The organism is Paenarthrobacter sp. NPDC018779 (genome assembly GCF_044391085.1).
Lineage (GTDB): Bacteria > Actinomycetota > Actinomycetes > Actinomycetales > Micrococcaceae > Arthrobacter.
This window is the reverse complement of the sequence record NZ_JBIRZS010000014.1, coordinates 1-57,053: the sequence shown is the minus strand read 5'-3', so window position 1 is coordinate 57,053 and position 57,053 is coordinate 1. Positions and strand designations below refer to the sequence as shown.

The following is a 57,053-nucleotide window of genomic DNA, read 5'->3' as shown; positions in this document are numbered from 1 at the left end:
CGCAGCCGTTGGCGATCGTTGAAGGCGAGAACTGGATCGTCGCAGACTTGTCACTTGCCTTGGAGGAAAAATGGAGCGGCAAGGACCTGGACAAGGTGGCGCAAGAAATCGGCGGAATGTACACGGTTTTGAATGGCTTCAAACAGTCTTAGGCACCAGCCCGGCCTTGCCTCCGGTGCAAAGGTGCACCGCGAAATTAAGGTGGTTCCTACGCCAAGGAACAGGAACCACACATGCCGGACAACTAAGAACCCGAGCCCACCCCAGAGCTCGAAGGCCAGACCTCCATCCATGATTTCATCGCCCCAACACCGGCCACAACGCCGGTAGAACTCAGGGAGCCGACGGACGCGGAAATCGCAGCCTTCTTCGAGGCCCAAAACAGCTGAACGGCCCCACCAAAGCCCGTCCCCAAACAGCAAGCCCGAGCGTACAATCCACGCCATGGGATCTGCCCCAGATACCGTGATCATCGGCGCCGGCCAAGCCGGGCTGGCCACCACTACTGGCTCACGCAGGCCGGCGTCGAGCATCAGCTTCTCGAGCGGCGCGACTCCCTCGGCGGCGCGTTCCAGGACCGCTGAGACGGGTTCTACATGAACACCCCCAACTACACGCTCGACCTCCATTGGATGCCCTCCACCGCCGATGACCCCGGACGCATGGGTGGAACCACCGAGGTTTGGTGTGTCACGCAAGGCGGCGCGGACTCGTCCATAAGGTGGTGACGCTCTCACGCCGGGACGACTTTCGGCAGGCAGTGAGGGCGCCTGGCGTTCTGATCGTTTCGATCAGTTCCTCCTTCGAGCACGACGTCGACTCCGACCGGAGCATCCACATCAGCCTCCCGCGGTAGGCCTTCGATCCGTGGAGTGGCCCAATTTGCTCCGGAGTCGAAGGAGTCTTTCAAAGAATGGTTATTGCCTCAGTTATTGCGACTCCAAGAGTTAGATCAGTTGTGATTACCCGGTGACTTCGAATGCCTATTGACTTGCGACTCACTGCATCCAGCAGGGCATGCGTGCTGAGAACATAGACTCCCCCATAGTTCTGTGTTCTTGACCGGGAGAACATGACGCTGATTCTTGAAGATTTCGCCTAAATGACTAAAAATTTCTTTGCTAATGCGTATGGACGGGCCACAGCCGAATTAACCGTTGACATACGGGTTATCTTCAGGTTGCCTACATATTGAGCCTGACCTGGCTCATAACACGTCTAGCAATTGGGGGGACAACTTTGTCCAACTTTAGACGCAACAAGATAGCCACGGCTGTGGCAGCCGCAACTCTCGTGTCAACGACGGCGCTCGTTATGGCACAGCCTGCGTCTGCAGGCGTAAGTAGCGATTGTCCGTTTAGTAATTCCATCTGCTTCTGGCAAGACATGGACACTACGGGAAACATGATCTACGCAAGTTACAATGTCGGCGATTTTGCATGGTCAGGATTTCATGACAAAACATCATCAATCGATAGCATGAATCCGAATCGTTACGCCGTCTATGCCGATGCTTATTACGGTGGCGATTCGACCTGGATACCGGCCTACGGTCATTACGATTCGTTGAACTGGTTCTGGAATGACCAGATCGATAGCAGCCGATTCTAACCGAAAGTAGGTAAACTCCTTCGCAGCCTCTTAAACTGAGTTCTCTTCAGTATGAGGCTGCGAAGGGGATTCTCATGAAAAGAAATATTCAACTAGTAGCCGTGTCCATCCTAATTTCCATTGGTGCTACTGGATGTTCGGCAGCAGGAACCACGAATGAGACCCTTGATATTTCAGAATTCCAAGATGTTAACGCAACATTGGATAGAGCGAAATCGCAGATCATCACACCACTTTCGAGCTACTTTGCGTCCGACGAAGAAGACGTATTGCTGCAACGTGCAAACCTAACACTCATAGCGAGTTGCATGAAGGAAAAGGGCTTTCTCCTCGATATCGAGGAGCATATTTCCCGCCCCTTGGGTGAGGATCGGCAGTACGGCATCTGGAACAGAACCAATGCAGAAAGTTATGGCTATGAACTCCCTGCCGATCCGCACAACCCTTCGCGGGCTGCCCAGAACGGCACCGACGACTCCGCCCCCAGCGCCAGCACTCAAGACGTCGAATTTGTTCGCCACTACCGAAAGTGTCAAGACCAGTTAGCTTCCCGTTTGCTTCCAGAACATGTGCAAGGAGCGATAGGGTCCGTTGACCTTGGTGACACTGCCGCCAGAGTAGCCTCACAGCAGGCGGGTGACAGTGATGAATGGAAGGCAATTAGGAGCCAATGGTCGAGTTGCCTCCAAGAGGCTGGCATCACGCTCCCCTCCGACAAAAAGACCCCTTGGATACCTGAGGTCTCAAACACCGACAAGGCTAGCCAGATCAAGACGGCCTTAACAGATATCGCTTGCAAGGAAAAAGTCAACTTTATTCAGCGACTTGCAGACACAGAGTCCCGTTATGAAGCGGCCTACATCGCAAATCACGAGGCCGCCTTTGAGAAACTGAAGACCGACAAGGATGCCGATGTTGCAAAAGCTCGCGAAATCATCTCTGGCGCCTCATGACACTTTTGGACTAAAGGGGCGGAGAGTATCCCATGAAGATTCCTCTAGTAATGAGACCGTTTCGCTTGATCCTAACATTTATAGCTGTCATTCTCATCGCAATCTCATCGTTCATTCTTGGCTCATCATTGAAGAACGCCGAGGATTCGATAATTGACGCCGCAAATATCGTGGTTCCTGTCACCGCAACTGCGGAGCTCCGTACCGTTAGTCATTCAGCGAAGGTCCAAGGCATCGTGACCCCAGGTACGGTTGTGGACGTACCCGCCCCGCTGCTAGAAGGCCAAGGTCCTCCAGTTATTACGCAGCTATTTTCCGGCATAGGCGAAGATGTTAAGTCGGGCTCGATATTGGGTACGGTTTCCGGCCGTCCCTTGATTATGGTAAACAGTGATGTTCCGCTCTACCGTGATCTGCATCAAGGGGATACCGGACCCGACGTGCGAGCTCTCCAGCGGGAATTTGAAAGTTGGGGATATTTCCCCGGCAATACTGGCATTCTTGATGAAGCAACGATTAATGCCTTCCAGCGGATTTACAGAGTTATGAAAGTTGATCCACCGATTGATGGAAAAACTGTCTATATTCGATTTCAGGAATTCTTTCACATCGCTGGGAATACGGGGACCATTACAGAACTGCGCCCCATAGGCGAATCGGTGGATAAGGAACATCCAGTCGCACGCATAAAGACGTCGCCGGATGTTGTAAGCGCTCGTGCCAGTCTTAGTGTCTCCGACAGCTTTCCCCCGGGGACACCTGTTGTCTTCAAGCTTCCCGGCACCAAGGTCGAAAGCACCGTACTGTCGGTGAGTTCCTTCGTCGATGGCGATGGCACGAAGCCCGCAGGCATAGACGTCATCATGGCGCTCCCGGAGGGCACGACTCTCGGTTTGGGTGTGCCCGTTTTGGTTGGGACAGTCGCCCCAGAGACCACAGGCGTTGCCGTACCCGTAACGGCGATCCGGGAAGATGATTCTGGTCTCTACGTGCTGATCGACGACGACCTAACGAGCGGAACCCCTTCGCGACAACCACCCAAAAGAGTGGAAATCTCCGTCCAGGCGCAAGACGACGGATGGGCGGTCTTGGCCCCCAATGACAAGGTAAGGGAAGGGATCCATGTCGTTGTCAGTCCATGAGTCCAATTCCGGAATTCCGTTATTAGTGCTATCCGACGTAAGTAAGATCTACGCCAACGGGGAAGTCAGCGCCCTTCAAAGTTGCGATCTCGTGGTCTTTGAAGGAGACTTTGTCGCGATTATTGGACCATCAGGGTCCGGTAAGTCAACATTGCTGAACATTCTTGGCCTGCTGGATACGCCGACGACAGGAAGGTACTTTCTGTCCGGTCAGGACACATCCACCCTCTCCGAACGGGCCCGCGATCATCTGCGATCAGCATTTCTCGGTTTCGTATTCCAGCAGTCGAACGTCCTAGGTGAGGAGTCAGTGTCGCGTAACGCCGCTCTACCGCTGCGAATTCAGGGAATACCCACCCGCCAGCGTCCTATGATTGTGGCGAAGTGGCTGGCGCACTTTGGTCTTCTCCACCGAACCGAAAGTCGGGGCAAGGACATATCCGGCGGTGAACGGCAACGGCTAGCTCTGGCCCGGGCTCTGACAACCAACCCCTCGGTACTCTTAGCGGACGAACCCACAGGAAATCTGGACTCAGCCAACACAGCCAGGATGATTGAGAACCTCCGCGAATTAAACAGAGCCGGAACCACAGTCGTGGTCATCACTCACGATGCGGTGGTTGCCGCCGCGGCGACTCGTGTGGTCCGCATCAGTGATGGCGTTCTTCATGACGGCTTAGTCACGAATGTGCCTGTCACTCGCAAGACTCCGAAGAATGAGTCGCCTCGGCCATCGGCACAAGCGGTGCAAAGGATTGTTGATTATCTTGCCGATGCCATGACGGCCTTAGCAACTCAGTTCGGCAGGACACTGCTACTAATGCTTGCCTTCGCAGTGGGAATCGCTGGCCTTGTGGCAGCTAACGGCGTCAGCCAAAGTGCCGCTGGGCACGTAAGCCAGCGAATATCGAAGGCAGCGTTGGATGAGGTCACGTTGTCTCGTGCAGCACCGTCAGACGGAGCTCAGCAGGAAGGCGTTTTGGAATGGGCAACGCGGGCTAAACCCAAGGTCCTCAACCTTGACGGTGTTCAAAATGTTGGCTTCCGGTATGACGCCCCGGCCCAAGGATTGACAGTCAGTCGATTCAATGTCGGCAATCCCAATTCAGTTCCCCTCCACGGGACACCGGTTATCCAGGCAGACCGGGGCCTCCTGGAAATCTACGAGTTGGAGACAAGTCCTCGAAATGCGCCTGCATCCTTCGATCCGCGTGCCAACCTACACGTAGCCCTATTAGGAAAAAGAGTGGCAGAGTCGCTTGGCGTCGCATACAAGACGGCAGGGAACTCGATCTGGATTTCGGGCCAGCAAGTCGCGGTAGCCGGTGTCATCGACAACCCCGGCCGGGAACCCGACCTTGATTCGGCCATCGTAGTCTCACCAGGTGTCGTTTCTCCAACGTACGCTTACTCGAGCCTCGTTGTTCGAACCCTTCCCGGGTACCCGACCTCTGTGGCGGAATCAATAGCACTAGCTGTTGACCCCGGGAACCCCGGTGCAATAACCGTGGGGACCGTAGCTGATCTACGAAATCTTTCGCGTGGCGTTACTTCGGATTTGGGAAATCTGATCGGTGGCATAGGACTGATTGTGTTGCTGCTTGCCGCTGTCAGCGGATCGACGACAATGTACATTGCCGTTCGTTCGCGGACCCCGAAGATTGCACTGCGTAGAGCCCTCGGCGCTACCCGGCGCTCCATTGCTTGCAGTTTCCTACTGGAAGGCATACTAATCGGGTTGTTGGGCGGTCTCTTGGGCGGTGGCCTAGGGGCAGCCACGACTGTTATTGCTTCGGCGCTCCAAGGCTGGACGCCATTCATCTCTTATATCTGGATCCCCGGGGGACTCGGGTTGGGCGTGGTCACCGGCTTAGTGTCCGCGATTCACCCTGCATTGATAGCTGCTCGGCAGAGTCCGGCCCAAGCGATACGTGGGTAAGGTCCCATCAAAAAACCCATCCCCAAACCGGAGCCCCAAGCGTAAAATCCACGCCATGGGATCTGCCCCAGATACCGTGATCATCGGCGCCGGCCAAGCCGGTCTCGCCACCAGCTACTGGCTGACGAAGGCTGGCGTCGAGCATCAGCTCCTTGAGCGGCGCGACTCCCTCGGCGGCGCGTTCCAGGACCGCTGGGACGGGTTCTACATGAACACCCCCAACTACACGCTCGACCTCCCTGGGATGCCTTACACAGCCGATGACCCCGAAGGCTTTCTGCCCCGAACCGCCGTCGTAAATTTGCTCAGGCGATACGCCGAAGTGATCAGCGCCCCGATCCATACCGGCGTCGACGTCACCAAACTATCGGCGGGAACGGACGGCACTTTCAGCCTCGAAACCTCGCAAGGCAGGCTGGGTGCCAAGACGGTGGTGCTTGCGACCGGCGCCTACCAGGTGCCCAAGGTGCCAGCCGTGGCCGGCAAGCTTCCCAAGGAAGTCACCCAGCTCCACACCCACCACTACCGCAATCCGCAGCAACTGCCCGAGGGCGCCGTCCTGATTGTCGGGACGGGACAGTCGGGCGGGCAGATCGCCGAGGAACTGCACGACGCCGGCCGCGACGTCCATCTGGCCGTCTCCACCTGCCCCGAAGCGCCTCGCCGATACCGCGGCCAAGACATCCTCTACTGGCTCCTCGAAACCGGCAAACACGGTCCCGACTACGGCGTCAACGCCCTCACCCGCGAGGCGCTCCCCTCCCCCGCCGCCCGCCTCGCCTGCAACCCGCTGCTCTCCGGCACCGACGGCGGCCACGACATCCACCTCCGCGAACTCGGCCGCCGCGGCATGCACCTGCACGGCCGCCTGGAAACAATCGACGACGGCGACATCACCTTCAGCGACGACCTCCCCGTACGCCTGGCGACAGTCGAGTCCGGGTTCAACCAACGCATGCGCAAGGCCATTGATGCGTACATCGCGGCCGCAGGTTTGCATGCGCCTTCACAACCACCGGCGCCCGACGACGACTGGCTACCCTCGGAGCCTGCTTCCTTGAAGCTGGCCGACGCTGGCATCACGTCCGTGCTGTGGGCGACCGGGTATGGGCTGGACCTCTCGTTCATCGACATCCCCGTGCTCGACGAATGGGGATACCCGAAGCACACCGGCGGCGCTACCGAGCAAGCCGGCCTGTATGTCGTGGGGCTTCCATGGCTGACAAGGCACTACTCGTCGATCCTGGGCGGAGTGGGGCTGGACGGGAAGCTGGTGGCAGACAAAATCGCCTGACACCAAAAATCTCTGACTGTCCGGGAACTTTTCTCGAGCCCGCGGACACTACAAAGCATGAAGCAAACCGGGGAATCCGACGAAGACTTGTGGGCCAAATGCATCGCGGGAAACGCTGAGGCGTTTGGTGTCTTGTTCGACAGGCACGCCGATTCCGTTTTCAGGTACTGCCTGAGCCGATGTGGATCTTGGCATGATGCAGAAGAACTTGTTTCTATGACCTTCCTTGAGGCATGGCGAAAACGGAAGAGACTCCGGCTCGAACGAGACAGCGTTTTGCCCTGGCTGTTGGGAGTCGCAACAAACGCCAACAGAAACCGCGTCAGGGCAGCAAAACGACACGCTGTTTTCCTCGCAAGGCTGCCGCACTCAGATCCGAGACACGGTGAACACGATGCAGACCACGCGGAAGCGGTCGCGACACGACTCGACGCCGAACGGTCCGTTCGCGAACTACTGGACACGACCGCAGGGCTGAATGACGGTGAGCGGGACGCCGTAGTCCTTTGTTTACTGAACGGCTTAAGCCAGGCGGCTGCGGCCGCAAGCCTTGGGGTCCGAATCGGCACGGTCAAGTCGAGACTTCATCGGGCCCGCGCAAAGTTGGCTGCCACAAGTCTGCCTATGCAATCCATCGAATCGCTGGAACCGAAGATCGCTGAAACGAGACTGACATGAAACTATCTGAAGCCGTTTATCCAAAGGACACCAGGGATGCAGTCCGGACAATGCTTGTGGAGCAAGTGCGTCGAACAGGTCATCCTGAGCGGAGTTGGCAGCGCAGAAATGATCCCGGCGAGAACGTTCCTACCAGTGCCCAAACACAGCGAAGCTCGAGCAAGGTTTCTGCTACTCGAAGAATCATCCTCATTGCGGCCGCCGCATCAGTTGCAGCAGGTGTCCTCACGACCGCCGACGTCTTGAATACGACAGGAAGTACAGCGCCGGCTGCGCAAGCGGCCGAGCTCCTGAACCGCGCGGCTGACTCAGCCATCGCAGTCACTGATCCACTAGTGGGTCCGAAACAGTACCTAAGACTCGACATCAATAGTTTGACGGTGATGGGCACCGAAAGCCTGGCCTGGAAAGCACGCTCGGAGTCCCAACTGTTCGTCCCTTACGATCGGCAAGATGAATGGATTCTTGACATCGGCCCTGTTCAACCGACTGAATTTATCGGTTCCACCACGAAGCAGATGGTCGATGAATACTACTCGTCCCGCGGTCTTCAGAACCCCGAGCCGGCGCGTCAGTTGCGCGGATTGGGCGGTCAATTCATGACGGGTGGAAACGGAGTGTCGTTTGGCAATCTAACCCCTGCAGAAGAGTCCAGTATTCCTCGGGAACCAGCTGCGTTGGTGGACTGGATTCGGGCCAAAATCAAGGGCACTGACAGCAGTGTCTGGAGCTTCATCGCCGACCAGCTGATATCAGGGACTGTCCCCGCAGAATGGCGGGCTGCCCTCTACCGGGCAGCCGCCCTTGTCCCAGGGGCCACGGTCACCGCTCAGCAAACAACCTTGGATGGTCGCACGGGCGTGGCCGTTGGATGGACGGAAGACGGTTTGCGGACAGACATCATCTTGGACCCAGAAACCGGGCTCTTTATCGGATTACTCGCAGTGAATGTGACAGGAAACGCACTGATCCCAGCGGGCACCGTTACTGGGTGGACGTCCGTCAAAACCTCGGTAGTGGATTCGGCCCCGTGACCGCGTTCCGTCACAGGATTCGCACATCAGCGAATACTCGGACACAGGGCTATACCAGTTCACCGTCTCCACCTGTCCCAAAGCGCCCCGCCGACACCGCGGCCAGGACATCCTCTACTGGCTCCTCGAAACCAGCAAACACGGACCCGACTACGGCGTCAACGCCCTCACCCGCGAGGCGCTCCCCTCCCCCGCCGCCCGCATGGCGTGCAACCCGCTACTTTCCGGCACAGACGGCGGCCACGACATCCACCTCCGCGAACTCGGCAACGCGACATGCACTGGACGGCCGCCTGGAAACAATCGACGACGGCGAGAGCACCTTCAGCGACGTCCTCAAAAAACGCACCACAGCAAACGAGCGAGGCTTCGACCAGCGCATGCCAAGACCCGGTTGAGGAAATGACAGGCACTCAAATTTGAGCATCCCAATCATCAAATATCGTCTTCAAATTGACGCGTACCAGCCGAAGCGCGGCTGCTGCGCGCGCCATTAGGCCAATTAAACCATGCTGGGTTCAGATGCAATTTCTAATCATCGGCCAATTGAGGTGTCGTATTCAGCGGGGCTCCAAATAGATGACAGCTTCCTTCAGCTGCCTCCTGCCACCGCGCCCCCCGACCGCACTAGACCCTCCAAGCGTGCTATGCGTTGACGTCACATACGTAACGCTAGACGACCATTCATGAAGCGACATGGCTACGATATCATCACCACTTAGTCCGTTACTAGCTGCCGCATCCGGAAAAGTCACAATAACCCGACATTCGGCCTCCCGCAGAACTTTCAATAATGCTTTCATTGCGCTAGAAGACTCACTCTTGAGACTAAAAGAAGACGATTTTCGAAGAGGCTTATCCGGCGATCTTCCTGCACCAAAAACGGCGGGCCACCCCCCTTTAGATATGCCCTCTAGAACATGATAAAAACGACTGTACTGCACCGCGGAATAGGGAGGATCACAAAAAACCAAATCACCAGAGCCTAGGTTGCTCGCAACGGACTCTGCGCTCTGCGTAAGTACACGTCCTTTCACTCTTGCATGACGACTTGCTAAATTACTCAAATTGACCTGGCACTCCGCGAGTATGTCGCGCGACCAAGCCTTTCGAATATAAGGAAGCAAGTTACTGGTTGGTTGAAAGGGTTGAGCAGTATGCCCGGGTGCCGCCGCCCCAGAACTTGCCGTCTGAATAAGCGCTGCAAGAGCGAGTATTCGATCTTGCCCACCCTGAGGGAGCGTTCGATAAAGCCAATCTAATTCGAATGCTTGCTGAGGCGAGAAGTAATGGCCACCATAGTGCTTGGTAATGAAAAGGTCAGGCCGCACCTGAACACACTTCTCTCTAGACCTTTCTACAGAACCTTTCTCTAACTGCTCTACATCACACTCAAGGCTCAGGTACGCCTGATCATCTGATACTGCCTTACGCGCTTGGTTCACCCAATCGCCCTTTACCCATGCATCCGAAGTTGGCGCGGTCCTCCCAGTGACGGACTCAGCCAGGACAGCGGCATAGTGCTGCAGATCAACACTGAGAACTGGCACTTCTAGGCTTTCGGCCACAAAGTGACTGACAGAGCCGGACCCCGAAAAAAGGTCCACAAAACGTTCGGCAGTAACCGCCTCGCGCAGGACGATCTCGCCTAATTCACCACGAAGCAGAGCAGCTTTGCCGCCCATGTATTTCACGTATAATCCTTTTCGGAATGAGCTGGGCAACACATCTGCGAAACTAACAACTCCATACCAATACTCGTTCTGCCTGCCCTAACGTCAGGAGTTCAGCATTGGCGGCCTTCAGCAATGTGTGCGTGTTATCTTTAGGAATTGTCACCAAAGAGTCCAAAGCTTCCTGAGCATCTATCCATAAATCGCTTACATCCGCCGGATTCTCTCCTGGCGCCCAAAGACCTCTCGATTCGGCGAGGGCTTCTAACCAGGGACTGATTTGCGCTCGTTTGAGGCCGGATTCTCTTAGCAACAGGTTGGCTGAACCGGTTGCGAATCGCATCAAGACCAAAGTCCGCACCATCATGCTCGCCACATATTCGGAGGGGAGTCCCGAAACGGTGTTCCCATGGAACAGAGCCCCGAGAAGAGAAGCACCTTCGTTATGTTCGCCACCTTTGAGTCTGCTGTGGAGGGCTCCACCTAACTGCGAACTGGGCATCGAAGCTTCCAGCCACTTCATCCATGCGTCTCCGTGTGCCTTGTTACCAGTGGTCCCGACATAGCTTTTTACTAACAAAGTAAAAAGAATTTCGTCATCCATGACACGAAAAGAACCCTGACCGTCTGGTTCAACCAACCCCCAGAGCTCAGATACTAAACGACATGAATCCGCTGCTGAAAAATCATCGACACGCAGTCGTGTCGGATGATAGCTGGCTGCGTTCCTTCGAGTCCTATCCTCGGCAAAATGCTGAAGATCAAACTTCATTTGATCCAGAAGGGAAACGATTACAGGTCTTATTCCTCCAGAGGGCATCTCATCAGCCCAGGTCAAAAGAGGAATATTTCCGGGACGAAGAACTTCTCCCAATAGTTCCGCCGACCGGTCGCCTTGATTCCAGGCCTCTAGATACTGCCAAGCAGCGTCGTGCGTCCCCGCCCGTGTAACCTGAATGACATGTCCATTTTGATCTAAAACAAAGTTAGCACCATTACCAATGACGATTCCCTCACTGGCCAGTAAAGATATTGCTGCACGAAGTTCTGCATAATAGGCAAGATGGACAGATGTCGAGACATCCCCCCGCATCAGAGAGTTTATAGCTCCACCGAAGTAACTCCAGGCATCCCCGCTATGAATAAAAGCACTAGACGCAAGATAGTCGGCAAACTGAACTTCAGTACTTTCGGGAACACTCCTGTTGTCCTGACGGATACGTTCACCGGCATTGGCTGCATAGACATTAGTTGGCGGGAGCCAATCACCGTTGGAAGAAACCTGGATGCGCCCGACCGATGCGATGACTTGACTACGACTTGCCCTCTCCAAGACCTGTCGTCCGTCGCTCCCCAAAGGATCTGTCATATCAGATAACCAAGCTTGCAGCCACTTTGGCAATATCAGGATTAGCTGACTTTTGAAGGTGCCGTACGAGTTGTTTTCTCAACTCCTTATAGCCGCCGCTGCCCCTATAGGCGGCCCGCAATTGACGCTCCTCCTCAGACAGCCCGGGGAAGGCACTAGTACGCCAGTCGAAAGATGCGAGAGCCGTAGACAGTTCCCGGAGAAACGTATACACCGGCTCGTGAGTCAGCGACTGCAACGTCTCTTCAACGGCCTCAGGAGTGACGTTGCCGCCATCAAGTGGTTCACGCCATTCGGCGAGCTCGAGATCCCTGTGTTTCACAAAGCACATATCATTAGCGATTTGCAGATATCCCCGCACTCCCTGATCAGTAGAAAGGAGCGTGTACGGTCCAGAAAAACCCGGATCCAGCGTCTGAGACTTGACATTCAACTCTAGCTGCGCATCAGAGTTACGAATCGCCCGCAGCCAGTCATTTTCTGATCCAGCGATCGCTTGCGCAAGAAGAGTCCACGCACCTACCAGGAAAGCGCCCTGTTGCAACCTCGACCACGAAAGCCCTTCGTCTGAAGTTGGACTCCCTCCAAAAAGCCCTCCTGTTACCATTCTGGGGGATTTCCAGGGTTTCACCATGGTCATGGTAAGAGTCTTAATAAATGCTGCCTGTGTGACGGGTCCATTCTCTTTCCGGTTCCCACCTAGCATGTTGATCCGGCGGAACCAAGGACTGCTCGGCGTCGACCAGAGTATCTCCGTCAGCTCTTGAGCACGGCTCTCCTTGTAGACGTGCAGAGCTTCTCCCTCTTCCAGCCATTCCTGCTCACGCAGTAGCGGGTACAAATCAAACGCGAGCGACGGGTTGATCTTCTTGGGCTTAATGTTGATTGTCCAGAACAGATAAGCCTGCCAGGAGATGTCTAATCCATGGAAAGCAACGACCGGAAGATCGTACTCATCAGCATCACCGTCGTCCTCCTCAAATGCGAAGAGACGGTGTTGTCCATCTATTACTTCTAGAGGAGGAACGCTGCTTGGAGTTCCTGAACCCGGTAGCTTGATTGTTGCCGTAGCGCCATCTTGGGCGTCTTCTATGGTGATCACGTCGGCGAAAGAGATCTCTTCCCCCTCGCGCCGGTCTCCAGGTTGCAGAATGTTGACAACTACAGCGGTGGGGAGCCATCCCGGCTTCCGGAGCTTGGCACTGTCCGGATCGTTTCTTTTGGTTGCACTCAGTGCCGACCAGGGATAGCCACCTTTAACGTAGCGCCTAATCTCATCGCTTCGTTCCGGATCATGACGACGCTGAATACCATAATCAGTGGCCCTGGGGTTCGTCCCCTCCGTTGACCTTCGATAGATACCGGCCAGTGACCTCAGTTTCGAGGCGGGCATGGAGAATACGTAGAAATGCTCTTTGGGTCGAGACTGCCGCAATTCATCATTGAATGGCAAATCGTCCCATTCGTTGAGCCATTGTTTGACTCTGAGTGCCAGAACTGAGTCCGATGCTGCAGGACGCTCCATGCATCCGCCTCTCTGCTGTCGCTATGCCAGTACGACTGATTACTCTAACCGACTCTCCGGCCCCACCCTGAACTGAAGGATTATCTGGACATGGCAGCGGCCGCAGATGCGTACGTGTCTGAAGGCATCGGACGTTGGAGTCTCCATGTAATCGCGATCGGCTTCTCGCCTCTGTGCTCGACGTAGTCGACTTGACCAAGGCAGGTATACGGAACAGTCAGGCGATTCTCATCCTCCGCGGTGTCACGCGTGAACAGGACGACATGCGACCCATAGGCTCGCCGGTCCAAGTACCGCTTGCCGGTTGGGCTCGTCGGCGAGGTGGCATTCTGCGACTCCCAGTGGAAGAGCTCGGGGCTTAAGGCGTAATCCTTGTACATCGTCGTTGCGGAGTGCTTTCGATCGTCCTTATTCAACGTAACGAAGAATGCGTCCGTTGCCGTCGCTGGGCACCATGCGACACCTTCCCGATGCTGCACGTTCTTCCCCTGCTCCAGCGAGCCGTACTGAAGCGCAGCGAGTACTTCCTCTCGGCGGTAAGTCGCGTGCGACAACAGCGGAATGTGTTGGAGGCCGGCACCGAGACCCTTGGCCAAGTGCTTGGAGGATGCAACTCCCAAACTAACGATTTGCCGGATCTCACTGCACACGAACCCGTAGGCACGAAGGTGATCCAGCCCGTCGTCGTACGTCTTGAAACCTCCGCCGTCGTCCCAAAGTGTGTAGAAGAGCATCCTTGCGAACGTCTGCTCTCGGGCGCCTAGATCGTCGTAGCGGGGCGCATCCGCACCAACGAGCATGGAATACGCCTCGGCCCGTTCCGGATCGTCAACGTGTATAAGGGCTGCCATCCGTCCTAGGAGCTTCTTCTCCTCAGCACTGGATCGATCGTGATGGATACCTTTGAGAACCGATTCAAGGGGAGAAAACCCGTCAATGAGTTGAGCTTGGCGGAGGTATCCCGTCCAGGAGTCACGGGTGGAGCGGTAAATCGTCTTCAAGTCGTTGCCAGACTCCCGCAAGTACGCGGCGAGTTCGATTTCCCCATAGGACGCAGCGTCGCTGACCAATTGATTCCGATTGAAGCGGAGCTGGGCCTTGATGTTGTCCAGCACTACTTTCTGTGCAACACGATCCAGCATGATCTGGGATCCCGAGGGAAGGTACGGGAATTCTTCCTCTACGGCCTTTTCGAGCTGTTTACGTCTATATCCAGTAAGAGCCCTGTAACGCAGATCGAAACGGAACTCACGCCGCTGTTGGCCGATGAAGTCCAGGACCGTGAGTACGGCCTTGTCGTCCGCACGACGCAAGCCACGGCCCAACTGCTGCAAGAAGATCGTGGCGCTCTGAGTAGGCCTCAGCATGAGGATGGTATCCACCTCGGGAATATCCAGACCCTCGTTGAAAATATCGACGGCGAAAATGCAGTTGATCTCGCGGTTACGCAGCTGGTTCAGAGCGTCTGCACGCGCAACCTCGTCCGTACCGCCGTCAACCGCAATCGAGCGTATCCCGGCGTCGTTAAACACCCCGGCCATGTAATGGGCGTGCTGAACGGACACGCAAAACCCAATCGCCCGCATGTGTTCAGTGCCAACTACTTTGTCCCGAAGCTCGCGGATCACCTTCGCTGCGCGGGCGTCGTTGCCCGTGTACAGCCGATCCAGTTGAGCGATGTCGTAACCCCCGTTGCGTTTCCAGTCGAGCTGGGTCAGGTCCACGTCATCCGAGACCCCGAAGTAGTGGAATGGGACCAGGAGGTCGGCGTCCAATGCGTCCCAGAGACGGAGTTCACTGGCCGTTCTTCCCTCAAAGAATTCCTTGGCGACGTTGCCGCCGTCGCCACGCTCTGGCGTTGCGGTTAGCCCGATAAGCTGCTGAGGTTTCAGGTGCTCAAGCAGTTGGCGGTAGGTAGGAGCCAACGCATGGTGGAACTCATCGATGACAACGACGTCGAACTGGTCTGGTTTGAAACTTTGGACCCCGAGAGAGGCTAACGACTGCACTGACGCGAAGACTTGTGTCCATTGCTGGGGTTTGTGATCGCCGACGTAGAGTTCACCAAAAGCGCCGTCCTGCATGACGTTGCGGTAGGTGCCTAGTGACTGTTTCAAGATCTCTTGCCTGTGGGCCACAAAGAGCAGGGACAACGGCCTTCCCGCTGCTTCGCAAAGGCGCTTGTAGTCGAGGGCGGCAATGACCGTTTTGCCCGTACCCGTCGCTGCCACCAGAAGATTCTTGTTGAACCCTTTTGACCTTTCTGCTTCGAGGTCTTCGAGCATTTCTTCTTGGTGAAGGAATGGCACGACCTCGAGCCCGGTGATGGTATTCGGAGCGGCCGTTCGCTTCCCGCCGTTGCGTTCCAGTGCCGCGTCGAGCTTGTCGCCGTCGCGATCTGGGTCGTAGGGCTGAAAGGCCTTCTGCTCCCAGTAACTGTCGAAGGTGACTTCGAACTTCTTGAGCAGGTCCGGTGTTGCGACGGAGCTCAGACGGACGTTCCACTCCAACCCGTCTAAGAGCGCTGCCTGGCTAAGATTCGAGCTACCCACATAAGCCGTATCAAACCCCGTGTGGCGCCTGAAGAGCCAAGCCTTGGCGTGAAGCCGGGTGGCCTGGGTTTCGTAGCTGATCTTCACTTCGGCGCCATAGCGCCTGACGAGTTCGTCGATGGCCCGGCGTTCGGTGGCGCCCATGTAGGTGGTGGTGATGACCCTGAACTTAACACCACGCTCGTTCAACTGTTCAAGGGCAGGCTCAAGCAGCCTCAGGCCCGTCCATCTCACGAAAGCACAAAGCAGGTCGACGGTGTTTGCGGATTCGATTTCCGTTCGGAGTTCCGCTGCGAGATTGGGGTCGTCTTTACCATTTGTGAGCAAAGCGGAATCACTGAGCTTTGTTGTGGGTCGTCGCAGTTGGCGCCGCTTCAGCGCGTCAGGCCGGTGCAATGACAACAATTGTTGGGGGCCGGGCGTGATCTGGTTATCTGTCTGCACTTGAGACAAGAGCCTATTGGCTAGTGCCACGCGGTTTTCAGGCTTCACGTCTTTGAGTGCACTTCTGACGACTTCTGCCACGTGACGAGAGAGCACTTCAGGGCCGTCTTGCTGATCGACTTCGCTCACCACGGCCTCGAGTCTGGGCACTATGGTGAGCCTCGATTCAACGCTCGTCGTGTGTAGCAATTCGTATAGACCCTCAGGGAGCGGTCCGCGCCCGAGTCCCCCATCAAATGTATTCACTGCGCCAGGTTATGGTGTGGAAGCGATAATCAACAAAGCTCCGTTTCCCTCTGCCCAGAGACATCGACATCTTCTGGCTGTCAACCCCTTATGATGAGCCCATGGCTGTTGGGGATTGTGAAAAATCGTTTGCTGAAACCGCACTTAAGCACGGCATCAAGCTGGTCCGATATAAGAGACCGTGGTTGAACCAGCGGGGCCACTTTGACCTGCCGCAAACGGCTTCAGCTATTGCCCTTCCGTTGGAGCAAATATTTGCCATGCTCGGAGGTAACGCCGCTGAACAGTCCGCGAAACGGACTACCCCGCTTCCCGGTGACTTCATCCATGAGGACACCGGGACCCTAATCGAAGTGGACGAGATGCAGCACTTCACCAGCTTTCGGCTGCAAACATTTAGCTTCTACCCCGTTGAATCCCCGCTGGGCTTTGATGTGGAAGCCTATCTGTGGCACTGCAGGCGATACTCATCGTCAGCTGACAAATACCGACAAACTAAAACTGCTCCTGCCTTCGGCAATGGCGGCAGACAGCGCCAACGCGCCTACTACGACGCTCTTCGGGATCTCGCCGCGCCAGCGATGGGACACCCTCCTCTCATCCGCATCCCAGCACCAGAGGGAAACGGTCGAGCGGCATTCGAACAGAACCGGGAACGCATTTTGAGTGCACTCAGTTGAATTGACTCGCTTGAGAATTCCGTACTCACCCCAACCAAGATAGACACGGAGAAGCATGAAGATCGACCCGAAGGTCTTGAAGCAGGTTGCCGAGCACTTAGGCAATTACGTATACATGCTCTTGGACCCAAGGACGTCTGTCCCCTTCTATGTCGGCAAAGGCTCACGGACGCGCGTGGCCGATCACGGTCTGGAAGCTGAAGCCCTTTCCTCCGCCCAGGACGAATCACCCGCTGAGCACTCCCGCAAGATCAGAACTATCCGAGAAATTCGCGAGGCTGGGTACGAGCCTGACGTCTGGATTCTGCGGTACGGCATGGGCTCTGAGTACACTCAGGTGGAAGCAGCGGCCATAGACCTTTTGTCCACGTTCGTGGTTGAGACAGCCCGCGGGACCCACCCTTTGGCCAACGCTGACCAGCTGACCAATGAGCGGCGAGAATCATCGAAGGGCCACGGAATTGAAACCCTGGCTAACATTGTGACCGAATTCGGAGCGCCTCAACTCCAGGCTCAGACTCCTCCACTTCTTCTCATCACATTAAAGCCATGGGTAGACCTAGAGGAGCCGTTGCCTGGTGGTGGAACGCGAGCCGGCTACGGCTTCCGGACTGAGTGGCTGAGTGCGGCCAACAAAGCGCTCATCGCCCCTGAACTCGGTGATTCAGTGAGGGCGTGGTGGCGTATTGATCCAAAGACCGTTGAGAGATTCCAAATCAGACACGTCGTAGCTGTTCATCGCGGTGTCACTCGTGGTCTCTTCCAAATCCGACCCGACAGCTGGAAGTTGGACACGGACACGGGTCGACGCGGATTCAGCGTGGATCCCGTGCTGAGCGGGCAATTGTACGAGGAGGTAATCGGAAGGTATGGCCATCGAACGCCTCCCAAGAAGCGTGGGGACATTAGCTCCTTTACCTATTGGCCCAAGCAACAGGTCGGCTGAGCCTCAAACGATAGGAGACGACTTCGGCTGCGGCTCCTGCATGTAACCTCCCTACACGTGGTAACCCCTGCATCGGGGCTCCCGGCTACGTACAGAGCCCTATCCACGTCGTACGGCCACACCAGTGCGGTTACTTCCGAGCCATGGACGAAGCGAAACACACTTTTCGGTAACAGTCGAAAAGTGAGCCATTGTGACGGCCACGAAATGGCTCACTTATCGACCAGCGCTGACAACACTCCCGTCGCTGCTTCGGCCAGCTTCTTGTCCGTTAAGCAGTGTCACCGGCCAGAACAGAGTCTCGACCGATGCTCTGATGCGGGTGCCTTGAAGCGGCAGCCTAAAAGTACTTAGGAAGGACTCTGGCAAACGCGTCTGCAGTTCTCACGAGCCACTCAACGAGGTCCGGTACTTCCTGTTCATCGAGAATGTTCCCAGGGCGACTCGCAACGAGTTTGGTTGCCTTGCGGCTCGGGTTTTCGTCCCACTCCAAGGTAAAACCGAGCTCAATTTCAATTTCCACCCGCCGCTCATGCAGCCTTGAATAGAGGTCCTTATCATCATGAATCCAGAAAAGCGCGGTTACTGTCCGCTTCTGGGTTTGGACCTGAAGTGAAACCACCCCACGGGAATCCCCAACAGCAACTTCATACTCGTAATGAGGTCGCGGCTGGCGCCATGATCCAATGCTCGTGGCGTTGGCTCTGCCGTAATCGCGCACTCGTTCGAAGAACGCAAGCTTGGCATCGCCTAGAGAGCCACCGTTGCCATTGTTCCCGCCGCCCTTCCGCCTTGCGCGACGGACGGCGATGACCTCGGGATCTACATCGAGTCCAGCAGCCTCGGCGAGTTCCTCTGCGCCGATGAACTGATCCGGATCTGCGTGACCTTCTGCGTCAAATCGGAGGCCCTCGTCTGCAAGGACATCGCGAGGATCGTCGACGCGATTGGGTTCGCTCCATCGGAATCCTGACGAAATGGTTCCCCCAGCTTGAAGTACACGCCAAGCGTTCACAAGCGGAGACCTTGCAATAATTGCGGCGAGCGGCTGAGCCCACGTGCCCGCCACGATGGCCACGTCACCATAGGAAGTCCACCGCCCTGCTGGGATCTCAGCGAGTATGGCTGCGATTTGGCTTCGAAGCTGCGAGGGTTCAGGCTCACTTGGCGCAGCGCTTTCGTCGGGACCCGGCCACAGTTCTACTATCTTTTCGGCCAATTCTGAGCCGCGCTGCTCTATCTGCCGGACACCCCACGCGCCTTCCACAGCGATCCTTCGGTTCATGGCCAGACCACTCGCCTCAAGCATTCTGCGCTTCTCTGCGAAGGGCCTATTGCTCAGTTCGCTGTTGTACCCGCTCAAGGTGAGATTGCCAATTGTGTGCACGATGCGCTCATGTTCATAGTCGACATTGGCATCCGGGTCCAACCCCAACGCAAACGCCTCCCGAACGGGCTCTGAAAGGGTTTGCGGCAAAACGTGCTCGATCGTCAAGCGTGCAGGATCAAGCTCGATAATCTCCTTCGGGCGATAGGCCTCCTCCAACCACTGCAAAATTAGCTTCTTCTGCGGACCCCTCCCCTGCCAATAGAAGGGAACCGCCAAAGCAGCCTCACGAATCTGCTGGTCAGTTGCGAAGTATTTCCGGCCCCTGGAGAGAAACTCCCGTAATGCAAGATCGATCCGATCCGAGCCATTGATGGCCCCAACGGCCTGTAAAAGTGTTCGATTCAGGTTCGCCGTCGCCCTACCTATGACTACACGCCGGACGAAGTACGACTCCAAGTACGTCAGCGCGCGAACAGCTTCGTCGTCACCCGCGAGGCCGGACGCCCGGCTAGACAATATCTGCATCACTATTGGGTACGCCGTAGTCGACCCCCAGGCCTTGATTCTCGTCAAACGGGCACGTATCTCTCGATTGCTTTCTCTCTTTGGTTCGAGAATAGTGGCGAGCACTTCGCCGAGTTCAGCGAACCGGATTACCTCTGCTTCTATGTCCTCGACCGTCTCGAGGGCCTCTAATCGTTTCTGTTGTCCGATGTATGTATCCGACTGCTTTGCGCGCTCATCGCGCTGTGCAAGGTCGAGCCAAAACAGCAGCTCAAGGCTCTCAGAGTCCAGACTGCGCTCTAAAGGCAGCCAGATGTTGTCGTAGACCGCCTCGGCTCGATCACCAAGCCTCATGAAGAGGTAGTTTTTCAGTAGATCGCTCTGAGTCAACCGCAACCCAGTGTTGTTTAGTGATTCAAAGATCCGATGAGCGTTGTCCGACGGCTCAGCGGTGACTACAACGAGTGCCAAGCCCCCTACAACAGCGGCTTCAAGCAACTCCAAGTCGTGAGGATCATCAGGATCGTCTGCGGCCGCAATCCTGGAACGGAAGTACCGATATGCCTCACCGATCGCATCCTCACCACCAGCCTGGGGCGCGCGGTTCAGCACGGCCATATACGACTCTCGGTCAGCCTGGGTAGGCAGGACCTTAAGGGGTTTGCCTCTATCGAAGACGTTGATCAGGTACTGTGCGTCGATCCCATGTGCCCCTTCATGATCACCCGTATCCACTAGATGGTCCCTAAGTGCTGCCAGCAAGAGGGTCAGTGTGGTCAAGCGTTGTTGGCCGTCAACGACCAGGAATTTATTGACGCCGATTGCGCCAAAATCAGGGCTGCTGGCAAGTACCAATGAGCCAATGAAATGAGACGATTTGGGGTCGCGTGCAATCGAGCGCTCTAGCTCGATAACGTCCGACCACATCTGCTCCAGTTGCTTTTTTCCCCATGAGTAGACGCGCTGGTAGAGCGGAACTTGGTACTGCTTCTTGCCTTCCAGAACGCCGGCAAGCGTTCCGTTCTCTGCGTGGACCATTTGTGGACCCCTTTGTCGCCCTGATCTATGCGACGACACTACAACCCACTGCAACTCGTCATACAGGATTTCCGGACGAATGTTGCAGCACGTCGCCTAGCCTCCTGGTGAGGACCCACACAGTGTGTCGGACGCCCTCGCTTCGCAGGTCATGCAGGTCGTGGAACTGGAGGCGCCGGAAGGCGGCTACGACGTGGGGCTCGGTCGCACGAGGGCCGAGCCGGCGGTCGCCTCCGGCTACCTGCGCATGCTCCGCACCTACCGGTCTGCGGGCGTAATCACGATCTCGACCGTCACAACCCCGGAAAGACTTCTAGGTCAGCTCAGCAGCACGAAAAACGTCCCGTCCCGAGACGTGCCGCCAAATCACGTGATCCAGCTTTCGCGCCTGGGTGGGATACAGCTCGGCGACCTGACTGATCAAGCTCGCGGCCTCCTTCGGCGTGAAGCCTTTGCCTTCCAAGCCGGCGTGCTGCTCAATGAATCGAATGACCATACGGTCAGGCTTCACTGATTGAAGCCCCACGAGAATCAAGAAGTAATTGAATGTGACTCCCGAGGACTGGCTCGGTAGGCGAAGCCAAGCCTTCTTTAGCCGCTTCAGTTCTGAATCCCGAAGGAATTCTTCTCGTACGTCCGCGGCCGTCTCTATTGGACCGCCCTCAAGCGAAGCCAGCGCAAGCGCTGCGCGTCGGACGACTTCGGCCTTCAAAAGTGCGCCGCGGCCAGTGTGCGACGGTTTACGGTTGTTGACGGCTTCCGCCCAACCGGCGCTGCCCTCAACGGCTTCGAACGAGGCCAATAATTCTTGAACGCCGTCGCTATTGGGATCGCCGCCCTGCGCACGGCGCATCGCCCTATATGCAGTAACGACGTTCACAACACTCGTGTAATGCGATCCGGTAGAGAAAATCGAATCAATGATGCACAGCGCGAGACTGTCCGGGTAGCCATCGGCCTCAATCCATTGAGACTCGTCGTCAAAGATCGAGCGGCATACGTCAGTTAGTTTTGCAGCGATCTCGCAGAGTTCCGTTGTCATGGACGGACTCTAACAAAAGCTTGTGATTTTTCCGGGTTGGCGACGATTTTGATCCCCTATTACCCCGCCATGGGAATGTGCGCGAGATTCGGGCACAAAATCCCGTTCCACCGTTGCAATCCCACCCCGTGCACACACTAACCAGGTATGAGCCTAAGAAAGTCCGCCGGAGATGACCGTGCGACGGCGCGGTACAAGCGCTTCCTCGATCTACACGAGGCCGGACACGACCGCATCTACCGCTACTTTCGCCGAAGAACGCCCAACGCGGCAACGGCGGAGGATTTGTGCGCCGACGTTTTCAGAATTACGTGGGAGAAGTCTGCGGACGATCCCAACCTCAACGTCATGTTCCTCTTCGGCGTGGCGAGGAACGTGTTGCGAAATCATGCTCGATCACTGAATCGCTCCGACGATCTCCTCGCGGTGTTGGCGCACGAGCGGTACGACGAGCCTTCACCGAGCGACTCCGCTGTACTCGAGGCATTGCATCAACTGAATCCAGAGGACCAGGAAGTCTTGCGTCTGACCTATTGGGATGGTTTCGCGTCCAAGGAGATCGGGCAATTTCTCAGCATAAGTTCGGCAGCAGTCAGAATGCGGCTCTCCAGAGCTCGCAAATCATTCGCAGCGGCACTAACAGTGGTGCAGAAGGAACAAAGGCATGAAAACCAATAATCCAAACGATCTGACCCAAGAACTTCTCGTGGCCGTCGACCCAGCAGCACAGACTTCTGACGACGACCTTCACGGAAGTCGGGTTCGATCCCTCGCCATAGCAACCGAGCTAGGCAGCCCAGTTCTTACCGGGCCCCCAACGATTCTTCCCCGGAGCACTCGGACCAAGCCGATTATTCGACGGACAGTCCTTGTAGCGGCCGCCGCAGCCTTAGTAGCTAGCGCCCTCGTGGCCACTGACGCAGTCAACCTCCTGTGGCGCCCTCCCGCCACGGCCGAAGCATCCGAGGCACTCAATACTGCCGCCCAACGAACTGTCACCATTTCCGATCCCAAGCCGCTGCCCGGTGAGTACCTCAGAGTCGACACCAGAGCCGTCGCCTTGGATCAAGGTGACGGAGGTTCGGGTCGGCTCTACTGGCTTGAGACTCAGAACCGCCAGCTCTACGTACCCGAGGATCGGAACAATCTGTGGATCATGAGCTCCGAGCCCACCCAATTGTTCACCTTCTTTGGCAATGACACGGAAGCCGCCATCCGAGAACTCGAAGCCGGAACCCCGAAATCGCGCACGGAGCACGGTCTAGTCCAAAGAGTGGCCGCTATTTTGTCCGACGACGAACTTGCTGCCCTCCCGCGCGACCCCGGCGAGCTCTTGGATGTCATCCGCAGCAAATCCGAGGAGCGCGCTGATTCTTCCGATAATCAAGCCTTCGTCTGGATCTCAGACCACCTGCGCAGCGGAACTGTGCCGGCCGACCTTCGCGCTGCGCTCTACCGCGCAGCAGCGCTCATTCCAGGCGTCACGCTCGTCGATAGCCAAACCAATCTAAATGGAAGAACGGGAACCGCCATTGGACGAATCGACGAACGCAACAACAGCCGCCACGACATGATCGTCGACTCAGTGACCGGCCAATTCATCGGCGAACGGGTCATCACCCTGGACGGTTTCGGAGACGTCCCACCCGGCACCGCAATCGCATGGACAGCCATCACGACGTCGGTGGTCGCCAGCGCGCCAACACCTGAACGGTGACGTTTAGGAGTGAAACGTCGTGGCCTCGGAGGAGGTTCATGGGTATATCGCTACTGCTCTCCGCTCAGCCTCAACGCATCCGCCTTCGTCGCCGCCAGAATCTCAGCAAACCGTCGCCGGTCTACATACTCCCCACCGGCGAGCCGGATAACTCTGCCCATGTAAGGGTCTCGCTGCATGAGTTGCTTATCGCCTAAACGCAAGGTCGTGTAGCTGGCCTTCTTCTCGGCCCTCACGCGGGACTCTGCCCAATTCACCACCACAATCAAGAGAAGACTTGATGAAGCAAAAAGACCAACCAAGGAGTTTGTGAACCACGATTGTGGGATGCCGGCCTTCATCAGCGCGAGACAGGTCAAGCCCACCACAGCCATAAAGGTGGTGGCCCTATAACGCCACTTCGTGATTTGATACGCAGTCGCCCCATCAATCAACCCACCGTCGGATCTGATTCGTACCAAGCTGTCCCCCAAGAGGCTGCGATGCGACGCAGCGTAGATGCACATACAGCCCCCAACCTACCTCGTTCACGAAGCATGCGACCCTCCCAGCACCACTACCAATGGCGGGTGAGCCGGATTGCATAGCCGTTTGCCTAAGTCCGCTCAATCCTGTACAGGTAGACACCCAAGGGCCCTGTTCAAAGCGGAAGACGCTGCTGGCGCCCCGTCCGCGGCCGCCGTCGTCGATGGCCTCCGCTCCAACGAGCTCGTGTCCCCTCAGGACGAAATCCACTAGGTCTACCGGCGTTGGCGGCGCATCGCGGACAAGTGCGGGCCGCCGTGTGTGCGGGCGGGTGAGGTCAATCTGAAAGCTCCACCATGACGCGCGCGACACCCGCGCCGACGAGGCGCACCGGGCGTTCAGTGCACGGCGTAGGTCTGGAGGCACGACAGTTCAAACCCCCGGAGCTGATCCTTCCGGGCGGATCTTGTGCCAAATCTGAGCGATGGTGGCCCCTGCGGTCGATTCGTCCAGGAGTGCATGAAACTTTGCTTGTACAGCCTCGTCGGCTTTGGTAGCTGCGAAGAACGAGTGCAGGGACGAACCAGTAGCATCTCGTGCGATGAGTCTCATCTTTCGAGCAAGCGAGGCGTTGGGGTGATGGTTGATGTCCGCGTCCGCGTCGGGGAATCGATCGGCGAGGAATTCCAGGACTTCGGTGGGCACGGAGTAGTTGGTCAACAGGCCCGAGGCCTCAGCCCAATCCCGGTGAGCGGCGATGTGAAACATGACATCAATGGGAAGCCCGGGGTTTCCGGTGAGCTGGAATAAGTCGTAGGGATTGCCGTTTGCAGCGTAATAGGCAGAAACTGCACCAGGCAGATCTTGGGCATCCAATTTCTCTCTCCAGTGTTGCTCCATGCTCCCCCTCAATGTGTAGACGACGACGGCCCGCCGTCGTCGCCTGCCCGCGTGGCCTGACACCTCCGGCTCTGGTCCGAGAACGGACCGACCTTGACCACTGTGGAGACACCTTGTTTGTGTTTGCAAAGTCCGTGGAGCAGCAGTCGGCGCCGTACTCCCAGTGTGGCACGGCGAGTTCTCGACTGTCGGGGTGGTTCGAGCCGGGCAGTGCAGCGCGGGTTCTGAGGGCTTAGCTTCTCCGGTCTTGCTGACAGGTTCAAACCCGCCGGGTTGCGCTCGTTCATCGCGTTCTCTCACCACCTAGAAGCGGTGAACTTCGCACGTGGCCACCCTGCGTAGAGGATCGCGCCGAGAAACTATCCGGATGCAGAATGTGGTGCACATCTAGTCAACGACCACGAAGCCATCAGATCGATGGCCTTTGCAAAGTCGTTGCGGCGGGGGTGGTTCAGGAAGGCGTGACGGGATCCAGGCAGAATGTGGTGTTTCACGTCGACCCGGGCATCTCTGAGTTCGGCCGCGAACTGGTCGCCTGAAGCGCGTATGACGTCATTGTCTGCATTGATCATGAGGGCGGACGGTAACCCGGAGAGATCGTGCCCTCCTGGGAAAGCCAAACGGTCTCTCAGCGCCGGTTCAGATCCTGCGTAGTTTCGGTTCAGCGCATTCAGAAACCATCGGGAGTGCGTTAGCCGGCGATGACCGCGCACTCGCCGTTGGATCTCAGGCGCCCGAGGGTGTACGGCGTGGAAGAATCCGTACGCGAAGATGGCCCCTCTAAGGTCCAGATCCATCTCGACGGCACGGAACGCCGTAGAGGCAGCCAAGCAGGCTCCGGCGCTTGCTCCGCCGAGAATCAACCCTCCCTCTGTCTGGCTGCCAACGTGTTGAAGCGCGGTCAGAAGGTCTTCCATCGGTAGCGGGAAGCGTGCTCTTGACCGAGTTCGTCCCTTGAACGCCCAATTCAGTCCGGGGGGCGGTGCGAGGCGGTAGTCGACCGTGACCACGGTAACCCCTCTGTCAGAAAGAGCCCGGGCTACATCGTGCGCTTCAGGCTGGTCAATTCCGCCGGCGAAGAAGCCTCCTCCGTGCGCCCAGACAAGTGTGGGAACGGGCACCCGAGCCTGGCTGGGCATTGGTCGATACCATCGGAGCCGAACGGGTCCGTCCGGTCCTGCGGCCACCGACTCAAGAATCCCTGAGTCTCTTTTCTCATTGTTCGACATCGCCATGAAACCGACCCTAGCCGTAAGTGACAGCCCGCGATCCGAGGTGCCTCGCCTGCCTTTCCGTGACTCATCCCGCCGTTTCGAGGGCAAGGCCTGTCGCGTTGGTCCTGTACGACCACCTAGATGATTTTTCGCACCACCTAATTTTGTGTTTCTAGCACCTAATTTCCCTCGTTTCGATCTAGGGAGAGCCTTTTTCGCCACCTAGTGCCGTTTTTGTGTGTTCACAATGTCCCCGGCTGCGTGGCCATTTCCGGTCGCGGGCACCCACTGGTTGGTGGGTTGGTTTCGAGGGCTATTGGGGGCCTTTTGTATGGCTGTTTTTGATATGGGTGCGCAGACACTCGCCACCCTGGGTAAGCAAACGGATGCTTCGCATCAGGATCTCGGTGCGTTGGTGCGCCGGTTCGTGGACGCCGTGACCCCGCTGGAAGGGAAGTTCAGCGGCGCGGGCAAGGCCGCATTCGACTCCTTCAAGAACCGCTCCGATGTGGTCGCCTCGGAGTTGAACACCGCACTGGGTGCGATCGTGCAGGGCCAGTCCGGGATGGACACCGCCTTCACCCAAGGCGACATCGCCGCCTCCGATACGGCCCGCCGCTCGGAGGGATCGGCGAACTTCGACGCCGCACGCTTCCAGGGAAGGGCCTAACCCACCATGAGCCGCATTGCCTACGACACGAACGTCTCCGCCCAGGTCCAGTCCGACATCCAGGCCTTGGCCGCGCAGCTGGAGAACCTCATCACCGCCCGGCAACAGGACGTCAACCACGCCATGGCCGACTTCCGCGCCGACGGCGTCGACGCCGAATACCAAGCAGTCGAAGCCCGGTGGACCTCCGCCGCCTCCGAAGTCCGGTCCATCGTCGCACTGGTCCGCTCCACCCTCGCCCAAACCGATGACACCGCCACTACTGCCGTGGCGGCTGCACGGAACGCCGTGCAAGGCATCGGCTAACCCGGGCCCCTCTTTCTGGATGGCTGTGTGGGATATTGACGTGCCCGGCACCCACGAGGTGCTGGCCGCGGCGTCGAAGGCCGTGACAGGGTTGCAGACCCCGGTCAAGAGCCTCGGTGCCGCGCTGGAGGGGGTCGTAGGTGCGGTCCCCTCGACGGTGGTGGTGCAGGCGTTGGGCGGGTTCGCCGATGACGGGTTGAGCCCTGACCTCACCGGGGCCGTGCTCTCCGCGGGCGCGGCCTTGTCCGGGACGACGGAGGCGGTGGGGCATTACGTGGCCGGCGACCAGGCCATGGCCACCATCGCGGAAAAGAGCGCCCTGATCGCAGCAGGCACCGGCCCGGCCCTCGGCACCGGCCTGGCGGCCGCGCAAGGCATCGAACCAGGCACCGACCCCGCCAGTGCCGGTGCCGGGTGGCCGTTCCCGGACGCCGGTCCCCAGCCTTCCGATGCCGGGGGCGGGTCGCCGTTCCCTGACCCGGGCCACTTCAGCGAACCGCGCACCGGGGGCGGTCCGCGGTGGAAGCTGCCATGAGCTGCGCCGTCGTCTTTCGCTTGACGGGAGTTTGTGAATGAGTGGGGATTTCACGCAGGTGTGTGTCCCGTCCGGTGGTGGGTCGGGGATCAACCTGGAGGCGCTCCCGCCGTTGCCTGATCCGGAGGTGTTGGACGCCCAGGTCCAGTCGATGATCGCTGCCGCGGTCGGGTTTCATAACGGGGTCCAGGACGCGGCCCGGAACTGGGCCGGTCTCCAGGCGTTCTACCGGACCCCGGAAGCCGAACAAGTACTCGGCGCGTTCACCCCGGCCCTGGCCAAAGCCGCCCGGGTGAAGGACCTGACCGGTGCCGCGGCCCGAGCCCTGTACGCGTACGCGGACCGGGCCAGGGACTTCAAGCGCCGCATCACCGGTTTACGGGCTGAGGTGCAGGCGCTGGACGCGGTGATCCTGGCCAACGACGACTGGCACACTAAGGCCCAGATCGTGGACACCCACCAACGGCTCATGTCCTCCGCGTCCTGGCTGGCCCAGCAGATCCTGGACTCGGACACCCAATGCGCCAACGAACTCTCCGCCCTGACCCACGGGCCCGGCTACACCCCGGTGCAGGTTCCCCGGAGGAGCAGCGTGTTCGCTTCCACGGACCAGGTCGCGAACGGGTTCAGTTGGCTGCAACACCAGCTGGGTACCGACGCCCCGGTCCCTGACCTGCCCTGGGGGCCGGCGGTGTCCATCCGGCACGAGGGCCGCCTGTCCGCGGTGCAGGGTTTCGGGACCGCCGCCGTCGGCGCGGTCCAGGGCCTGTACACGCTGTTCGGAACTAAAGACAAAACCCAGCAAGCCCAAGCCTGGCAAGGCGTGGGGGCCTTGGGTGCGGCGGTGTTCCGGTCCAAAGCCGTGATCGACCGGGGCTTCACGGACATGGACGAGGCCGATATCGAAGCGCTCCTGACCGCAGCCGCCGCGATCACGGAAACCGTGCACGCCGACGAATGGGCCACCGATTACTGGCGTGCCGGCGGGCAAACCACCTTCGACCTCGCCACCGCAGCAACCGGAGGCGCCGGTGCCGGCCTCACCCTCGAGGCCCGCCTCACGGCCCTCACCAATCGCCTCCGCGGCCTACCCACCACAATCACCACAACAACGACGATCACCGAGGCCGGCGCGGGTGCGGCGGGAACGGCCGTGCCGGAGGAAGCCGCTGCCGCGCTCGGGACCACGGCCACTAAATCCAGCGCCGTGCTCGGGTCCGCAACGGCCGCCGAGTGGGCGAAGAACCTCGACGCTGGTATCGCCCGCGTCCAGGAATTCCTGACCACCGCAGGCAGAACCATCGAGGACTACACCAACCCCTCCCCGGCCACCGCAGGCGTCCCCACAGGAACAACAGCGCCGTCAACCCCAACAGGTGGGCCTGGTCCGGTCACCCGCTGGCTCAACGAACACCACACCAACCCCACACCCGACCCAACCCCCACAACACGGACACCGTCCAATGGCCGCTGGACCGACGACATCAAGAACCAGGCCAGGAACACCCCCGCCCCCGAAACCAGACCCAACCCCGGCTCCATCGACAGGGCCCGCCTGAACCAACGCTTCAACCCTGCCCCGCCCGACACGGCCGACACCCCGCACACCCACCCGGAGCCACCCGGCGGCTCACACACCCACCCGGAACCATCAGCCAAACCGGTTGCACCATCCGCGGCGGCCGAACACACCCCGCCGGTACCATCAGCGAGACCGGCGGCACCATCCGAGGCAGCTGAACACGCCCCACACACGACCGCCGCCCCAAAGCCGTCCGGACCACCCGGCACCTACGACCAACGCCTCGGCGACCACACCCTCCCCGGCCGCCACCCCGACCTCCAACCCACCATCGGAGACACCGACGGCGGCCCCGGCACCTGGCAAGAACCCGCCGCACGAAACTCCCATGGTGTGCCCGACCAAATCTTCGCAACAGGAGTCACGTCCACAGGGCCAAGAGGCAACCTTCTGGAATATGTCATGAACTACATCAGCGCCGGCGGTGAAAAGAAGTTGATCGCCTTCGACGGCCACCTGTGGCGAGGACGCCCACCCATCGAGATCTTCCAAGAAATCAAAGGCAACTACGACCTGATCCACAAAGGAATCTTCAATGGACAGTACCTCCGCAACCTAGCGCCCCAAGCGGCGTTGAAGTACTGGGTCGCGACGGCCCGCAAGCAGCTAGCAATGTTGGAAGCAAAAGCACCGGGCAGCCAACTCGAATGGGTCTTCACCCACAATCCTGAATTCGCTGAGATGCTGGACAAAGCACTGCGCAAATCGATGGCGAAGGAGAAGTCCACCGTCTCTTTTGTTGTTAAGTACGTACCACTTGAAGCCTAGACCAAACCCAACTACCAGGAGCCGGTGTGCCTGAAGAAGCCGCGAAGTCCTACTTCGACCCCAAACTCGATGACATTGACCTAGATTTCCTGCTGGGCGGACGGCCCGCGCGCCCTGCAGAAATTGCCGGGAGGATTCTGTCGACCTTGAGCGCCTTGGAACACCTGGATGCCAGGCCAATCGAGTGGGTTGACGTTTTGTACCCCGGACGCAGTGCGGCGACGAAAGAAGCAATACCTCGCTCCGTTCACGAAATGGAATTAAGGGTCGAAGACGGCGCCCGCAAGGATGATGCGGGCAACTTCTACCCGAGCTGGGGCTACTACCTCTCGGTGCTCGGCTTCCTTGCAGGGTCGGACAGAAGCCTCTGCCCATTCAGCTTCTCTGTCTCAGACGGAGAGGACCAACCCGGCTCGAGGAACTCGTTCGAATTGGAGTTGAATGAAGCCCTGGTTTCCGGACGAGAAGCAATAACCGAATGCGTCGCATCCCTTGTCGACATCTGGAGTCCCATCCGTGGGGGCGTTTTTGGATACGAAGTAACAAAGCTGAACGAAGGCCACCCACTCTGGTATCCGCCGGTGGGAGTCTTGACGTACATGGCTAACGGCTCCGGATACACTCTTCCGCCCAGCCCCCTCGTGGACCTACGTCCACTTCAAAACGGAACACTCGCGGTCCTCAAGGATTGGACGCTCGACGCAGTCCTCGCTTATCAAAGCGAATTCAGAGCAGTTAATACAGGAGCCGAGAGGGGCTGAGGTAGAAGTCATGACTGAGCAGAAAACAGGGCGATGGAATCGGTATCTTCCGAATGATGGCGGCGTAGAGGGCAGTCATTGGATCACTCAAGACCTTGCTGTCTTCCATGGTCACTACGGAAACACTCTCGATCGGGTAGGAAACGAGGACGGCTCGTACCTGTACGCGCTGAACAATGGCGAGCCAACGAGCTTTGAAGATCGCTCGCTTCCAGTCGATGCATTGAAGCTTCCGTACGCGCGTTATCGCGTAGCGGAGCAGTGGCCCGATGGGCTTGAGGGGTCGACAGTTCAGGCTGCACTGGTGGCGCCTTGGTTCGGCCGGGCCGGTGGGTCAATCCAGATTTTGTTCTTAGATGGGCAAGGCAGGCTAATCACCACAGAAGAGCTACTGAAGACGGGTGTACTTTCCTATGATCGATGAGTTTGACGCCATGATTGAGCGGCTGCACCCTGTCGTCAACTCGGCGAGATACGGCATAACTGGCTACGAAGATGGGGTGTGGTGTATTTCCAGTCTCGGCGGAGAGATCAGGCTCTACCTGGAGCGCAAGGGCAAGTGGATCACGCTGACAGAGGTCGAGCGTGCTTGGCACGAACGGCCAGTGTTTGCAGCCGCCCACCAGGATGACATTCAACGTGTACTACTTTTTCGCTTCATGAACCGGTACAGACGTGTTCAGTTGCAGAGCAACTACCTGAGCCCAACAACTACCCCGATCAATGCGAACAAGGTGGCCACCGGGTACAGCCTCAAGATTGGCGATGACGGAGTGTGGCAGCTGGAAAAAACCGGTTCGCCCGACACATGGCGTGGTAATCTCACCGTCCTGGTTGAGTTTTCCCACTACGCAGACATGGACTCCCACGATCTTTGGGAGTGGCTCTACGCGCCAGAGGACGGGATATTCCAAGAGATCCTTACCTGATTGCCAATCGGCGCTTGTCCCATTTTCACGTGGTCGCTCAGGGCCACAGAAAACGGCACGATCCTGAACTCGGAACACGCGGGCTTCAACCTGGACACAACGATGTGCGGCCCGAAGAATATGGCAGTCAACGCACCATTACCGGTGGAGAATCGTGGTTATGGGTTGATCAATGTTTGCACCGGGATCTGGCAAGCCTGAGCATCTCGTTCAGCATCAACAGCGATGCGCAGCCGCCGACGAGTTCGGAGAATACGCCGCAAGCCTCGGGAGGAACGCTGCTCAACCGTCGGCCATCTCAGGTCCCAACAAAACCAAACACGGTAGGCAGGTCGTCACAAGCTGGGCATCAACTCCTGCTAACTCGTCAGCGGCCTCTCAAGTAGAAGGCCTGATCACTCTCAAACCCAGTACATCCGAACCAATGACCGCAGCCAACTTGATAGAAGCCCTGGCTGCAGAGATGGCCAACTTCGGCTTCCGTCATCTGGTCGCCCTCACTGGGTCCGACTTCCTGCGCCGGCTTCAGACTCAATGCGCCAACCCGATCTCTGTTCGCATCAATCGATCCCAAACCAACGCGTGGCTCCTACAGACACCTGAGATTTCGGGGATTACGGCGGGTTTTGAGGACCGTGTCGTGATGTGGGTAGGTACCGCTGTGGCCCCGCTCCCGACGACGATACTCACCGCAGACTTCGGGCGCCAGATCCGCTCACTCGGACAGCCCGTGTAACTGATGGAGACATTGGGGCCAACGCTCCACTGTCAACGCCTTGTCATTTCGGAAATTTCCGACATATCATCATCGAGTGCTTCCCGACGTCTTCGGCGCCCTCGCAAACCCCTCGCGGCGCACCATCCTCGACAGCCTCCTCGGCGGCCCCTTGTCGGCGGGCGAACTGACGGGACGCTTGGCACTCAGCCGTTCGTCGGCGTCGGAACATCTGACCGTACTGAAGGACGCCGGACTGATCCGCGAAGAGCGGCAAGGCAGGCACAGGATCTACCATCTGCAAGCTGCGGGCCTGCAGGAAGCCAGCGGCTGGCTGAAGCACTACGAGCACTATTGGAACCAGCGGCTCGATGCCCTGGGTGAACTACTGGATAAGGAAAACCCGTGACTGAAAATGCCATCCGCCTTGAGCGCACCTTCGCCCACTCCCCCGAAGCCGTATGGGCTGCCCTGACAACGCCGGAACTCCTCGCCAAGTGGTGGGCGCCAGGCGATATCGCACCCGTAGTCGGCCACCGATTCACCATGGACATGGACCGCTGGGGCCAGCAGCAGTGCGAGGTCACCGCCGTCGAACCCGGCACGTCAATCACGTTCGTCTTCGCAGAAGGCGTCCTGGACACCACCATCACGTGGTCGCTGAAAGCCACGGAAAACGGCACCATCCTGCACTTCGAACACGCGGGCTTCAACCTGGATACCCCCATGGGCCGCACTGCTCTCGAAGGCATGGGCAACGGCTGGCCGGGCCTGATCGCGCGCATCGACCAGGCACTAGTCAGCGTCGCCTAGACGCGACTACCCGGCGAGCGCCGTGCAAGGATGAAGTGATGGACACTTCTTCCGAGCTCCTGGCAATCGCAATCGGCAAGGTCATCGGCGGAGGCCGGGGTGTTCCCTACGAAGCGGTTTCGCTGTGCCAGATCAATGGCCGCGTTGAGCAGTACTCCATCGCCGTAAGTCCCGCCGCCTTGGGGGAATCATGAAGCTGGATGTTGCGTCGTTGTTGGCCGGACCACGGGGTCGGCGCCTGTGCCTTGAACTCGCTATGGAGGCTGACGACGATGTCCGCATTGCAGTCTTCGACTTGGGCTACGACCTCGATCCCGGTGCGGGTAAATCGCGTGTCATGATGTCGTCGTTCGATGCGTCCGGCGAGGTTCCCCCTCCAGCGCCGAAGCCAACGGTTGCCGAACTGTCCGACCGAATGTCCCGTCTGGATCTGCACCGCATCGGTGACGCTCTCGTGCAGAAGGCCTTGCTTCGGGCAGTCGACACGGCACGGTATTGGCAGCAGCCGGACGGCGAGGATGTCCTGGCTGCCGAGGCACGCCTGGCCGATGCGCTTGAACATGTCGCGAGCGGTGTCCTCGCTATCCGTGCAGCCAACGCCTGGGGCGATCAGTTCAGCGCACAACAGTGGGCAGTCGACTGGAGATCGGCCGCTGACCCCACACCACTGTCACGGAACCCGAGCCAGACGCTCTCCGAGTGGACGGAGCACACGCTTGATGTGGAATTCCGCAGCGCCTGGCAACTCCCGGCGGATCTCAGGGCCCAAGTAAGCGGAGAATGGTGGTCCATCCCCTACCGCCTCATTCAAACCATGAGTCGGATACCCGAAGGACTCGACCTCATCGAAGACTCACTGGGATGGGAAGAAGCAACGGTCACCCCCGTCTCGGGATCCGGCCGGATTCTCGAAGTCGAGGTCGCCGAGGATTGGGTCACGCTCTGCCGGGACTTCCCGTTACAGGTCACGGCCTCTCGTCGCCATGACTGGTACCGCACCACCGGCCGCGACGGGCACTGGGTGATCCCGGACTGGGAGCAGGTCGCCACACGTTGGGACGCCGTACATCTGACAGTGAACGGCTACCTCCACTTGGCAGGACGGGCACTGGAGGTGGACCCCGCCCAGGGCACAGCCAGCGTCATCGCGGGCTGGAATCCAGACACAACGCTGTGGCTCACGGACAGGCTGAGGGAAACCGAAGAACCCCGCCAACACTGGCGTAGGGAGAACAACTGGGACGAATGGACCCTGCTCGGAAGTGCCTAGCTGGCATCCCGTGCGTCAGCTGGCCGAGCCAGCGGCGGGTGAATGTGTTTGTCCGTCGCGTTGAACAGGGCAGCGGGGGCGCCACCAGAGGCTGCCCGTACCTTCTGACCGGTGTCGTGTAGTTGCGGGACCATTTTGCGCGTGAAGTTGCCGGCTGGCAGGGAAGTGTTCCACACGGCGTCGTAAACGGTACGGAGCTGGGTCACCGTGAACGACTCCGGCAGGAGCCGTGCGGCAATGAGCGTGTACTCCATCTTGCCGCTGAGGCGGTCCAGTCCTTCGCGCATGATGGCTGCGTGGTCGAACGCGAGATCACCCTTGAGTGTCTCGTGAACCGGCGACCACTCAGCACCCGCCGCATCAGACCCAGCAGCGAGTGGAGGCAGGGTTAGCCCGTCGGTGGCGAGCAGTACCAGATGGGCAATGGACACGATCCGCATGCGTGGATCCCTGTCAGGCGAACTGTAAGTCGCGAGCTGCTCCGCGTGCGCCTCCGGTGAAGGCAACGTCATGCCCGTTTCCTCGGCGAGTTCCCGCCACGCAGCATGCAGGGCGTCCTCATCAGGGTGAAGGAAGCCGCCCGGCAACGCGAGGGAACCTTTGAAGGGGTGTTCACCGCGGCGAACCAACGCAACGTGCAGAACACCCTGCGCGACGGCCAACACAACCAGGTCCACGGTGACAGCGGTAGCGGGATAGTCCTCGGGCCGGTACGACGCCAAGAATTTCTTTTCGCTGTTCAAGCGGTGGCTCCTGTCAGGATGGTTCGTTTGGCCCACGGCGGTGAAGTGAAAGTGGACCGTTGCTCCAGTATGAGGTCGATGATGGTGGTAGCCGTAGCCAGCCGTCGTTCGTGACTGCCGGTCACCAATACCCAGGAGTGACCTGCTGCGGTCAGGGCCTCCTTGAACCACTCCGTCATGTCTGCCCGGATGTGCTCACCGTCGCGGATTCCGTCGTCTTCGAAGTCGACACCCTCGTGATCAGTTACTAGATAGACATCACGCCCAGGGAGGTTCGCTGCCGCCTCCGCAGCGCCGAAGCTGTCCGTGCCCATGTAGCGGCGCTCCCACAGTACGGTCGCCAGCGAGTCGGTATCGGCGATGACCAGCGGACACTGGGATGCGGCGGCGTTCTCCAACTCGTTCTGTCGCTTCGCAATGAGGTCAAAGTCCTCGGTGGTCCACACCAGGTCCTCAACGCCCGTCCCGGGATTGAGGCTCCGGAGTTCGTCGAGCTTTTCGTAGGTCCGCAGGCGCCCGTACTCGGGGACGTCCCCGATGGTCGGGTACCGGCTTCGATAGTGATCCATGAGCGCACGGGTCAAGGTAGTGGTGCCGGTTGACTCTGCCCCGACCACGATGATCCGCGTAGCCAAACCCTGCCGGGCAGGTTCAATGATGTGCGGCCAGGCTGCGTTGAGGTCATCCCTGCAGAGCGTGCCACTGACGGGAAACTCGCTCCTGTCAGGGTCCACCAGGACGTGCTCGGCATTGAAAGCATCCGCCAGTTGGTACCCGTACATCTCCGAAGTGAAGACGGCATCAACCTTTTCAACACCAGCGTTCTGCAAAGCTGAGCGCATCACTTCAACGTGCGCCTTCCAGATCTCGTCCGAGCCGTAATCCACCGGGCAATCATCAACCTGGACAAGGATTCGCACATTCGCGTAAGTCTCGAATTCAGTGGAAAGCCACTGGGCACGGTCAGCCATGCTTATTGACTCGAAGCGAGTGCCCAGGACGATGACATAAACGTTGTCCGACTCAGCCGCTGCTGCCTGGATCAGGTGCCGATGCCCGGCGTGTGGTGGGTAGAACTTCCCTATGACAAGTCCCGTGCCGTAGAGGCTCAAACCAGTGCTCCTTCGCTTGGGGCTGCGTCAACGCCCTGCATTCGGCGTGCACGGTTCCAGTCCACCAGGCCGTAAATGCAGAGCGCCAGGAAGCCGATGTAGAGGATGCCGGTGAGCGCCAGCCCTTTCGCGAAGTACAGCGGTATCGAGACCATGTCCACGATGATCCAGACGTACCACTGCTGCATGATCTTCTTGGTCTGGCCGTAAGTGGCCATCAGGGAGGCGGCAAGGATGAACGCGTCGGGCCACGGAACGGTGGAATTGGTTTCGACGGCGAGCATCCATCCCACCAGCGCCGTCGCGACCGCCGTGATGCCTACTCCCCAGGCGATTTCGGCACGGCTCGCATCGCGGATGGGAAGGTCGTCTTTCGCTGCGGTGCTCCGGTTCCCGCGGATCCAGTTGAACCAGCCGTAGGCGCCAACCACGCCGAAGATAACCTGCAGCGCCGTATCGCCGTAGAGGCCAGCTCCCAGGAACAAGATCATGAACGCGATGTTGTTGATGATTCCAACCGGCCAGCTCCACAGCTTCTGCCGGGCAACGCCGTAGACGCAGGCCGCGCCAGTGACGAATCCGATGACTTCGATCCAGCTCACGGGGCTGCCGAGAAGGTTCGGTACAGCCGGGGAGTTCATCCAGTCGAGCAGGGCATCCATGGCCCCTCCAATCGTTATTATCAAGTTGATAATAACGAGAGTACACCATCCTTGCCCGAAGCCGGGAGGTCACTCGACATTGATCCGTGTGATGTGCGCAACAGAGGAAACCCGGCAATTTCGGAACCGGGATCACAACAAAGATCGTTGGAAGCTACGTAGGACACCCTGACGTTCCACCCGCTCAACTTCCGGAGGCAGCCAGCCCAGCCACTCGCCGTCGTACTCCCCCACACAGCCATGAACCAACGCCAGGCGACCCAACCCGGTAGGTTTATGGCAAGAGTTTTTGACCCTCGCTGAGTTACACGCCCCTCACGAAAGCAGGATCACATGACCGTCTCTCCCCTCATTTGGGGCATCACGATCGTCGTTATTTTGGCGCTTCTCGCCTTCGACTATTTCTTCCACATTCGCAAAGCCCACGTTCCGTCGCTGAAGGAAGCAGCAATTTGGTCGTCCATTTATGTGGGCCTGGCCGTTGTCTTCGGCATTCTGGTCTTGGTCTTCGGCGGAGCCCAAATGGGGTCCGAGTACTTCGCCGGATACATCACGGAAAAAGCCCTGTCCGTCGACAACCTCTTCGTCTTCCTGATCATCATGGCCAGCTTCCGGGTGCCGCGTGAGGACCAGCAGAAGGTGCTGCTGTTCGGTATCGTCTTTTCGCTGATCGCCCGGACCGGCTTCATTTTCCTGGGCGCCGCGCTGATCAACTCGTTCGCGTGGGTGTTCTACCTGTTCGGCCTGATCCTCCTGCTGACCGCCGGCAACCTCCTCAAGCCCGGCGACCACGGTGACGATCAAGCGAACAACTTCATCATCCGGCTCGCCAAAAGGCTCTTCCACACCACCGATAAGTACGACGGCGACAAGCTCTTCACGGTGGTCAACGGCAAGCGTGCGCTAACCCCTATGCTCCTGGTGATGGTGGCGATCGGCGGCACGGACATCCTGTTCGCGCTCGACTCCATTCCGGCAATCTTCGGCCTGACGCAGAACGTCTTCATCGTGTTCACGGCCACGGCGTTCTCGCTCATGGGCCTGCGGCAGTTGTACTTCCTGATCGACGGCCTGCTGGACCGGCTCATCTACCTGTCCTACGGTCTTGCCGCGATCCTCGCGTTCATCGGCGTCAAGCTGATCCTGCACGCGCTGCACGAGAACAACCTGCCGTTCATCAACGGTGGCGAGCACGTCAACGTCCTTGAGATTTCCACGGGCCTCTCGCTCAGCGTGATCTGCGGAACCCTGGTTGTCACCGTTCTCCTGTCACTGCTCAGCCCGGCCGGCAAGGCCCAGACCGCGATCAACAACGCGCGTCGCCACGCCGTCGACTACCTCGACCTCGACTACACCGCCGACGCCGCCGAACGCGAGCGCATCTACCGGGCACTGACCGCGGAGGAAGCACAGATTGTGCAGATGCCGTTGAAGTACCGGAACAAGGCCAAGGACGTCGAGACGATCCGCGAGCAAGTGAAGGAAGCACACCGGCAGCACGAGGAGTTCCTGAATCGATAAGTCTCGGCTGAAAAGCAGCGCTGCCCCAGCGTTCTCCGGGACAGCGCTGCTTTGCCATCCAATCCCGCGCGCCTCACAAACCGTGCACGTACTTCGCCTGGAAGGAGCGTAGGCGTAACGATGTCGGGAGCGCTTGGATCCTGATCACCCAAGACACCATTCTTAGGGCAACTGTGGCCACCGAGCCTCCGGTTCCTGTGTGGGAAGGAAGCAGTCTTCGGCGGACGCTTCTGATGAGGCGCGTAATAGCCCTCCTGGTCATCGGAACCGTCACAGCGCTGCTCGGTTGGTCCGTCATTGTGGGAGTCAGGCACGCCATGGACGAATACACGACTGTTGAGGCGAGAGTGACCAAGCAGGAGGACACCTCATCCCGTCGTTCGGCTTCGTGTCGTCTCCATGTTTCCTACGCGGTGAGTGATCAGCAGTTGCATGGCGTCGCTGGAGTCAACGCCGGCTGCGGCACCTTGCCAGGAGTCGGCTTTCCTGTGGCTTTGAACGTCTCAACGTCCGATCCACTCGACATCTGGGTGGACGGAGCTGACGACTCGAATCACCCGGATCCCGTTGTCTTTGGCGCACTACTCCCGTTCGCCGCTTTGGCCTGCTTGTTGTGTTTTTGGGGCGATCTCACGGACTTTGGCCGGACTCGAAAGCTGCTAGCCTCAGGCGCTCAGTGGAGGACTGTGCAGGCCACGGTCACTGGGAAGGCTGGCAACGGAAGCGCCCTTGCGGTTCACTTGGAGGCTGAAGATGTCGACGGGAGGCCACGATCCTTCAGCATCGTGTACCGCTTTTTCAACCCCATCGGACCTGTGCGCAAAGGCGACACCGTGGAGTTGACACTGCTGGCCGATGGACGCTTGCAGGCACTCCTTTGGCGACCGGATCAACAGCGTATCCGGCTCATCCACGTCGCCCAACCGCCGGCGAGACACTATCTGGCAGAGCAGCAGACGTAGATCGCAAGGCAGGGAACCCATGGAAGCCCGTTTCGATGGCTCGCTGCGCATTAGACGACTCCTATCGTCTAAGAAGCAGCCGAGCATCTAAACGGCGGCCTTGGGTTGTCGACTGGTGCTTCACGCTACCTCTAACGACAGCCCATCCGGGTTTGAGTTCCGCTCGTCTGAAGTGCGATACATGAGCCCACTACGTTCGCTGTCACGGACGAAACCAAGGCGCTTCAAGACCTCCACCTGGGATTCAGCCGCGGTGCACACCAAGGCCGCCGAGGCGGCGCCCGTCTCTGGAACCAGGCTGCGCAGGGTGCTTTCAAGTTCGTCGGCGGGGAGCTTCGGATCGTGGATCAAGGCGTAGAGCATCCAAACCTCCCTAGCCCCCTTCCATTTTTTCCATACGCGAAGACTTGGGAGGACGCCTCGTGTTCGGTGGATCCTGCGCGATGGCAGGATGGCTATGATCAAAGCTAGGACGCCCAAAGCCGTTGTGGTACCGGAAGAGCCGTGTTCAAGAGAATCGCGAGTGCGGGGCCCACTGCGACAGCAATCGTGAACCTTACCCTGAACATCCTTCGGAAGTCGCTGGCCGTCCCGGCAATGACCGTGACCGGACCGCGGCGGAGAACCAGACCAGCGAGCGAGGCGACCCACACGACATAGGCCATGGATCCGACAGTGCTTGTCCGCTCCCTAGGTGTTCGGTCGCCGAGTGATGCGTAGACCTTAGCGGCTTTCCTCGCCTGACTCGGACCAACCTTGACCCACTCATCCACTGCTGATGCCACGACCGTGCCCGTCCCTTGCCAGTACTTCGAAGTTGTTAGTGTGCCGAGGCTGCGACAAGCCCCCTGAAGCTTACATCCAGGGGCTAAGTGCGGCTGGCGCGTACGCGTGCCTTGATCGCTGAGATCACGCCGGTCTTGGCGTCAGCGTAGGCATTCATGTCAGCCCACGATTGACTCAGCAGGGCACGCTTGGTCTCTTCATAGAGAGCCCGATCACCTGGGTCTGTGCGAAGGCGGTTGCGGAAAAGGAGGTAGTCATCAACGGCAGGATCACCCGCCTCAAGAAGATGTACATGTACGTCCCTCGACGGTGTTCGCACCATACGATGCCCCGGTTCCCGGACGCGGAGCTCATAGCCGGCGGCCACAAGTGCGTCGAGGTACTCTTCCTCCGCCGTGATTTCACGGACCGTGACGAGAATGTCGATGATGGGCTTAGCGGCCAGGCCGGGGACAGACGTAGAACCAATGTGCTCTAACTCGATGGCATGCTTCCCGAGGGCGGCCTTGATACGGCGTTCGTGGTCGGCGTATTTGGCGGGCCATTGGTCGTCGTACGTCTTCAGTTCAAGGTGTCGCTTTTCAACCCCGCCTATGAGCTCGACTTCAACCACGTCGGGGCGTCGGGGCTTGTCGTTTTCCATCACGTGAATATCTTGCCACCCTCACTTAGCTGGCAGACCAGGCACCTGGATGGCTCGCACCCAGCGCGGAGGGCTCCGATTCGACGACTTGCTGCGTGTTAGACGTCGCCTGCCATCTAACGTGCAGCCACGCGTCTAACTGGCGGATTCATCCTGGACTTGAAACTGAATACTCAGCCTTCGTCGTCCTGTGCAGCACGCTCACGAATCGCACGCCGGTCATCCCAAAACCGTGAACCACCCATGGTCCCGACGATCAAACCAACCACCAGTCCGACACCAACCACCAGCGGACTGGGGGTCTTTCCGCCCACCAGCCAAGCAGTGGCCCAGGCGCCGGGTGCAGCAAGGAGTACTGCCACCGTCGTGACAAGAAATACGAACACCGGCTTCTTCAAGAGCTGTCCTTCTCCAGCTACATCCGCGGAATGGGCCTCAGCATAGGACTGCAGATGCGCTGACGCGTTTAGTTGGCTGACAAGCATCAGCCTGCATAAGAGTACAAGTGCAGGAGCCGCAGCGAGGAATAGACCCGTTATCCGTTGATCCCACCTGGGACTAGGCTGGCCCTCGTGACTGGCGCAACTGAAACTGTCATCAAGCGTGGACGCGGCCCGCTCTGGCTGCTGCATCTCGCAGCGGGCATCATCGTACTGGCCTGCTTCGTCTACGGGGTCCGCATCTTTGAGTCGCTGCCCGAGGTTGTTGCCACCCACTGGGGGCCAGGTGGACGTCCCGATGATTGGTCCCCGAAGACCTTCGGCTCGGTCTTCTTTCCACTCCTGACGGCCGCCGGAGTCATCGCGCTTCTGGCGATCGTCGCGGCCGCGGTGCCCAAGATGGTACGTCCGGACAAGGAACCGAGCCCTTGGGAGTTTTATCACCGGGAAGGACTGATCCGCGGCACCATCGCGGCCCTGGGCGGCACCTCGTTCCTGATAGCCATCGTGTTCGCATACTTTGCCTTGGCAGGATGGCAGATCATGTTTCTTCGTGGCCGGCCCTTCTACTCATTGCACTTGTTCTTGGCGTGATCCCGGTTTCTTACACCATGGCTTCACGCCGGGCGCGCCGGACCGCACTGGCTCAGGGGATTCACCCCACAGCGGCCGAGGAGGAAGAAGACAAGCTCTGGATCGCGGGCATCCTCTACAACAATCCGGACGACCCGCACATCCTTGTCCCCAAACGACCCGGCACAGGCATCGGCCTGACAGTGAATGTGGGCAATCGCAAAGGACGTGCCGTCATGGTCATCCTCCTGATCGTCCTGGTGATCGGCCCATTGCTACTCGCAACCATCGCGTCGCTGTAAGAAAGCCACACAGTTCCGACGGCCCACCCACATGACTGCCTAAGGACCCCGGTTCGATGGCTCCCTGTGCATTAGACGATTCCTGCCGTCTAACACGCAGCCATGCGTCTAAAGGGGGAGCGAGGGCGGGTTCGGCCGATTCGATGGCTTGCTGCCCAGTCGATGGTTCGCACGGCACAGTGGGCAGCTAAGCATCGAAATGGCGGCGGAACGGGCCCGAGAGAAGGGCACAAAAAAGAGGAGAACACCTCTCCTCACTTTCAATCTATACGGCACAGGGGGCCTTGCCGCAAGGCCCAGGGGTTCCTGCACAATTGAGAGCCGAATCCGGACCAAGGAGCTCCCATGCCACTCGCAACCAGTGCCTTCAACCTGCCCGAGCACCTATCCCCCAAAGCCAACCCAGCCCTCGTCGCCCAGGACGAACAGCACTTCGCAGCCATCGCCGCCAGCCTGGAACAAACCATTGCCGACCTCGAAGAGCAACTGGAAACCATCAAAAGAGCCCCCAGCCGCCTTGGCCAGGAAGCCGTAGAGAAGGACGTCGAAACCCGCCGGCTCACGGGCAGGCTCAAGGCACTGAAAGCGTACGGCTTGGACCTGTGCCTGGGCCGCGTCACCACAGCCGGGAACGCAGAACCCCTCTACATCGGCCGCCTCGGCCTGACGGACAGCGACGGCCAACGCCTCCTCATCGACTGGCGCTCCCCCGCTGCCGAGCCTTTCTTCGGCGCCACCCACGCCAACCCGATGGGCTTGGCCGGCCGTCGCCGCTACCGGTGGACCCGTGGCCGGATCACGGACTACTGGGACGAATCCTTTGGCCAAGAACCAACAGAGAGCACAGCAGCACTTGAGGACCTCTCCGCCTTCATCGCCAGCCTGGGCTCCAGTCGCTCGGCCAAGATGCGGGATGTGCTCGGCACTATCCAAGCGGACCAGGACGCCATCATCCGGGCTTCGTCCCGTGGTGCGTTGGTGGTCGACGGCGGTCCGGGTACCGGTAAGACCGTGGTCGCGTTGCACCGTGCCGCCTACCTGCTCTACTCCGATCCCCGGCTGGGGCATCGCCGCGGCGGGGTCCTGTTCATCGGACCGCACCGCCCCTACCTGAACTACGTGGCGGATGTCCTTCCGAGCCTGGGAGAGGAGGGCGTGCAGACGTGCACCATCCGGGACCTGGTTCCCGAAGGAGCCGCCGCGGCTCCCGAGCCGGATGCCGCCGTCGTACGCCTTAAAACGAGAGCAGACATGGTCAAAGCCGTTAAAAAAGCGGTCCGGTTCTACGAGCAGCCGCCCACGGAAGGCATGGAGGTGGAGACGCCGTGGGCGGATGTGTGGCTCAGCGCGGAAGACTGGGCCGAGGCCTTCAACGCGCCAAGCCCCGGCACCCCGCACAACGAGGCCCGCGGGGAGGTCTGGGACGAGCTGGTGACCATCCTGCTGGATAAGTTCGACACCGACGAAGTACCCGAGGAGCTCCTCCGAAGGGCCTTCGCGCAGAACGCAGAGCTGACGCAAAGGTTCACCAAGGCCTGGCCGCTGCTGGACTATGCGGATTTGGTGACCGATCTCTGGCGCGTCCCGGCCTTCACGAAACTGTGCGCTCCGTGGCTCACCGATCAACAAGTCAGGACGCTACAGAGAACCAACCCCACAGCCTGGACCATCCCCGACCTCCCGCTCCTGGACGCAGCCCGGCAGCGGCTCGGCGACCCTGAGACCGCGAAGAACCAGCGACGCCAACAAGCCGAGGCAGCAGCGGAGAAGGAACTGATGGACCGCGTGGTGGAGGACCTCATCGCCGCCGACGACTCCGAGCTCATGGTCATGTCCATGCTCCGCGGCGAGGACATGCTGGAGAAACTCGTCGAGGATGTACCCGTCGCCGACCCCGATGTGTTGGCCGGCCCGTTCGCGCACATCGTGGTGGACGAGGCGCAGGAACTCACGGACGCGGAGTGGCAGATGCTGCTGCAGCGCTGCCCTTCGCGGAGCTTCACGGTGGTTGGCGACCGCGCCCAGGCCCGGCACGGATTCGTCGAGTCCTGGCAGGAGCGGTTGGAACGCGTGGGGCTGGGGACCATCCACCAGACCAGCCTGACCATCAACTACCGCACTCCCGAGGAAGTCATTGCCGAGGCTGAGCCCATGATCCGGGCCGCACTCCCCGACGCCAACGTGCCCACGTCCATCCGCAGCGGCCCGCCGGTGCGGCACGGCAACGTGGACGATCTTGAGAAGATTCTCACCGATTGGCTTGCAGCCAACGCGGACGGCGTCGCTTGCGTCATAGCCACGCACGACGCCGGTCTGGGCTCGCTCCCAGCGTCGCCACGCATCCGTGTCCTGTCACCGGAACTGGTGAAGGGGCTGGAGTTCGATCTTGTGGTCCTCGTGGAGCCGGACGGATTCGGCGACGGCATCGAGGGTGCCGTGGACCGCTATGTGGCCATGACGAGGGCAACGCAGCAGTTGGTCGTCCTGAGGTGACGCGGCCCGCGGAACCCCCGCTGCCGACGTCGTTTATTCAGCTGGCTTTCTCCGCTGCCGTCTTCAGGTCGGCCGCGAACTGCTCAAAGCTCGCGTCGAAGGACGGGATCTTGCTGGCAAACAACGGGAAGATGGGGCCACCGATGCGCTCGTTCATGTCGAAGCGCGTGCCTCCGTTCGTTTCCGTGAGCGTGTACACGCGGGTGCCCAGGGCGTCACCCCAGGAGAGGCGTCGGGCGGGTTCAAACTCCTTGACTTTGAGCTTGAAGGTCCGGCTCGAATCCAGCGTTGAGACGAGCCGGATGGTGGAGCCGGGCGTGATCTCACCCTCCAGCGAGACCACCGTGGAGTTCCACTTGGGGTAGTCACTTGCCGTGGTCAGCAAGCTCCAAACCTTGGCCGGGGTCGCATTGATGGTGGCGGACACTTGCGTGGTCCGGCTGAACGTCTTGCTGACGGTGCTGGCCTTGATGGCTGAGTCGTTGGACATATTCCAGATGCTACATTCAGGCAATCCCCAGCGCTCCCCTGCGGGCTCCCATTTTTGAACTGTGCCGTCATGAACTACGGGGCCTCGCCACTGACTTGAAAAGGCTCACGCACAAAAGAGGGATGACTCATGACTGGAACGCAGGAACCCCGGGCTGCCATGGAACCGGGTATTGGCTGGGTTGTGGCTACGGACTGGACCGGGCTCAGGGGACGGAACGTGGAAGTGTACGATCACGGGCAGTTCGTGGACCGCGGCAAGGTGGAGTCCGTGACGCCGAGCGGGCACATTCTGTGGCTCGCCTTCCAAGGGAACATTCCGCGGCGCATCATCGAGAAACTTCCCGAGGTGAGCATCCGGATCATCTCGGACTAGGCCGCCGGTTTCCGCCACATCACGGACAGCACGATCACCACGGCGCTCAGCGCGAGCATCACCAGGACCATCAAACCCCAGTTGGCTTGGTTCACACCGGGTCCGTAGAACACACCGATCAGCACGGTGGCCGTGATGGCGCCCAAGTACCGGCAGGTCTGGAAGATTCCGGCCGCCACGCCGCGTTCCTCGGGCCGTGCCGAGACGTACAGGCCTTGGTTGGAGGCCGTGCTCACGGCACCGTACGGCACACCCATAGCGGCGGTCAGGACCAGCACCAGCGGTGGCCAGAGGGACAAGGTCAGCAGGCCAAGCGCCGCGGACGCACCGGTGAGCACCAGCACCCCGGTGATCAGCACGGCCCGGACGCCGAACCGCTCGATCAGCCGGACGGTCAGCGGCGTCACCAAAACGGACATCGACGCAAGGGGAAGCATGAGCAGGCCTACGAGTCCGGCGTCGTAATTCCCTGCTTCCTGGAGCAACTGCGGAAGGCCGAAGAACGCAAAGTAGTAGACCCCGCTGAACACCACGAACACCAGGTAGATGAACAGGAGTGGGCGGTTCCTGCCCAGCAGGCGGAGGTCCAGGAACGGCGGGTTGAAGCGGAGTTCCCGCCACGCGAAGAGCGCGCCGATCACCACGGCAGCGCCCAGCAGGTACCAACGGAAATCGGGCAACACGTTCAGCAGCGCCATCATGGCCAGCATCAGGGAGACCACGAACGCGAGGATGCCCGGGATGTCCGAATCGCGAATGAGTTTGCCGAGCGAGCCGGTCTCCCGTCCGGCGTCGGCGGGCGCGGTCCGCTGCACCACCAGCAAGGCGATCAGCGCCAGCGGCACGTTGATGACGAACAGTGCCTGCCAATCGAACAGGCTCACCAGCAGGCCACCCACCACGGGCCCCACGGCGGCAGCGGACGTGTTGGCCATCTGGATCCGCCCGAGTGGTCGGGTGGTCGGCACGTTGGCAAGGCGGCTGAGGTCGGTAACCATCACGACGGCGGACGGATACGCCGTGGCTGTGCCCACAGCCATCAGGGCCCGGGCAACGCAGACCAAGGCGAAGTTCGGCAGGAAGGGCGCGATGGCGCACGTCACCGCCACGAGGGCCATGCCGAAAGTGAACAAGCGGCGTGGACCAAAGCGATCAGCGAAACGGCCCATGAGCGGCTGGCCGGCAGCAGACGCGAGGTAGAAGGCGGTGATCACCCAGGTGACCGTGGCGACGTCGAGCGCGAAGTCCTCCCGCAACACCACCAGGGCCACCGCGATCATCGACGAATTCAGCGGATTCAGCGCGGTACCGATGCTGAGCGCGGCGATGGCCAGGCCGGGTCGGGAGTTTCTGTTGGTCACCTACCCCAGTCTGGTACATGGTTGCTTCGGGTCACGAAACGAGGCCGCTGGGTGGGACGTTGGCGGGACGCCCCAGATCCGGATTCTTCGGTCGAGGCCACACGGGAGCTTGTCCGCAATGCCGTGAAGCTCGTGTAGGAGGGTGCGCCGTGACGCGACTCTTACTCCTCGAAGTGCGTCGTGACCTTGCCTGATGAGACGGCGGCGATGATCGACTGTGCCAGGTGACGCAGCTTGATGTTCCGGTTGCTTGAGGCCGTCCGGAGGATCGTGAAGGCTTCCTCCTGGCTGCAGTGGTTCTGCGCCATGATCGCTCCCACTGCAAGGTCGATGATCGTGCGGGACTGCATGGCCGCGGTGAGATCGTTGCGGGCGTCACTGAGCTGCGCGATCTTAAGGGCCAGGCGAAGCGACTTGGAGGCGTGCGAGGCGAAGACTTCGGCGCGCTCAACATCCGCGTCGCTGAAAGCATGTGCTCGCTCGGAGTAAAGATTGAGCGCGGCCCGGGTGTCCCCTTCAACCACAAGTGGAACGCTGAGGACGGACCGCAGGCCTTGTCCGGCTGCGGCCTCCACATACTCCGGCCAGCGAACTTCGCGGACCAGATCCGGAACCAAAACAGAGCCCATACTGTCCATCGCGGTCAGGCAGGGACCTTCATGGGTGTTTTGGAGTTCATCCAGGATTCGGGCTCGTTCATCACTGCTGGCGGCAGTGGCGGCGCGCTTCTTGCGCAAGACAGTGATCCCACAGAAAACGGGAGCATCGGAGAGCGAGAGACTTTCGGACGAGAAAGCGGCCAAGTCCGTCAGAAACGCCTCGACATCTTCGCTACCCAGGACAAGATCCAGAAAGTAACCATTCTGGAGAGCTTCCTGCTCGGGGCGGGGGTTGACCATGTGACGTGTTCCTACTGACTGAAAAGCGTCCCTGGCCTACAGCAAAGGAGCGGAGATTGCCGCCCTCTGCAAAACGGTCTGAAGATACCTTATCGTCCAACGATCACCGGTACAAAGTGCGCCACGGCAAGCGCTGACCTGCGGTTTTGTGAAGAGATCAAACGGCATTCTGTCAACTCCTTACGGCTGTCGCATCCACCAATAACTAAGTATGCTTACCATTATAGTTCCGGTCCGCCACACACACCATCGATCGAAAAGGAGTCATCGCATGGGCATCGAAGACAGCATCCACAAGGCAGCAGAGAACGCAATGGAGGACCTGGCCGGCACGTCCGATCCAGTGGACAAGGGCCAGGTCCCCGATCCCAACGAGAAGGCTGACGACATCCACGTGCACTCCTCCATCAGCGAGGGATCCAATGCCATGGACTCGGACGTACCCGGCGAGCAGGAGGATGACCGCTCCTTCGCCGTGGACGGACACGGTGAGGCGCACGAAGAACACACCCACCACGACTCGGGCGTGACAGACAGCGACATCAACCAGGACCGCGAAGGCGACCAAGACATCCCCACGGCTTCGGGAGACGTCCCCGGACCGGCCGGCCTGCCGGAAGGTGACCCGGACGCACTCCGGGCAGACCCCTCAGAGGGCGGCGAGGATCCGTCGACTTCGATGGGCCGGGGCTAAGGCTAGTGGGCGAACCGTCCTGACCCACTTCCACAAACGAACGGCCACTTTGCAACCTGCTGCAGTTGCGAAGTGGCCGTTCTTCCGGCAAAGAAGGTCGGGAAGGTCACGCCCGTCGGGCAGTCTTTCCGGCGAGTAGGTCGCTTGCACGGGCAGCAACCAAATCCGGAAGCATGGCAATCTCCGATGCAGCACTGACATCCACCTCCATGGCCGACTCCAGCGTCGCTTCTACAGCAGCTTGAGCCTCCCCAGGATCAGTACCCCAAGACGCGGCCTCCCGAACCAGGTGATCAGTTGTTAGGTAATTGAGCCTCGCCTGCCCGGCAATCGCGTGACCCGCGTTTGAGCTCCTGGAGTACAGCAGGAGTGTGGGCGCCGCATCATAGATGGGAGCCAGCGAGACCGCCCCGCTTTCACCAAGCAGTATCGAGTAATTCTTCGAGTGAGCATCGCCGTTACCGATGAGGAGATTGAACGTCACCCACTTCAAGAGCTCCAAGCGGAAAGCGTCGACGTTCCTCGCATGTGGTCCGGCGGCCTCGACGACTCGAGCCAGCCTGGAAGGCGTACTGACCGACTGATCGTATTTCGCGGCCGACGGCAGCCCAAGTAACTGAGTAAAGTCCTCTTGGTGGATCCGGGCGCCATCCGTGTTCCGGTCATACCGCTGGACTACAAGCGCCAGCCTCGACCCAAAGACCTCCAGCTCGGTCCTTGCCGACCTTAGACCAATAGCCGAAGCCAGCCTCAGAGCCCAGTCTTCCGATGCGAGCAAATGGGGAATCGGCGAATCCAACGGATCCGGCTTAATGATGTGCGTTGAGGCGGCTCCAGCGGCTGGCCAGTACCAGCGATCGCCCCGCCGAGTGAGAAGTAGTTTGGACTGGACGCCGCCCAGGGAGGTTGTGATGGCAAAGTCGTCAGGGAGGTCCCACGTTGGAAGCGACTCGACGACCGTCACGACTTCCGCTTCCGACATTTCGAGCAGTTCGCCCCCGCCGGCGGGATCAACGCCTTCAGGCAACACCTGGACGGCTCCGGCACAGTCAGCGCCTATCGCTGCCAAGAGGGCTTTGATGTCAGTGACGGAGCTATTGCTCTGGGACGCTATCTGCGCTCGGACCTGCCCTTCAGGCAGGAGCCCATCGAAGAAGTTATAGACCTCCGGCCCGGAAAGAACCCCGCGACGCAGCGGCAAGGAAAGGGAGAGCAGCGCCGCGCCCGAGCCATACTCAGCAACCACATCTGTCAGGTATTCCAGTTTCGGACGTAAGGACGTACCCGTGAGCCACGCAATGTGCCGTCCATGCAGCCAAACAGCAAGCCGCTTGGGGGCCTTCATCGCTTAACATCCAACCTGGAAAAACGCGGTATGAGGGCCACGTCCCGCTCGAGAGCCTTGGCAGCGGCCATCGCGGTCTCCAAGGCGACATTCTCCCCTCGTTCGAGTCGCACGATGGTGTGACGACTGGCCCGAATCATGGCTCCGAGTTCTTGCTGGGTCAGTCCACGTTCCTGGCGAGCGCTTCTCAACGCAGCCCCGAAGGACCTGGCGTCGAAGGCCCGAAAGAAGACGGTCTCGTCCGAATGTTGCACATCTTCACCATATCAATGAAATGTCCAAATGTCGCAGATCATGAACATTTCGACAAAAAGCTCAAAAGTTCATGATCTGCTACATCAAGGCGACTGGGGAGCCGTTGTCGACCCCCGCACCACCAGCTCGGTGCCAAGTTCGATCCGTTGAGGCAGTTCCTCGTCGCCCTCGAGATGCCGGAGCAGCGCCCGCATGGCCGTTTCTGCCATCTGGACCACGGGCTGCCGGATTGTGGTGAGGCCGGGCTCGATCCATTCAGCCGCGGGGATGTCGTCAAAGCCAATGATGGACAGGTCCTCCGGTATCCGCAGCCCCGCAGATCGCGCGGCCCGGTAGGCACCCAAAGCCTGGGCATCATTGCCGGTAAAGATCGCAGTGGGCCGCTCCTTCAAGGACAGCAACGCCCCAGTACCACGCTCCCCCGACTCAATGGAGAAATCTCCCGGCACCATCAGGGACGAATCAGCTTCCACACCCCCACGCCTGAGTGCCGCCAAGTACCCATCTTCGCGGGCGCCGCTGCACTGCAAATCCTCGCGTCCGCCGATCATGCCGATCCGCCGGTGGCCCAGCTTCAACAAGTGCTCGGTGGCCGAGAACGCGCCGTCCCAGTTGGCAGCACCCACCGTCATAAGTTCAGGACCGGGCTGGCCAACGGGATCGATCAGGATCACGGGAATACCCAGCGACTTGATGCGCTGGATCTGCTTCGGGTCCAGTTCGTAAACCGCCAGCAGGACGCCGTCGGACTTTCGCTCGGCGAGGTTCGCCAACCACGGGCGGATGCGCGAGCCGTCCAGGGAGAGGCTGCTGACCACGGTGCCGTAGCCTGCTTCCTGGGCTACGCGTTCCACGCCCTCAATGATTTCGCAGGCCCACTCCGAACCCATGCCCGGGAACACCAGGTCTACAAGCCCGGCCTTCTTGCTTCGTTTGGCGGGCCTGCGGGCGTAGTCGCGTTTGGCGATGATTTCCTCGACCCTGGCGCGCGTGGCGGCCGCTACATGGGCGTGGCCGTTGAGGACCTTGGAAACCGTGGGCACGGACACCCCGGCTTCACGGGCGATCTCGCTGATGGTCGCCCGTCCCGAGTCCTGCTTGGTCACCATGAAGCTACCCCTTTCAGCCGGAAACCACCGTCCCGGCACCAACAGTTTCGGAAAGTTCCCAGGCCTGGATTCGGCCGCACATGCCGTAGATCCTGCGGGATTTCCGTTCGCCCATCGTAGTCCTTGCTTCCTGCAGGTAGAAAGTTTCCATGGACTCCAGTGAAGCCAAGTGGCCAGCTGTCACTTCCGCCTGCCTGGCAGCTCCGTCCGCAAGATAACCGCGCCACAGCTCAGTCCGGTCCCGCACCAAGTTCGCGGCGGCCGCATGGAAGTCAGCGAGCGCCGCCACCCCCGCCTCCTGGACGGCGGCTTTCAGCTCCAGATACCCCGCCAACGCCAGATCACGACGACGGCGCGCGGCCGCCTCCGCGAACGCCTCACCGCCGTCGGCGTCCCTGGACGGAAGGTGGGCGGCCCGTGCGTAGGCGTCGATACTCATCAGATGTTCAGGCGGAAACGTCATGACGGCGTCGCCGTTTTCGGGCAACCCCGCATTCTGCATGACCACGAGCACGCGCAGGTCGCCGGAGTCGTTGATGGCGCGGTGCACGGTGCCGGGCGTGAACCACACCACCGTTCCCGGTTCCAGGGGCGTGGACGTAAATCCGCGCGAGTCCAAAGTTTCCAAGCGTCCAGTCCCCTGCTGAACCACGTAGGCCTCGGTGGAGGCTGTGTGCAGGTGCGGCGAACCTCCTGCTGCGCCGTCAGCCCCGGGCCACGAATAGATGCTGACTTCAGACACCGCCGTGGCGCCCGGGAACGACGTGCACACTAAGCCCAGGCCTCCAATGCCACCGCCGCTGCGTCCGCCAGCGCGGCAGCCGCACCGGCGTCCACGTCGCCATCGGAAATCACGACGGCGTACCGGTACGTGAGCGGTTCGCCCACCTTGAGCGGGACTACTTCGCTGAAGAAAGGCGCCGAACCGAGGCATGCGAACATCGACGAGCGGGCAAACCACTGGTTGGACGCACCCGGGTTGGCTTGGTCCTCGACAAAGAGGATGGTGGACTTGCGGCACGTGACATCATGCTGCCCGGTGAAGGCAATCCAAGGCGACCGGGTGCCCATAAACTCGTCGGCACCTGCACCGGCTTCGGAGCGGAACTCCCCGCCGGTGAAGGACCGGGGTCCCCTCCAGAACAGTCCGCCATAACCCGCGTTGTCCCGGCCCTCGGTGGTGGGGCTGCCGATGTTGATGTCCGCGTCGGAAGTGTTGTCCATGGTGGTTTCGAAGAGCAGCACCCAGGAGCCCGGGATCGGCAGGAGCTGTATGGCGAAGCGGCGTTGCTCGCTGATGAGCGCCCGCCCTTCGCTTCCCGGCATGGGCTGCAGGGTCCAGACCAGTGACTCTGAGGCTACGATCCCGTCCGCGGATTCCTCGATGCTCGTGAACACCTCGTGGTTCATGGCCCCGTTGTTGTCCAGGTTGGCGTAGCCGGTTTGGCGGGTGTAGGTGGCTCCGCCCCAGAAGTTGTGTTCGCCCACGTTCGGCAAGGCCCAGGACAAGCCCTTGTGCCATACGTGGTCCCACGGCCGGGAGATCGTGACGTCGTCGCCACCCAGGGTTGTGAGTGGGTGGAAGTAGGGCCGCGGGCTTTCGTACTGGTGGTCCGTGGGACGGTACGTGTAGCTCGCGATGTGCTGGAGGCCGACAGTGAAGGTGAGTGTGCGGCCATCGTCCTGGTAGCTGAGGGCGTTCGTTGTGTGGTTGGTGGCAGTGGTGGTCATGGGTTCTCCAGGCTCAGGCGTGGGCGGTGGCGGCCAGGACACGGGTACCGAGGCCATCGCCGTCCATGCCGTCGTAGAAGGGGTGGCCGGGAACAATGTCCCCTCGGCGGACAGGCTGGCCGGTGAACGCCGAGGCGTAAATCGCGGCAGCGAACTCCAGTGTTTGCCGCGCAGAGTGGGCTCCGGCTGGAAGGGGCAGTCCGGCGTCGAGCGCGTCATACATGGCAAGGAACTGGGCAGAGTGGCCGCTGCCGCGTTCCAAGGTTTCGGCTTCCCAGGCACCCGTAACGCCCGGCTCGTGACCAGGGGCGGCGGTGATGGTCCAGTCCTTGGTGCCGTAGCCGTAGAGGTGGCTGAGCTCAATGGTGGCGAACTCACAGTCGATGCGGATGTCCGAGGTCTCCCTCGGCGAGAGCAAGGAGTTGATCACGGTGGCCGTGGCACCGTTTTCGAAGCGGACCAAGGCAGCGGACAGGTCTTCGGTGGAGGTCGCCCGGGCTTGGCGCGAGGCTATCGCGACCACTTCCTCCCACGGGCCGAGCAGGTGCAGGAGAAGGTCGAACTGGTGGATGCCGTGGCCCATGGTCGGTCCGCCGCCTTCGGCCTTCCAGGTTCCACGCCACGGGAGGTCGAAGTACTCGTCGGGCCGGTACCAGAGCGTGTCGCAGCGGGCCACGAGTGGACGACCAAAGTCTGCGCCGCCGATCAGTTTGCGTGCGGCGGCCGAGGCATCGCCAAAACGGTGCTGGAAGACGCAGGAGAACTCCGCGCCGCTCTTCGCCTGGGCCGTTTCCAACCGGTCGAAGTCGGCAAGGCTCAGCGCCGGCGGCTTCTCTGAAAGCACATGGGCACCGGCTTCCAGGCACTCGATGGCTTGGTCGATGTGCATCATGGGCGGTGTGCAGAGGTGCACGATGTCCGGCTTCGCTTCGGCCAGGAGTTCCGTGAGGGTGCCGTATCGGCCGGAGATTCCGTGCTCGTCACAGAAGACATCCAACCGGGCCTCGTCGACGTCGCAGGCGGCCACCACTTGGGCGCGGTTGTCGGTGCGGGCCAGGTTGGCGGCGTGAACTGCGGCGATCCCGCCGGTTCCAACGATGGCCACTCTGTAGGTGTTCATGGGGTTCTTCCTAGGGTTTCTGTTCGGAAAGTTTCGGACGGATTGGATGAAGATACGCACACCCTGACCTCCAAGAAAATGCTCATTTATGTGCAGAAACAGCAAATTCTGGAGTAGCCGCCCAACAATCAGTCAACACTTTTGCATCTGGAAAGTAAACAGAACTTTCTGATAGTTTCTAAAAATCGCCATCACAACCCAAGGAGAACCCAGTGAGCAGCGGCGCCGCCGAACAGCAATCACTTGCCCGCGTCCCCGCCGAGGACGTTGTGGAACACCTCATCCGTGAAATGACTCTCGAAGAGAAGCTGGCCCAATTGGTGGGCGTCTGGGTGAACGCGTCCACGGATGGCGACTCCGTCGCTCCTTTGCAGAGCCAGATGGCTGGCGACCCGCGATCGTGGGAAGATGTCATTGCCAATGGGCTCGGCCAGATCACGCGCATGTACGGGACAGTTCCCGTGGAACCTGCCGAAGGCGCCAGTCGGCTCGCCGCCGCCCAGGAACAAATCATGGCCGCCTCCCGTTTCGGGATTCCCGCCCAGGTCCATGAGGAGTGCCTGGCCGGACTGGCTGCCTGGAAGGCCACGGCCTTCCCGGTCCCCCTCGCGTGGGGCGCAACGTTCAACCCCGCCTTGGTGCGCGAGATGGCACAGAGGATCGGCACGTCCATGCGTGGCCTCGGGATCCACCAAGGCCTGGCGCCCGTGCTGGATGTGGTCCGCGATCTTCGCTGGGGCCGCGTCGAAGAGACCATTGGAGAGGACCCCTACCTCGTAGGCACCCTCGCCACTGCATACGTCCAAGGCTTGGAATCCACCGGCATCGTCGCCACCCTAAAACACTTCGTGGGCTACTCCGCCTCCCGGGCCGGCCGCAACCACGCGCCGGTCTCCATGGGTCCGCGGGAACTCGCCGACGTCATGCTGCCGCCGTTTGAAATGGCCATCCGCCACGGCGGCGCACGCTCCGTGATGCACGCTTATACCGATGTCGACGGCGTACCGGCCGCCGGGAACCGATCCCTTCTCACCGGGCTGCTTCGTGAGGAATGGGGCTTCGGCGGGACGGTGGTGGCTGACTACTTTGGGGTTGCTTTCCTCAACGTGACGCATGGAGTAGCCGCCGACTCCGGCGACGCCGCGGCACTGGCGTTGACTGCCGGCGTCGACGTGGAACTTCCCACCGTCAATTGCTACGGCGGGCCGCTGCTGTCCTTGGTGCGCGACGGCAGGCTGGACGAGAAAGTAGTGGACACGGCCCTTCGCCGGGTGCTGCGCCAAAAACAAGAACAGGGGCTGCTGGCCCCGGACTTCCCGGCCGAACCTGCCGCATTGTCCGGTCCCGTTGAGCTGGATTCTGCCGAAGATCGGCAGTTGGCGAGGAAGTTGGCCGCACAATCCCTGGTCCTGCTGAGCAACCGCGCTCCTCAGCGCACTCCTGCCCTGCCGCTCTCTCCCGGAGGTTCCGTGGCGGTTGTTGGCCCCTTGGCCGACGATCCTTTCGCCATGTTGGGCTGCTACTCCTTCGACGCCCACGTGGGCGCGTCCCATCCGGAGGTGCCCATGGGCATCTCAGTGCCCTCCGTGGCCGCCGTGGCCTTGGAACGCTTCTCCTCCGTGGCGGTGTCTGTGACCGGCAACTGCGAGTCCGCCAGCGACGAGCAGATTGCCGAAGCATGTGCCGTTGCGGCGTCCGTTGACACCTGCATCGTGGTGGTTGGCGACAACGCCGGCCTGTTCGGCAGGGGTACCTCCGGCGAAGGAAACGACGCCGCCGACCTCCGTCTACCGGGCGACCAGCACCGCATGCTTGACCATGTTTTGGCGGCGTGTGCTGATTCCGGCACCCGCGCCGTGGTAGTTGTTCTCAGCGGCAGGCCCTACGCGCTGGGCGACTTCGTGGACCGCGCCGACGCGATGATCCAGGGCTTCTTCCCGGGCGAAGAAGGTGCCGCCGCCCTCTGGGACGTGCTCACCGGCGTCGTCAATCCGTCAGGAAAGCTGCCCGTCTCAGTGCCCCGGTCCCCCGGCGGCCAGCCCGGCACGTACCTCCACTCGCGCCTGGCCGGAGCTACGCAGGTCAGTGCACTTGATCCGTCACCACTGTTCGGCTTCGGGCACGGTTTGTCCTACACGGACTTTTCCCTCGCGGACCACCGCTGCAGTGCGCCCACCATGTCGACGTCGGACTCGGTCACCATCTCCTGCACGGTGACCAACACGGGATCCCTCGCAGGGGCTGAGATCGTGCAGCTCTATCTGGAAGATCCCGTGGGCGAGGTGGTCCGGCCTGTCCGCGAACTGATCGGCTACGCCAGGGTGGAGCTGGCCGCCGGGTCCTCTGCCGAAGTGGAGTTCACGGTCCATGCCGATCGCACGTCCTTCACTGGGCTGGACCTGGCACGCGTGGTGACGCCAGGGCTGGTGAAGCTGCATGTCTCGACCTCCAGCACTTCAGACGCTGCGACGCACGAGGTGGTACTGCACGGCGAGCGCCGCAAAGTGGGCTTTGAGCGGGAGATGCTGACGCCAGCGGAGCTCCGCCCGGCCTAACACCCCCTCCCCCGGACCCTCTCTCACCAAACACCCCCTTCCCCCCGGACGCTCTCTCACCAAACACCCCCTTACCCCGGACCCTCTCTCACCAAACACCCCCTTACCCCGGACCCTCTCTCACCAAACACCCCCTTCCCCCGGACGCTCGTTACCTTTTTCGTAGCCTGTTTCCTGGTGCAGGATATGGGTGTGCTGGCCTGCCGGCTCCGGCATGATTTTGACGCTCTGTCGCTT

56 protein-coding genes (1 of these 56 running past the window's edge) are annotated in these 57,053 nt (G+C 60.0%); 32 read left to right on the top strand and 24 right to left on the bottom strand.

Annotated features, from left to right (window positions below):
* The 9 genes from ACH488_RS14815 to ACH488_RS14775 all read left to right on the top strand — a co-directional run.
* Positions 1–152, top strand: partial view of a hypothetical protein gene (locus ACH488_RS14815; RefSeq protein ID WP_397325316.1) — the 3' end only. Its footprint begins 214 nt before the window's first position; the window shows 152 of its 366 coding nt (coding positions 215–366); the start codon falls outside the window, past its left edge; it ends in the stop codon at positions 150–152.
* A 292-nt stretch (positions 153–444) separates the two neighbouring features.
* Complete coding sequence (locus ACH488_RS14810; protein WP_397325315.1) at positions 445–600, top strand: hypothetical protein; 156 nt, start codon at positions 445–447, stop codon at positions 598–600.
* Positions 601–1,275: 675 nt separating this feature from the next.
* The gene (locus ACH488_RS14805) at positions 1,276–1,611 is read left to right on the top strand and encodes a peptidase inhibitor family I36 protein (RefSeq protein WP_397325314.1); all 336 of its coding nucleotides are present in this window, start codon (positions 1,276–1,278) and stop codon (positions 1,609–1,611) included.
* Positions 1,612–1,685: 74 nt separating this feature from the next.
* Positions 1,686–2,564: a hypothetical protein gene (locus ACH488_RS14800; RefSeq protein WP_397325313.1), complete on the top strand. Its 879-nt coding sequence runs from the start codon at positions 1,686–1,688 to the stop codon at positions 2,562–2,564.
* 32 nt (positions 2,565–2,596) lie between these two features.
* Positions 2,597–3,706 (top strand): hypothetical protein, encoded by a 1,110-nt coding sequence (locus tag ACH488_RS14795; protein ID WP_397325312.1) that lies wholly within the window; start codon positions 2,597–2,599, stop codon positions 3,704–3,706.
* Entirely contained in the window at positions 3,687–5,645 is a 1,959-nt protein-coding gene (locus ACH488_RS14790) for an ATP-binding cassette domain-containing protein (protein WP_397325311.1), read from the top strand. The genes ACH488_RS14795 and ACH488_RS14790 overlap by 20 nt, the downstream gene beginning before the upstream one ends.
* Positions 5,646–5,700: 55 nt before the next feature.
* Entirely contained in the window at positions 5,701–6,939 is a 1,239-nt protein-coding gene (locus tag ACH488_RS14785) for a flavin-containing monooxygenase (RefSeq protein WP_397325310.1), read from the top strand.
* A 57-nt stretch (positions 6,940–6,996) separates the two neighbouring features.
* Complete coding sequence (locus ACH488_RS14780) at positions 6,997–7,617, top strand: RNA polymerase sigma factor (protein ID WP_397325309.1); 621 nt, start codon at positions 6,997–6,999, stop codon at positions 7,615–7,617.
* Positions 7,614–8,651: a CU044_5270 family protein gene (locus tag ACH488_RS14775; RefSeq protein ID WP_397325308.1), complete on the top strand. Its 1,038-nt coding sequence runs from the start codon at positions 7,614–7,616 to the stop codon at positions 8,649–8,651. Before ACH488_RS14780 ends, ACH488_RS14775 begins: the two co-directional genes overlap by 4 nt.
* A gap of 560 nt (positions 8,652–9,211) precedes the next feature.
* On the opposite strand, the gene ACH488_RS14770 is transcribed toward ACH488_RS14775, so the two are convergent.
* From ACH488_RS14770 to ACH488_RS14755, 4 genes are all read right to left on the bottom strand, one after another.
* On the bottom strand, positions 9,212–10,336 hold the full coding sequence (locus tag ACH488_RS14770; protein WP_397325378.1) for a DNA adenine methylase: 1,125 nt from the start codon (positions 10,334–10,336) through the stop codon (positions 9,212–9,214).
* 52 nt (positions 10,337–10,388) lie between these two features.
* Positions 10,389–11,693 carry a hypothetical protein gene (locus tag ACH488_RS14765; protein ID WP_397325307.1) on the bottom strand — a complete coding sequence of 435 codons (1,305 nt, stop codon included), beginning with the start codon at positions 11,691–11,693 and terminating at the stop codon, positions 10,389–10,391.
* Between the two features lies 1 nt (position 11,694).
* Complete coding sequence (locus tag ACH488_RS14760; RefSeq protein ID WP_397325306.1) at positions 11,695–13,218, bottom strand: DGQHR domain-containing protein; 1,524 nt, start codon at positions 13,216–13,218, stop codon at positions 11,695–11,697.
* Positions 13,219–13,298: 80 nt separating this feature from the next.
* Positions 13,299–16,364, bottom strand: coding sequence for a DUF3427 domain-containing protein (locus ACH488_RS14755; RefSeq protein WP_397325305.1), 3,066 nt, complete (start codon positions 16,362–16,364; stop codon positions 13,299–13,301).
* A gap of 197 nt (positions 16,365–16,561) precedes the next feature.
* Between ACH488_RS14755 and ACH488_RS14750 the strand changes: the two genes are divergently transcribed.
* Both ACH488_RS14750 and ACH488_RS14745 read left to right on the top strand, forming a co-directional pair.
* A complete protein-coding gene (locus ACH488_RS14750) occupies positions 16,562–17,140 on the top strand; it encodes a hypothetical protein (RefSeq protein WP_397325304.1) in 579 nt (192 codons plus the stop codon).
* A gap of 55 nt (positions 17,141–17,195) precedes the next feature.
* Positions 17,196–18,086 carry an LEM-3-like GIY-YIG domain-containing protein gene (locus ACH488_RS14745; protein ID WP_397325302.1) on the top strand — a complete coding sequence of 297 codons (891 nt, stop codon included), beginning with the start codon at positions 17,196–17,198 and terminating at the stop codon, positions 18,084–18,086.
* A gap of 340 nt (positions 18,087–18,426) precedes the next feature.
* Here ACH488_RS14745 and ACH488_RS14740 read toward each other — a convergent pair whose 3' ends face one another.
* Both ACH488_RS14740 and ACH488_RS14735 read right to left on the bottom strand, forming a co-directional pair.
* Positions 18,427–20,958: a DUF4268 domain-containing protein gene (locus ACH488_RS14740; protein ID WP_397325301.1), complete on the bottom strand. Its 2,532-nt coding sequence runs from the start codon at positions 20,956–20,958 to the stop codon at positions 18,427–18,429.
* A gap of 313 nt (positions 20,959–21,271) precedes the next feature.
* Positions 21,272–22,000: a hypothetical protein gene (locus ACH488_RS14735; RefSeq protein ID WP_397325300.1), complete on the bottom strand. Its 729-nt coding sequence runs from the start codon at positions 21,998–22,000 to the stop codon at positions 21,272–21,274.
* A gap of 147 nt (positions 22,001–22,147) precedes the next feature.
* Between ACH488_RS14735 and ACH488_RS14730 the strand changes: the two genes are divergently transcribed.
* Positions 22,148–22,678 carry an RNA polymerase sigma factor gene (locus tag ACH488_RS14730; RefSeq protein ID WP_397325299.1) on the top strand — a complete coding sequence of 177 codons (531 nt, stop codon included), beginning with the start codon at positions 22,148–22,150 and terminating at the stop codon, positions 22,676–22,678.
* Entirely contained in the window at positions 22,665–23,717 is a 1,053-nt protein-coding gene (locus ACH488_RS14725; RefSeq protein WP_397325298.1) for a CU044_5270 family protein, read from the top strand. Before ACH488_RS14730 ends, ACH488_RS14725 begins: the two co-directional genes overlap by 14 nt.
* A 50-nt stretch (positions 23,718–23,767) precedes the next feature.
* Here the strand turns inward: ACH488_RS14725 and ACH488_RS14720 are convergent, their stop codons facing one another.
* From ACH488_RS14720 to ACH488_RS14710, 3 genes are all read right to left on the bottom strand, one after another.
* Positions 23,768–24,223: a hypothetical protein gene (locus ACH488_RS14720; protein WP_397325297.1), complete on the bottom strand. Its 456-nt coding sequence runs from the start codon at positions 24,221–24,223 to the stop codon at positions 23,768–23,770.
* Between the two features lie 391 nt (positions 24,224–24,614).
* Positions 24,615–25,082 (bottom strand): hypothetical protein, encoded by a 468-nt coding sequence (locus ACH488_RS14715; RefSeq protein ID WP_397325296.1) that lies wholly within the window; start codon positions 25,080–25,082, stop codon positions 24,615–24,617.
* Between the two features lie 359 nt (positions 25,083–25,441).
* Positions 25,442–26,221, bottom strand: a complete 780-nt coding sequence (locus ACH488_RS14710; protein WP_397325295.1) for an alpha/beta hydrolase — start codon at positions 26,219–26,221, stop codon at positions 25,442–25,444.
* A gap of 406 nt (positions 26,222–26,627) precedes the next feature.
* Between ACH488_RS14710 and ACH488_RS14705 the strand changes: the two genes are divergently transcribed.
* The 11 genes from ACH488_RS14705 (at position 26,628) to ACH488_RS14655 (ending at position 34,645) form a co-directional block, all read left to right on the top strand.
* Positions 26,628–26,966, top strand: a complete 339-nt coding sequence (locus tag ACH488_RS14705; protein WP_397325294.1) for a hypothetical protein — start codon at positions 26,628–26,630, stop codon at positions 26,964–26,966.
* Positions 26,967–26,972: 6 nt separating this feature from the next.
* Positions 26,973–27,272, top strand: a complete 300-nt coding sequence (locus tag ACH488_RS14700; protein ID WP_397325293.1) for a pore-forming ESAT-6 family protein — start codon at positions 26,973–26,975, stop codon at positions 27,270–27,272.
* A gap of 19 nt (positions 27,273–27,291) precedes the next feature.
* Entirely contained in the window at positions 27,292–27,807 is a 516-nt protein-coding gene (locus tag ACH488_RS14695) for a DUF6507 family protein (RefSeq protein WP_397325292.1), read from the top strand.
* A 37-nt stretch (positions 27,808–27,844) separates the two neighbouring features.
* Positions 27,845–30,157: a hypothetical protein gene (locus ACH488_RS14690; protein ID WP_397325291.1), complete on the top strand. Its 2,313-nt coding sequence runs from the start codon at positions 27,845–27,847 to the stop codon at positions 30,155–30,157.
* Between the two features lie 26 nt (positions 30,158–30,183).
* Positions 30,184–30,918 carry a hypothetical protein gene (locus ACH488_RS14685; RefSeq protein ID WP_397325290.1) on the top strand — a complete coding sequence of 245 codons (735 nt, stop codon included), beginning with the start codon at positions 30,184–30,186 and terminating at the stop codon, positions 30,916–30,918.
* Positions 30,919–30,928: 10 nt separating this feature from the next.
* On the top strand, positions 30,929–31,342 hold the full coding sequence (locus tag ACH488_RS14680; protein ID WP_397325289.1) for a TNT domain-containing protein: 414 nt from the start codon (positions 30,929–30,931) through the stop codon (positions 31,340–31,342).
* 10 nt (positions 31,343–31,352) lie between these two features.
* Entirely contained in the window at positions 31,353–31,847 is a 495-nt protein-coding gene (locus ACH488_RS14675) for an Imm61 family immunity protein (protein WP_397325288.1), read from the top strand.
* Positions 31,848–32,659: 812 nt separating this feature from the next.
* Positions 32,660–32,971: an ArsR/SmtB family transcription factor gene (locus ACH488_RS14670; RefSeq protein ID WP_397325287.1), complete on the top strand. Its 312-nt coding sequence runs from the start codon at positions 32,660–32,662 to the stop codon at positions 32,969–32,971.
* Positions 32,968–33,375: an SRPBCC domain-containing protein gene (locus ACH488_RS14665; protein WP_397325286.1), complete on the top strand. Its 408-nt coding sequence runs from the start codon at positions 32,968–32,970 to the stop codon at positions 33,373–33,375. The genes ACH488_RS14670 and ACH488_RS14665 overlap by 4 nt, the downstream gene beginning before the upstream one ends.
* 38 nt (positions 33,376–33,413) lie before the next feature.
* Positions 33,414–33,569, top strand: coding sequence for a hypothetical protein (locus ACH488_RS14660; protein ID WP_397325285.1), 156 nt, complete (start codon positions 33,414–33,416; stop codon positions 33,567–33,569).
* A complete protein-coding gene (locus ACH488_RS14655) occupies positions 33,566–34,645 on the top strand; it encodes a hypothetical protein (protein WP_397325284.1) in 1,080 nt (359 codons plus the stop codon). The genes ACH488_RS14660 and ACH488_RS14655 overlap by 4 nt, the downstream gene beginning before the upstream one ends.
* On the opposite strand, the gene ACH488_RS14650 is transcribed toward ACH488_RS14655, so the two are convergent.
* Genes ACH488_RS14650 through pnuC form a run of 3 tightly spaced genes read right to left on the bottom strand, consistent with a single transcriptional unit; the run spans position 34,642 to position 37,162 of the window.
* Positions 34,642–35,388 carry an NUDIX hydrolase gene (locus ACH488_RS14650; RefSeq protein ID WP_397325282.1) on the bottom strand — a complete coding sequence of 249 codons (747 nt, stop codon included), beginning with the start codon at positions 35,386–35,388 and terminating at the stop codon, positions 34,642–34,644. The genes ACH488_RS14655 and ACH488_RS14650 overlap by 4 nt on opposite strands.
* Positions 35,385–36,500 (bottom strand): AAA family ATPase, encoded by a 1,116-nt coding sequence (locus ACH488_RS14645; RefSeq protein WP_397325281.1) that lies wholly within the window; start codon positions 36,498–36,500, stop codon positions 35,385–35,387. Before ACH488_RS14645 ends, ACH488_RS14650 begins: the two co-directional genes overlap by 4 nt.
* The gene (gene pnuC, locus ACH488_RS14640) at positions 36,497–37,162 is read right to left on the bottom strand and encodes a nicotinamide riboside transporter PnuC (protein ID WP_397325280.1); all 666 of its coding nucleotides are present in this window, start codon (positions 37,160–37,162) and stop codon (positions 36,497–36,499) included. The genes ACH488_RS14645 and pnuC overlap by 4 nt, the downstream gene beginning before the upstream one ends.
* Positions 37,163–37,495: 333 nt before the next feature.
* Here pnuC and ACH488_RS14635 point away from each other — a divergent pair, with 333 nt between their 5' ends.
* Both ACH488_RS14635 and ACH488_RS14630 read left to right on the top strand, forming a co-directional pair.
* The gene (locus ACH488_RS14635; RefSeq protein ID WP_397325278.1) at positions 37,496–38,683 is read left to right on the top strand and encodes a TerC family protein; all 1,188 of its coding nucleotides are present in this window, start codon (positions 37,496–37,498) and stop codon (positions 38,681–38,683) included.
* Between the two features lie 317 nt (positions 38,684–39,000).
* Entirely contained in the window at positions 39,001–39,645 is a 645-nt protein-coding gene (locus ACH488_RS14630; RefSeq protein ID WP_397325277.1) for a hypothetical protein, read from the top strand.
* Positions 39,646–39,765: 120 nt separating this feature from the next.
* On the opposite strand, the gene ACH488_RS14625 is transcribed toward ACH488_RS14630, so the two are convergent.
* The 3 genes from ACH488_RS14625 to ACH488_RS14615 all read right to left on the bottom strand — a co-directional run bounded on the left by ACH488_RS14625 (position 39,766) and on the right by ACH488_RS14615 (position 41,472).
* The gene (locus tag ACH488_RS14625) at positions 39,766–40,008 is read right to left on the bottom strand and encodes a hypothetical protein (protein ID WP_397325275.1); all 243 of its coding nucleotides are present in this window, start codon (positions 40,006–40,008) and stop codon (positions 39,766–39,768) included.
* Positions 40,009–40,513: 505 nt separating this feature from the next.
* A complete protein-coding gene (locus ACH488_RS14620; protein WP_397325273.1) occupies positions 40,514–41,074 on the bottom strand; it encodes a GrpB family protein in 561 nt (186 codons plus the stop codon).
* A gap of 173 nt (positions 41,075–41,247) precedes the next feature.
* Complete coding sequence (locus ACH488_RS14615) at positions 41,248–41,472, bottom strand: hypothetical protein (RefSeq protein ID WP_397325272.1); 225 nt, start codon at positions 41,470–41,472, stop codon at positions 41,248–41,250.
* Positions 41,473–41,646: 174 nt separating this feature from the next.
* On the opposite strand from ACH488_RS14615, the gene ACH488_RS14610 reads away from it, so the two are divergent.
* The 3 genes from ACH488_RS14610 to helR all read left to right on the top strand — a co-directional run bounded on the left by ACH488_RS14610 (position 41,647) and on the right by helR (position 44,882).
* Complete coding sequence (locus ACH488_RS14610) at positions 41,647–42,108, top strand: DUF1648 domain-containing protein (RefSeq protein ID WP_397325270.1); 462 nt, start codon at positions 41,647–41,649, stop codon at positions 42,106–42,108.
* A gap of 17 nt (positions 42,109–42,125) precedes the next feature.
* Entirely contained in the window at positions 42,126–42,389 is a 264-nt protein-coding gene (locus ACH488_RS14605) for a DUF5808 domain-containing protein (protein WP_397325269.1), read from the top strand.
* A 345-nt stretch (positions 42,390–42,734) separates the two neighbouring features.
* A complete protein-coding gene (helR, locus tag ACH488_RS14600; protein ID WP_397325268.1) occupies positions 42,735–44,882 on the top strand; it encodes an RNA polymerase recycling motor ATPase HelR in 2,148 nt (715 codons plus the stop codon).
* A gap of 37 nt (positions 44,883–44,919) precedes the next feature.
* Here helR and ACH488_RS14595 read toward each other — a convergent pair whose 3' ends face one another.
* Complete coding sequence (locus tag ACH488_RS14595) at positions 44,920–45,372, bottom strand: SRPBCC domain-containing protein (protein ID WP_397325266.1); 453 nt, start codon at positions 45,370–45,372, stop codon at positions 44,920–44,922.
* A gap of 129 nt (positions 45,373–45,501) precedes the next feature.
* On the opposite strand from ACH488_RS14595, the gene ACH488_RS14590 reads away from it, so the two are divergent.
* Positions 45,502–45,747 (top strand): hypothetical protein, encoded by a 246-nt coding sequence (locus ACH488_RS14590; protein WP_397325264.1) that lies wholly within the window; start codon positions 45,502–45,504, stop codon positions 45,745–45,747.
* On the opposite strand, the gene ACH488_RS14585 is transcribed toward ACH488_RS14590, so the two are convergent.
* Entirely contained in the window at positions 45,744–47,108 is a 1,365-nt protein-coding gene (locus ACH488_RS14585; RefSeq protein ID WP_397325263.1) for an MFS transporter, read from the bottom strand. The genes ACH488_RS14590 and ACH488_RS14585 overlap by 4 nt on opposite strands.
* A 161-nt stretch (positions 47,109–47,269) precedes the next feature.
* Positions 47,270–48,007: an ANTAR domain-containing protein gene (locus tag ACH488_RS14580; protein WP_397325261.1), complete on the bottom strand. Its 738-nt coding sequence runs from the start codon at positions 48,005–48,007 to the stop codon at positions 47,270–47,272.
* 271 nt (positions 48,008–48,278) lie between these two features.
* On the opposite strand from ACH488_RS14580, the gene ACH488_RS14575 reads away from it, so the two are divergent.
* Positions 48,279–48,701, top strand: coding sequence for a hypothetical protein (locus tag ACH488_RS14575; protein ID WP_397325259.1), 423 nt, complete (start codon positions 48,279–48,281; stop codon positions 48,699–48,701).
* Between the two features lie 106 nt (positions 48,702–48,807).
* Here the strand turns inward: ACH488_RS14575 and ACH488_RS14570 are convergent, their stop codons facing one another.
* From ACH488_RS14570 to ACH488_RS14545, 6 genes are all read right to left on the bottom strand, one after another.
* The gene (locus ACH488_RS14570) at positions 48,808–50,046 is read right to left on the bottom strand and encodes a type II toxin-antitoxin system HipA family toxin (protein ID WP_397325258.1); all 1,239 of its coding nucleotides are present in this window, start codon (positions 50,044–50,046) and stop codon (positions 48,808–48,810) included.
* A complete protein-coding gene (locus tag ACH488_RS14565) occupies positions 50,043–50,300 on the bottom strand; it encodes a helix-turn-helix transcriptional regulator (RefSeq protein WP_397325256.1) in 258 nt (85 codons plus the stop codon). The genes ACH488_RS14570 and ACH488_RS14565 overlap by 4 nt, the downstream gene beginning before the upstream one ends.
* 84 nt (positions 50,301–50,384) lie before the next feature.
* Complete coding sequence (locus tag ACH488_RS14560; RefSeq protein ID WP_397325254.1) at positions 50,385–51,410, bottom strand: LacI family DNA-binding transcriptional regulator; 1,026 nt, start codon at positions 51,408–51,410, stop codon at positions 50,385–50,387.
* Positions 51,411–51,423: 13 nt separating this feature from the next.
* Entirely contained in the window at positions 51,424–52,152 is a 729-nt protein-coding gene (locus tag ACH488_RS14555; RefSeq protein WP_397325253.1) for a cupin domain-containing protein, read from the bottom strand.
* A 29-nt stretch (positions 52,153–52,181) separates the two neighbouring features.
* Positions 52,182–53,141 carry a PmoA family protein gene (locus ACH488_RS14550; RefSeq protein ID WP_397325251.1) on the bottom strand — a complete coding sequence of 320 codons (960 nt, stop codon included), beginning with the start codon at positions 53,139–53,141 and terminating at the stop codon, positions 52,182–52,184.
* A 13-nt stretch (positions 53,142–53,154) separates the two neighbouring features.
* Positions 53,155–54,261, bottom strand: a complete 1,107-nt coding sequence (locus tag ACH488_RS14545) for a Gfo/Idh/MocA family protein (RefSeq protein ID WP_397325249.1) — start codon at positions 54,259–54,261, stop codon at positions 53,155–53,157.
* 212 nt (positions 54,262–54,473) lie between these two features.
* On the opposite strand from ACH488_RS14545, the gene ACH488_RS14540 reads away from it, so the two are divergent.
* Positions 54,474–56,816, top strand: coding sequence for a glycoside hydrolase family 3 N-terminal domain-containing protein (locus tag ACH488_RS14540; protein WP_397325248.1), 2,343 nt, complete (start codon positions 54,474–54,476; stop codon positions 56,814–56,816).
* Positions 56,817–57,053: the final 237 nt, after the last annotated feature.

What these genes read in the sequence shown, in the direction of transcription:
- ACH488_RS14620 (WP_397325273.1), bottom strand. Translation starts at nt 41,074, where the DNA reads ATGGAAAACGACAAGCCCCGACGCCCCGACGTGGTTGAAGTCGAGCTC.
- ACH488_RS14605 (WP_397325269.1), top strand. Translation starts at nt 42,126, where the DNA reads ATGGCTTCACGCCGGGCGCGCCGGACCGCACTGGCTCAGGGGATTCAC.
- ACH488_RS14795 (WP_397325312.1), top strand. Translation starts at nt 2,597, where the DNA reads ATGAAGATTCCTCTAGTAATGAGACCGTTTCGCTTGATCCTAACATTT.
- ACH488_RS14590 (WP_397325264.1), top strand. Translation starts at nt 45,502, where the DNA reads ATGACTGGAACGCAGGAACCCCGGGCTGCCATGGAACCGGGTATTGGC.
- ACH488_RS14595 (WP_397325266.1), bottom strand. Translation starts at nt 45,372, where the DNA reads ATGTCCAACGACTCAGCCATCAAGGCCAGCACCGTCAGCAAGACGTTC.
- ACH488_RS14545 (WP_397325249.1), bottom strand. Translation starts at nt 54,261, where the DNA reads ATGAACACCTACAGAGTGGCCATCGTTGGAACCGGCGGGATCGCCGCA.
- ACH488_RS14550 (WP_397325251.1), bottom strand. Translation starts at nt 53,141, where the DNA reads ATGACCACCACTGCCACCAACCACACAACGAACGCCCTCAGCTACCAG.
- pnuC (WP_397325280.1), bottom strand. Translation starts at nt 37,162, where the DNA reads ATGGATGCCCTGCTCGACTGGATGAACTCCCCGGCTGTACCGAACCTT.
- ACH488_RS14625 (WP_397325275.1), bottom strand. Translation starts at nt 40,008, where the DNA reads ATGCTCTACGCCTTGATCCACGATCCGAAGCTCCCCGCCGACGAACTT.
- ACH488_RS14740 (WP_397325301.1), bottom strand. Translation starts at nt 20,958, where the DNA reads ATGGTCCACGCAGAGAACGGAACGCTTGCCGGCGTTCTGGAAGGCAAG.
- ACH488_RS14780 (WP_397325309.1), top strand. Translation starts at nt 6,997, where the DNA reads ATGAAGCAAACCGGGGAATCCGACGAAGACTTGTGGGCCAAATGCATC.
- ACH488_RS14695 (WP_397325292.1), top strand. Translation starts at nt 27,292, where the DNA reads ATGGCTGTGTGGGATATTGACGTGCCCGGCACCCACGAGGTGCTGGCC.
- ACH488_RS14655 (WP_397325284.1), top strand. Translation starts at nt 33,566, where the DNA reads ATGAAGCTGGATGTTGCGTCGTTGTTGGCCGGACCACGGGGTCGGCGC.
- ACH488_RS14775 (WP_397325308.1), top strand. Translation starts at nt 7,614, where the DNA reads ATGAAACTATCTGAAGCCGTTTATCCAAAGGACACCAGGGATGCAGTC.
- ACH488_RS14560 (WP_397325254.1), bottom strand. Translation starts at nt 51,410, where the DNA reads ATGGTGACCAAGCAGGACTCGGGACGGGCGACCATCAGCGAGATCGCC.
- ACH488_RS14810 (WP_397325315.1), top strand. Translation starts at nt 445, where the DNA reads ATGGGATCTGCCCCAGATACCGTGATCATCGGCGCCGGCCAAGCCGGG.
- ACH488_RS14715 (WP_397325296.1), bottom strand. Translation starts at nt 25,082, where the DNA reads ATGGAGCAACACTGGAGAGAGAAATTGGATGCCCAAGATCTGCCTGGT.
- ACH488_RS14760 (WP_397325306.1), bottom strand. Translation starts at nt 13,218, where the DNA reads ATGGAGCGTCCTGCAGCATCGGACTCAGTTCTGGCACTCAGAGTCAAA.
- ACH488_RS14580 (WP_397325261.1), bottom strand. Translation starts at nt 48,007, where the DNA reads ATGGTCAACCCCCGCCCCGAGCAGGAAGCTCTCCAGAATGGTTACTTT.
- ACH488_RS14630 (WP_397325277.1), top strand. Translation starts at nt 39,001, where the DNA reads ATGGACGAATACACGACTGTTGAGGCGAGAGTGACCAAGCAGGAGGAC.
- ACH488_RS14575 (WP_397325259.1), top strand. Translation starts at nt 48,279, where the DNA reads ATGGGCATCGAAGACAGCATCCACAAGGCAGCAGAGAACGCAATGGAG.
- ACH488_RS14680 (WP_397325289.1), top strand. Translation starts at nt 30,929, where the DNA reads ATGACTGAGCAGAAAACAGGGCGATGGAATCGGTATCTTCCGAATGAT.
- ACH488_RS14735 (WP_397325300.1), bottom strand. Translation starts at nt 22,000, where the DNA reads ATGACAACGGAACTCTGCGAGATCGCTGCAAAACTAACTGACGTATGC.
- ACH488_RS14705 (WP_397325294.1), top strand. Translation starts at nt 26,628, where the DNA reads ATGGCTGTTTTTGATATGGGTGCGCAGACACTCGCCACCCTGGGTAAG.
- ACH488_RS14790 (WP_397325311.1), top strand. Translation starts at nt 3,687, where the DNA reads ATGTCGTTGTCAGTCCATGAGTCCAATTCCGGAATTCCGTTATTAGTG.
- ACH488_RS14710 (WP_397325295.1), bottom strand. Translation starts at nt 26,221, where the DNA reads ATGCCCAGCCAGGCTCGGGTGCCCGTTCCCACACTTGTCTGGGCGCAC.
- ACH488_RS14660 (WP_397325285.1), top strand. Translation starts at nt 33,414, where the DNA reads ATGGACACTTCTTCCGAGCTCCTGGCAATCGCAATCGGCAAGGTCATC.
- ACH488_RS14800 (WP_397325313.1), top strand. Translation starts at nt 1,686, where the DNA reads ATGAAAAGAAATATTCAACTAGTAGCCGTGTCCATCCTAATTTCCATT.
- ACH488_RS14765 (WP_397325307.1), bottom strand. Translation starts at nt 11,693, where the DNA reads ATGACAGATCCTTTGGGGAGCGACGGACGACAGGTCTTGGAGAGGGCA.
- ACH488_RS14785 (WP_397325310.1), top strand. Translation starts at nt 5,701, where the DNA reads ATGGGATCTGCCCCAGATACCGTGATCATCGGCGCCGGCCAAGCCGGT.
- ACH488_RS14770 (WP_397325378.1), bottom strand. Translation starts at nt 10,336, where the DNA reads ATGGGCGGCAAAGCTGCTCTGCTTCGTGGTGAATTAGGCGAGATCGTC.
- ACH488_RS14635 (WP_397325278.1), top strand. Translation starts at nt 37,496, where the DNA reads ATGACCGTCTCTCCCCTCATTTGGGGCATCACGATCGTCGTTATTTTG.
- ACH488_RS14725 (WP_397325298.1), top strand. Translation starts at nt 22,665, where the DNA reads ATGAAAACCAATAATCCAAACGATCTGACCCAAGAACTTCTCGTGGCC.
- ACH488_RS14745 (WP_397325302.1), top strand. Translation starts at nt 17,196, where the DNA reads ATGAAGATCGACCCGAAGGTCTTGAAGCAGGTTGCCGAGCACTTAGGC.
- ACH488_RS14750 (WP_397325304.1), top strand. Translation starts at nt 16,562, where the DNA reads ATGGCTGTTGGGGATTGTGAAAAATCGTTTGCTGAAACCGCACTTAAG.
- ACH488_RS14690 (WP_397325291.1), top strand. Translation starts at nt 27,845, where the DNA reads ATGAGTGGGGATTTCACGCAGGTGTGTGTCCCGTCCGGTGGTGGGTCG.
- ACH488_RS14730 (WP_397325299.1), top strand. Translation starts at nt 22,148, where the DNA reads ATGAGCCTAAGAAAGTCCGCCGGAGATGACCGTGCGACGGCGCGGTAC.
- ACH488_RS14700 (WP_397325293.1), top strand. Translation starts at nt 26,973, where the DNA reads ATGAGCCGCATTGCCTACGACACGAACGTCTCCGCCCAGGTCCAGTCC.
- ACH488_RS14570 (WP_397325258.1), bottom strand. Translation starts at nt 50,046, where the DNA reads ATGAAGGCCCCCAAGCGGCTTGCTGTTTGGCTGCATGGACGGCACATT.
- helR (WP_397325268.1), top strand. Translation starts at nt 42,735, where the DNA reads ATGCCACTCGCAACCAGTGCCTTCAACCTGCCCGAGCACCTATCCCCC.
- ACH488_RS14675 (WP_397325288.1), top strand. Translation starts at nt 31,353, where the DNA reads ATGATTGAGCGGCTGCACCCTGTCGTCAACTCGGCGAGATACGGCATA.
- ACH488_RS14720 (WP_397325297.1), bottom strand. Translation starts at nt 24,223, where the DNA reads ATGTGCATCTACGCTGCGTCGCATCGCAGCCTCTTGGGGGACAGCTTG.